The following is a 57,671-nucleotide window of genomic DNA, read 5'->3' on the forward strand; positions in this document are numbered from 1 at the left end:
CAAGGTCGTCTGAAAACTTCTATACGGTTTTCAGACGACCTTGAACCCATATTCTGAGACAACGCTATTTCTAACGTTCTTCCAATTTCAAATAAACTCCGGCAACGTCTTGCTCTCCGTAACCTGCCGTTACCGCTTGGCGGTAATTTTCAGCAACCGTTTCAACGGCAGGCAGCGACTTACCGACTTGCTCCAGCTCTTTGACCGCCAGATTAAGGTCTTTGGAAGCGTGTTTGAGTGCGAAGGCAGGTGGGAATTCACGGTTTGCCCACAGCGATTTTTTGGTTTGGAACATAGGCGAATCCATTGCGGAATTGCCGATGGCTTCGATAATGGTACCCGTATCGACACCAAACTGTTGGGCCATCAGCATAGCCTCGCTGTATGCTTCGCCGAAAATACCCAGCAGGGAGTTGAGCACGAGTTTTGCACCCGAACCTTTCCCTACCCCGCCGAAATGGAAAGTTTGTTTGCCGACAATGGAAAACACTTTTTGCAGAGGCGTTAAAACACTTTCTTCTCCACCAAACAAAATCAGCAACGTACCGTTGGTAGCAGGACCGACCGAACCGGAAACAGGCGCTTCTGCAAACTGACCGCCCGCAGCTTCGACCAATTCTTTAACGGCAAGATTTTCAGAAGGAGCAATAGTGCTCATGTTGACAATGATTTTGCCCGCAAGCTCCTCGCGAACCTCTTCACTCAAAATATCGCGCACAGCCGCGAAGTCGGAAACCATCAGAAAAATAACGGGATAAGCGCGGACAAGATCGATGGTGCTTGCGTACACTTTCGCGCCTTTATTGGCAAGGTCGGCGGTTTTATCGGGCGAGCGGTTGTAAACACCGACTTCAATACCGGCGTTCAAAAGCCGCGTTACCATCGGATTGCCCATTTGACCTAAACCTATCCAGCCGATTTGCGTGTATTCGTTTGTTGACATTGAATTTGCTCCTTTGTTTGTATCGCCGTGCAATCATATAGGTTTACAGGTCGTCTGAAAAGTTTTTCAGAGGACCGGATGAGATGTTTATATTGACATGAACAAAATCGCCTTTCGTTTAATAATGTATAATACATATATTTTTCATAAAAACACTGCCAATCAGGTCCAATGATAGAAAAAGGTCGTCTGAAAAACTGAAATATCGTTTTCAGACGACCTCACTCATAGGGTTTAATCACTGATAATAGCAACATAGGGATAATTTTTAAATTCGATAATGAAAACCTTGAAAAAATTTAAATGGGTGGGGATATGGGATATTGGGTGTTAGCGCTTCAGGTATTTTGGGAAGAAATTGGCAAATATGCGTTTTTTCTAATTATCAATGCCTACTGCATCATCAGAATGTATCAAAACCGTCATTGGAAATATTGCGCAGTTATTTTTATTTTGCTCAATGGCTGGGTAATTTACAGATATTGGATGGAAATCATTAACTCTTATCTATATTGGAATCAATAAATTAGTAAACAGGTCGTCTGAATGAAACACAAGAAAACAAATATCCTTTTAGGAATAGTAGCAGCAGGCTACCTCAGTATTGCATTGGCAAATGCGGGATTAAACAGAATGATTGAAGGCCACGGCAATCCCGAGCAGGCAAAAGGTATGGCTTGGGGAATTACGATGGCAGATGCAATATTGGTTAACGCCACACCAGAAAATTCCTCATATTTAACATTGGATGCAGAAGCAATAGATGTATCAAATAAGTACAGTTCTGATTTTTATTTGCAGAACGGAACAGTATTGCGAAACTTCTTTGGTAAGGGATCTATATGGGGCAGAGGAGGGTATTTGGGAAGAACGGCAGAGTTTGATTTACTTCCCGAAAGGTTGACTTTTACCTATTCCTCCCAGTTTGAAAATAAATTTTATCAGTTGGACGAAGCCCTCCCAACCGACGAGATACGTCCTATGATGGCAAAAAGTTACAGGGTATTCAATAATACAGTAGAGGATACAGAAATTCCGCGATATGAATCTCCTGATAATTTTGAATTGGCAGTTGCGCCTGGAGGATGGGTTACGTTGAACCTTACCGATGTCTTTATCCGCAAGGAATTGATGTCCTGGCAGGCAAAAGAAATCATGCCTTCTGTGGAAGAGGCTGCCAAACATCACTTCAATGAAATATGGTATTACAAAGTCGCAGGTTTTCACAATCAGGAAGAACGGAAAGAATATTTAGACAGAGTCCGTAAAGAATACCCCAATTTCTACCACTCTTATATTGATGGGCCCAAAAAGGTTAGTGCGGAGTGGTACAAACAGATGCAAACGAAATATCCATGGAATTTGGAAGTTGAAGTGGATGGGGGAGAATGGAACGGCGAATACTATATGGAATTCGCCAATACAGAGCGCTGGACAGCCATAGGTAAGGAGAGAATCGAAGAAGAGAAGAATACAATGAAGGCAATTCCGACTTACATCAAGATATGGTTGATCGAAAAGGAAACGGGTAAGCGGTGGGGTATTAGATTGCATCCATTTAAGACTGAAGAACAAGAGCAGAATGATTATAAAATTATATACGACGATATTCGGCTGAACAGGCTGTATAGAATATTTCAACAGGCGTTTCCTGGAAGGACTCGAGTGCATAATATTAGTACACCATCAATGAATCAGTTTGCTACTTTGAAATTGAAATTCAATGATTATTTTGAGTTGATAGAAGCATATATTCAAAAAGATGGACAAAAAATTGCATTGCCAGATGCTAAGCTCCATCAACGTTACGAAATCAACAATAATGCTTATTACTAAGGAAATCATGAATATAGGAAAATGATCGGCAAAGTAAACCATATTTCATGACTGCCGTTCCATGTCAGGCCTATACAAAAAGGTCGTCTGAAAACCCAAGTTTTCAGACGACCTTTTACAATCAAACCCTTATGCGAACGGATGATGCAAAACGATGGTTTCTTCGCGGTCGGGGCCGGTAGAGACGATGGCTACCGGCGCGCCGCAGACTTCTTCGATGCGTTTCAAATATGCTTTGGCATTGGCAGGCAATGCGTCATAGCTTTTCACGCCGAAAGTGGATTCGCTCCAGCCGGGCATAGTTTCGTAAATCGGTTTGCAAGTTTCTACCGCATCGGAACCGCAAGGCAGGATGTCGGTTTTGCTGCCGTCGGGCAATTCGTAGCCGACGCAGATATTGATGGTTTCAATGCCGTCCATCACGTCCAGTTTGGTGATGCACATCCCGGAAATGCCGTTGACTTGGATGGAGCGTTTCAATGCGGAGGCATCGAACCAACCGCAGCGGCGTGCGCGACCGGTTACGGAGCCGAATTCGTGTCCGCGTTCTGCCAAACCTGCACCGACTTCGTCAAACAATTCAGTCGGGAACGGGCCTGAACCGACGCGCGTGGTATAGGCTTTGACGATGCCCAAAACATAATCCAGCATTTGCGGACCTACGCCCGCGCCTGCGGAAGCGGCTCCTGCCAAGCAGTTGGACGAGGTAACGAAGGGGTAAGTGCCGTAGTCGATGTCCAACAGCGTACCTTGCGCGCCTTCAAACAGCAGTTTTTCGCCGTTTTTGTTTTTCTCGTTCAACACGCGGGATACGTCGGTAATCATAGGCGTAATGCGCGGCGCGACTTTTTCGATAACCGCCATCACGTCTTCCGCTTTCACCGGCTCGGCATTGTGCAGATGTTGCAGTTGAACATTGTAATAGGCAAGGACGGCATCCAGTTTTTCACGCAGTTTTTCAGGATGCAGCAAATCGACGACGCGGATGGCGCGGCGTGCCACTTTATCTTCGTACGCAGGGCCGATGCCGCGGCCGGTCGTGCCGATTTTGCCCTTGCCGCGTGATGCTTCGCGGGCTTGGTCAAGCGCAATGTGGTAAGGCAGGATCAGCGGGCAGGTCGGCGCGATTTTCAGACGACCTTCGACGTTTTTCACACCTGCTGCGCTCAATTCGTCAATTTCGCCCAACAATGCTTCAGGGGAAACGACAACGCCCGAGCCGATAAAGCAGTCCAAGTTTTCATGCAGAATGCCGCTCGGAATCAGGCGCAAAATGGTTTTCTTGCCGCCGACGACCAAAGTGTGTCCCGCATTGTGTCCGCCTTGGAAACGCACGACACCGCTGGTCTCTTCCGCCAGCCAGTCAACGATTTTACCTTTGCCTTCATCGCCCCACTGGGCGCCGATTACTACAACATTTTTAGCCATAGCCATATAACCTATTAATATTAAAAAATTATTGTGAATCAACTTCAAACCAAGACGGCTTTTCGCCCTACCCTGATTTGCCTTTAATCCGCTATGAATGGGTATTTAAAGTTTCTCAACCTGCCAAACGCCGTCCGACTTTTTCAGACGACCTGTAATCTCTTCCGAAGCGTTGTGTCCGATACCGTAATCAATCACGACACACTGCCCTTGTTCACGCAAGGCTTCGACTGCTTCGCGTGCCGCTTCGGCATCGTCCGCATCGACCAACACGACGGGCTGCCGCTCAATGGCGGGCAAACGTCCGATAAAGCTGCGCAAGTCGAAACTGAATCCCGTCGCAGGACGTGCGCGGCCGAAATATTCGCCCAATCCGTCATAACGCCCGCCCCGAGCGACCGCGTCATGGAAATTGGAGCCGTATGCCGCATACAGCAAGCCTGTGTGGTAATTGTCGACGCGCAGTTCGGACAAATCGATATGGACTTTCTGATTCGGGAATGCGTCGCACACTGCCTGCAATTCGTCCAAGGCGCTGCCGACCACAGACAAATCCGGCAATCGTTCGCGTGCGGCGGACAACACTTCCCGTCCGCCATACAGACGCGGCAGCAGCGAGAATGCTTTTGCCCACATACCGTCCAGCTTCCAAGCCTTGACCTGCGCTTCGACCGCCTCGGTATCTTTATCCTGCATCAAAGCAAGCAGCGTTTTGGACTGCTCCGCATTTAAATGCGCCGCATCGGACAAAGCGCGGAATACGCCGATATGACCCAGCGACAGCAAAACCTCGCCCATATCGGCAATCTTCATGCTCTTGAGCATCAAGTCAATCAGTTCGATATCCGCTCTGATGTCGGCGAAACCATACATCTCCGCCCCTGCTTGCAAAGGTTCGCGCATATTGAGCAAACCCTCCGGCCGTGCGTGCAACACAGGGCCTGCGTAACACAATCGGTTAATCCCTTGATTGGCAGACAAAAGATGCGCATCGATACGCGCCACTTGAGGCGTAATATCGGCGCGGATGCCCAACTGCCGACCGCTCAGCTGATCGACCACCAAAATGGTTTTCAAAGACAAACCCGCGTCAATGTGCGTCAGCAGGGAATGGCTGTATTCCATCAGCGGAGGCTGTACCAGCTCGTAACCGTGCACTCGGAACAAAGTCAACAACTGCTCTCGCGCGCTTTCCAACTGTCGGGCGTTGGTCGGCAACACATCGGCAACATGTTCGGGAAGCTGCCAAGATTGCATGGGAATCTACCTTCTATCTGTTTTTGCAAACGCAAAGGGCTGCTTGAATTTAAAACCAGACGGACACACAGCCCGCTTCTCGAAATACGCCGCGCAAATGATGCAGCGTTTCCAATAAATCTGATTTTAAATTCAAACAGCCCCTGAATGACGGCTTTAAACCGCCGAGTTATTAAAAGCAAACTTTACCATACAAAACAGTTTTGTGCAGCCTGTTTTCATACACGACAACCCGAGACTTTGGCGTAAATCAGGTTTTGTGTGCGAGAAATGATAAGTTTAGGAAGCGTATCTGACAATCGGGGATTTCAAAGTAAAGACACTGTTTGCACTATCCCCAACATATCATCAATCCCATATTCGATTTAGCTTAAAGGTCGTCTGAAAACCTATTTCAGACGACCTTTAAAGTCTCTCCACCAAAATCATCGTATTTCTTTGGCTGCTTCCTGCTCCGCTTTATAACGGCGCAGATAGGCAAGCGCGGCGGCTTTTTCTTCTTCGTTGCCATATTTGACATCGCGTTGGGCACGGCGCAATTCGGCGCGCTCTTTGGCTTCTTCGATTTGTCGGTTTTTGAATGCTTCGCGGTTGTCGGAAGCAACCAGTTTGTCTTGTTGGGATTGGGCTTTCGCCATGGCTTTGGCAATCAAATCCATGGGATTGAAGGCAGGTTTGGCAGCAGCTTTGGTTTCGGCTTGAATTTGCGCCTGCTTGGCTTTAACGGCGGCTTCGCGCTCGGCAAGCATGGCTTTGCGTTCTGCCTCATCACGCGCTTTGCGCTCGGTGTGCCAATCAAAGCGGCTTTGCGCGTGTTCGGCGGCGGCGAAACGCGCTTCGGAAGAGTGGCTCAGGCTGCGCGCGGCGGGGAGGTAGTCGTGTTCGGAAGGTATCATGTCGATACAATCCACCGGACAAGGCGGAAGGCAGAGTCCGCAGCCTGTGCATTCGTCGCTGATAACGGTGTGCATGAACTTGCTTGCGCCAATAATCGCATCGACAGGGCAAGCGCGGATGCAGGCGGTACAGCCGATACAGGCGGCCTCGTCTATCAGGGCGATGGCTTTGGGCTGAGTTTTGACCGGCGCGACACACGGCTTACCCAATAAGGCGGCAATGTCTACCATCACCGCTTCTCCACCGGGCGCGCACAGATTAACAGGCGCATCCTCGTGCAACAAAGCTTGTGCATAAGGCAGGCAGCCTTGATAGCCGCATTCTCGGCACTGAGTTTGCGGCAGCAGGCGGTTGATGGCTTGAAGGTCGGTCGGCATGGCAGATAGAGTCAAAATCGAAAGCGTGTATTTTATCGGGAAACGGAATGTAGGGAAACCAAAGACCAAACTAAAAAGGTCGTCTGAAAACCCAAACTGAGTTTTCAGACGACCTTTTATATTTTCTGACTATTTGTCCTACTTAATCAGAATTTATGTGCCAAGCCGAAAGAAACGGCTTTTTGCTCAACAGAGCCTGTGTAATCAGGAGTCAGGCGGGTTTTGCTGCCCAGTTTCATATAGCCGGCATGAGCAAGCATGGAAGTGCGTTTGCTGAATTTGTATTTAGCACCAACCACAACTTGGTCGAATTTATCAACCAGTTTCTCGCCGCTGTTCACGCCTTTTGCCGCCCAACCGTGAGCATAGCTGAGTTGCGGGGTCAAGTTACCGAAGGTATAGCCCACGGTAACGGCTGCATCTACAACCTTAACAGCTTCTTCTTTGCCTGAATCTTTAGTGATGTCAACACCTTTGTAGGTATTGAAATCATCGGTAAAGTGCGCCAAATATTTGTTCGCGCTTTCATGGCCTTTGGCATATTGCGCACCTACGCCGACAAACAGGTTGTCTTTGTCGTAGTAGCTTTCAATCTTAGCGATTTGGGCAGCTTTGGCTTTGCCGTCTTTGTTGGTGTACGCGCCTTTATAATGACCGTAGCCCAGTTTGGTGGCGAAACCGTTGTTTTCGTAGATCAAACCGGCAGTATATTGCTCTTTGCTCGGTTTTTCGTGTACGTGTCTGTCGTCCGGATTGCGGTTGTCGCGCGGAGCGTAGGAGGCATTGAACTTGAATCCGCCGAACGAAGGGCTGTCATAACGCAAAGAGGTCGTACGTACGCCGGTGCGGGTGTTGATACCCAAACCCATGGCGTCGGTTTTATACATCCATGGATCAATGGTATCCATTTCGTTGAGCATGTTGTCGATGTTACCGGCGCGAACTTTACCGAAGTTGCCTTCCAAACCGATGAAGGAATTGCGGTTGCCGAAACGTTGGCTGTTGGATTCGCCCAAAATGGAAGTGCGCTGTTCAATTTGCCAGATGGCTTTGAGGTCGTCTGAAAGTTTTTCATTGCCTTTGAAGCCGATACGCGAGGTATTGTCATTGATACGGGTCGCGGTCGCGCTTTTTTCCGTACCTTCGCTACCTTTGATTTTCACCTGTCCGGAGGTGATGGTGCTTTTAACTTGTCCGTACAGGACAACTTCGGCGGATGCTGCAAAAGGTAGGGCTGCTGCGGTTAAAGTAATCAATATTTTCTTCATGAGTCCTCCTCGAATTTTAAAATTGAGTAAAAATACCAAACTCAATCATAATGATTTATGGATTATTAGACAACTCTTTTTATCTTGATAAAAATTATTATTTATTTCAAATATAATTTGCATTTCAACAACACGATATCGTTGGAATCTTTAATATTCATCCTTTCTGCAATTTTGTTGGCACAATCCCTATTTTTCCCTTGCCTCAAGATTGAAAATAAGGCAATTGCAACTTTTTTCAGACGACCTTTTCGGGTCGTCTGAATATTTTTTTGTTTATGAAGAAAACCATAGCGGAAAGCAATGAAAAAACGAAGAAATTTTCCTGTCTAAACTATTGCGCCGACAGGGATTTTGCCGTTTAATGCGAACCTGCTGAATCAAGGGCCTGAGGCATATGCCGGCCGCCCCCACAGTTAACCTTTTGCATGTGGTCAGTTTGTATAGTGGATTAACTTTAAACCAGTACGGCGTTGCCTCGCCTTGCCGTACTATCTGTACTGTCTGCGGCTTCGTCGCCTTGTCCTGATTTAAAGTTAATCCACTATATTACCCGCTGCCACCGCTGCAATGTTTTCCTCTTTCGCAAAAGGACTGTATCCATGAAAAAAACTTCAATGGCGGCGGCACTCATCGGCCTCGTCTTGACTGCATGTAGCGGCGGACAACAAACCGCCGCAGAATCTTCCGCCCACTCTTCGCATACTTCGTCTGACAAACTCAATATCTACAACTGGTCGGACTACGTCGATCCCGCCACGCTTGAAGCGTTCGAAAAAAATACGCATATCAACGTCCGCTACGACTACTACGACAGCAACGAAGCCCTGGAAGCCAAACTTTTGACCGGCAAATCCGGTTACGATCTCGTTGCCCCGTCCATTGCCAACGTCGGACGCCAAATCAAAGCCGGAGCGTATCAAAAAATAGACAAAAGCCAAATCCCGAACTACGCTAACATTGATGCCGACCTGCTTGCCATGATGGCAAAAGTCGATCCGGGCAACCAATACGCTGTCCCATATTTTTGGGGCATCAATACGCTCGCTATCAATAAAAAACTGGTTCAAAAAGCCTTGGGGACGGAGCAGCTGCCCGAAAACGAATGGGATTTGGTGTTCAATCCCGAATACACCAAAAAGCTGAAATCCTGCGGCATCAGCTATTTTGACAGCGCCATCGAACAAATCCCTCTCGCGCTGCATTATTTAGGCAAAGACCCGAATACCGAAAACCCCGACGACATCAAAGCCGCCGTCAACATGATGAAAAAAGTGCGTCCCGACATCAAACGCTTCACTTCGTCAGGCTATATTGACGATATGGCGGCGGGCAACCTTTGCGTTTCAGTCGGTTACGGCGGCGATTTGAACATCGCCAAAACACGCGCGCAAGAAGCGAAGAACGGCGTCGAAATCGAAGTGTTAGCACCCAAAAGCGGCGTCGGCATCTGGGTGGATTCCCTGATGATTCCGCGCGATGCCCAAAATACCGCCAATGCGCACAAATACATCAACCACACGCTCGCTCCCGAAGTCGCGGCGCAAAACGGCAATTTCGTTACCTACGCCCCCGCCAGCCGCCCTGCCCGCGCATTGATGGACGAGAAATATACCGGCGATGCGTCTATTTTCCCAACCAAGGAATTGATGGATAAAAGTTTCATCGTATCGCCCAAATCAACAGATGCGAGCCGCCTGAGCGTCCGCCTGTGGCAATCGTTGAAAGCAGGCAAATAGCCGTTTGATGCGTTGGAAAACTAAAGGTCGGCGGATTCGCATTTGAAGTGCAACTTTCCATAACAGAAAAGGCCAGTATGCGGTAGCATACGGCCTTTCCTGCAAGAAAGATTGCCATGAGCTACACACAACTGACCCAAGACGAACGATACCACATCCAATACCTGTCCCGCCACTGCACCATCGCCGAAATCGCCAAACAGCTTAACCGTCACAAAAGCACCATCAGCCGCGAAATCAAGCGGCACCATACCCAAGGACAGCAATACAGCGCCGAAAAAGCGCAACGGCAAAACCGGCTTACCAAACAGCACCCGCGAAAACCCTATAAGCTCGATTCGCAGCTGATTCAGCACATCGACACCCTTATCCGCCGCAAACTCAGTCCCGAACAAGTATGCGCCTACTTGTGCAAACACCACGGGATCACGCTCCATCACAGCACTATTTACCGCTACCTCCGCCAAGACAAAAGCAACGGCGGCACTTTGTGGCAACACCTCAGAATATGCAGCAAACCCTACCGCAAACGCTACGGCAGCACATGGACCAGAGGCAAAGTGCCCAACCGCGTCGGCATAGAAAACCGACCCGCCATCGTCGACCAAAAATCCCGCATCGGCGATTGGGAGGCCGACACCATCGTCGGCAAAGGACAGAAAAGCGCATTATTGACCTTGGTCGAACGCGTTACCCGCTACACCATCATCTGTAAATTGGATAACTTAAAGGCCGAAGACACTGCCCCGGCAGTCATTAGGGTATTAAGGGCACATAAAGCCAGAGTCCACACCATCACCATGGATAACGGCAAAGAGTTCTACCAGCACACCAAAATAGCCAAAGCATTGAAGGCGGAAACCTATTTTTGCCGCCCTTACCATTCGTGGGAGAAAGGTCTGAATGAAAACACCAACGGACTCATCCGACAATATTTCCCCAAGCAAACCGATTTCCGAAACATCAGTGATCGGGAGATACGCAGGGTTCAAGATGAGTTGAACCACCGGCCAAGAAAAACACTTGGCTACGAAACGCCAAGTGTTTTATTCTTGAAGCTGTTCAAACCACTGATACACTAGTGTTGCACTTGAAATCCGAATCCAAGGTCGTCTGAAAATCAAATTTGGTTTTCAGACGACCTTTTTTACTGCTATCGAACGAATTTAAAGATTACTCAATAAACTGCAACTTGAAGATATAGTGGATTAACTTTAAACCAGTACGGCGTTGCCTCGCCTTGCCGTACTATTTGTACTGTCTGCGGCTTCGTCGCCTTGTCCTGATTTAAATTTAATCCACTATATTAAACAAATCAGCACCGCATTACCTGCGCTATGTACAGATTGCGATTGCCCTATATCGAAAACATATTAATACACCACAAAACCCAAAATTATTTAATTACCCGGTTTTCTATTCCATTAGCAACAAAAATAGAGCCATCCCCATATAATCACAAAGTATTACTTACCGTTAAAACCAGGTTTTAAGATTTGTAAATTTGACATAGGTCAAATTATTGCAAATAATGGATTCATATAATGTTAATGTTTAGAGTATCGAATAATCGGGAACAGCCATGTCCTGCCTAAAAACGAAACACACATCAGGCATCTTGAATACGATGCTGGCGATGTTTGCCGTATTTGTCCTATTGTTTTCGACACTGCCCGCTTACGCCGAGCGTTTGCCTGACTTCCTGTCAAAAGTCCAGCCTTCGGAAATTTTTCCGGGTGCAGACCGTTATGGCAAGCCTGAAGGCAAGCCTATGGTTGCCCGTGTTTATAAGGGCAACGAGCAGTTGGGTTTGGTGTATATCACGACGGACGTGGTCAATACGCGCGGCTATTCGAGCAAACCGATTGATACGATGATGGCTTTGGCCAACGACGGAACGATTGCCGGTGCGAAGCTGGTCGATCACCATGAGCCGATTATGCTTATTGGTATTCCGCAATCGCGTGTGGATAAATTCATCAATAAATATATCGGTTTGAATTTTATTAAAAACCCACCTACTCCAGGTGTCGCCCCCGGGGACATCATCAGCGGCGCGACTGTTACGCTGATGGTGATTAACGACAGTATCCAGCGTTCGTTCAAAGTTGTTGCCGGCAAATATGGTTTGGGTACTGACAAAGCCGTTCAGACGACCTCCGCCAATGCTGCGGATACACAACAGGCTGCTGCCCCTGCGGCTCAAACCCGACCTCGCCGCGCTGTCAATCCTGACAAACAGGACATTCAATCTTGGAATGCGCTGCTGGAACAAAAAGCCATCGGTCATCTGCACATTACAGTTGACGAAATCAACAAGCTGTTTGAAAAAGGCGGCAAAGCAGGTGTTGCCGAACACGCCGAACAAGGTGCAGGCGACGATACCTTTATCGATTTGTACACTGCCGTAGTCAGCCAGCCTTCCATCGGCAAAAGCCTGTTGGGCGAGGAAGGTTGGAAAAACCTGCAAAACCGTCTGCAACCGGGTCAACAAGCTGTCTTGGTTGCCGGTGAAGGCCGTTATTCTTGGAAAGGTTCGGGTTATGTCCGCGGTGGCATTTTCGACCGTATCGAGATGATTCAAGGCGAAAACAGCTTCCGCTTCACCGACGCGCAACACGAACGCTTGGTTGATTTGGCAGCCGAAGGCGCGCCCCACTTTAAAGAAGTATCTTGGTTTACGATTCCCGAAGGTGTGGAATTCGATGCTGCCGAACCTTGGCGTTTGCAGTTGATGGTTCAACGCGTATTGAGCGTAAACGACAAAGCGTTCGTAACCGCCGATTTGGATTACGAACTGCCTCAAGGTTACTATGTCGATGACCCGAAAGCACCTCCCGTCGAAATCAGTGCACCAGTCGAACCGGCAGCCGCTCCTACCGCCGACCAAGCCTCAGACACCAAAGGCATAGCCGAAGAAGCCTCTGAAGCCTCTTCAAACGATGGTGCGTCCAACCAACTCTGGAAACAGGTGTGGAAAGCGAAACAGGGACAAATCGCCGTAGTCGGCATCGCCTTGACCATCCTGCTTTTGGTCTTCCTGTTCCAGGACTGGATTGTCCGCTATGAGAAATGGTACGACCGCTTCCGCCTGGTATTCCTGACATTTACCCTGTTCTATATCGGCTGGTACGCTCAGGCGCAACTGTCGGTCGTCAATACGCTGACGCTGTTCTCCGCCATCCTGACCGAATTCCGTTGGGACTTCTTCCTGATGGATCCGATTGTGTTCATTTTGTGGCTGTTTACCGCCGCAACCATGCTGCTGTGGAACCGCGGTACATTCTGCGGCTGGCTCTGCCCCTTCGGTTCACTGCAAGAGTTGACCAACCGTATCGCCAAAAAATTGGGCGTGAAACAGATTACCGTGCCGCACCTGCTGCACACGCGCCTGACTGCGATTAAATACGTCATTTTCTTCGCACTGTTGGCAATTTCCCTGTACGATTTGGGCACGGCGGAAAAATTCGCAGAGGTAGAACCCTTTAAAACGGCGATTATTTTGAAATTCGTCCGCGAATGGTGGTTTGTCGCGTTTGCCGTTACCCTTTTGGTTGCCGGCCTGTTCATCGAGCGCTTCTTCTGCCGCTATCTGTGCCCATTGGGCGCGGGCATCGCCCTACCCGGCCGATTCCGCGTATTCGACTGGCTTCGCCGCTACAAAATGTGCGGTAACCCTTGCCAAATCTGTACGCACGAATGCCCCGTTCAGGCGATTGCACCGGAAGGCGACATCCATCCGAACGAATGTATCCAGTGCCTGCACTGCCAAGTCATGTATCACCATGACACACGTTGTCCGCAAGTTGTGGCAACCAACAAGAAAAAACAAAAACAGGCGGCGGCAAAAGCCGACCCCGAAACCGCATCTGCAAAACAGCAGCCTGAGGAGCAGGTTGTGCAGTTTGTGAAAAAAGAAACCGCCCCTAAAGCCGGCGAATAATCTGAAACCCTAAAGAAATACTGGGTCAACCGTACCCACACTTATAAACATAAATACGTTTTTTCAATCGGCAGGTCGTCTGAAAACGCCGGCTGCCGAATTTTATCCAAGGAGTGTTGTATGTCAGACGAAAAATTAGAACAAAACGGCTTAAGCCGTCGTTCATTCTTAGGTACTGCCGCCGTTTCAGGCGCAGGTATTGCCGGCGCCGGTCTGTTGGGTTTGGCGGGCTGTTCCAAAGAGGGTGGCGATAAATCCGCTGCTTCAGGTGCTGCACCTGCCGCCAAAACCGAGTCTCATGCCTCTGCCGAACCGGGTAAACAGACTTCCGAAGTCGGTCCGGGCGAACTCGACCAATACTACGGCTTCCTCTCTGGCGGCCAATCGGGCGAAATGCGCTTGATCGGCGTACCTTCCATGCGCGAACTGATGCGTATCCCCGTGTTCAACATGGACAGCGCGACCGGTTGGGGCCGTACCAACGAGAGCCTGCGTATTTTGAATGAAAAAAATACGCCGGAAACCAACCAGTTCCTGAAAGACAGCGGCCTGCGCTGCTACCCTAACGGCGACTTGCACCACCCTCACTTGTCGTTTACCGACCAAACTTACGACGGTCGCTACGCGTATGCCAACGACAAAGCAAACAACCGCGTTTGCCGCGTCCGCCTGGACTTCATGAAAACCGACAAAATCACCGAAATCCCTAACGTTTCCGGTGTACACGGTCTGCGTCCGCAACGTTATCCGAAAACCGGCTACGTCTTTGCCAACGGCGAACACATCGTACCGGTAAGCGGCGTGGGTACTTGGAACGACGCCAAAACTTGGAATGCCGTTTATACCGCCATTGACGGTGAAACCATGGACATCGCATGGCAAGTATTGGTGGACGGCAACTTGGACAACGGCGATGCCGACTACCAAGGCAAATACTCCTTCTCCACCTGCTACAACTCCGAACGCGCCCTGACCGTACAAGGTGCTTCTTCCAACGAGCAAGACTGGTGCGTGGTCTTCAATCTTGCCGCCATCGAAGAAGGCATCAAAAAAGGCGACTTCAAAGAAGTCAACGGCGTGAAAATGCTGGACGGCCGCGCAGAAGCCAATTCCCCTTACACCCGCTACATCCCCGTGCCGAACTCTCCGCACGGCTGTAACGCTTCCCCTGACGGCAAATACATCATGCTCAACGGCAAACTGTCTCCGACTGTTACCGTATTGGACGTCAGCAAACTGGACGATTTGTTCGCCGGCAAAATCAAAGAGCGCGACGTGGTTGTCGCCGAACCCCAACTGGGTCTCGGTCCTTTACACACCGCGTTTGACGGCCGCGGCAACGCCTACACCACGCTGTTTATCGACAGCCAAATGGTCAAATGGAACATCGACGACGCCATCAAAGCCTACAAAGGCGAAAAAGTGGATCCGATCAAACAGAAACTCGACGTCCACTACCAACCCGGCCACAACCATACGACCATGGGCGAAACCAAGGAAGCCGACGGTAAATGGCTGGTATCTTTGAACAAATTCTCCAAAGACCGCTTCCTCAACGCCGGCCCGCTGAAACCGGAATGCGACCAGTTGATCGACATTTCCGGCGACGAAATGCGCCTGGTACACGACAACCCGACCTTTGCCGAACCGCATGACCTGTGTCTGGTTGCCGCTTCCAAAGTCAACCCGAAAAAAACCTGGGACCGCAAAGACCCATGGTTCTGGCAAGACGCTGTGGAACAGGCGAAAAAAGACGGTGTCGAGCTGGAAAAAGCCGCCAAAGTCATCCGCGAGGGCAACAAAGTCCGCGTATACATGACTGCCGTTGCTCCTGCGTACAGCATCCCGCAATTCGAAGTCAACCAAGGCGACGAAGTAACCGTATATGTGACCAACGTCGAAACCATCGAAGACTTGACCCACGGCTTCACTTTGGAAGGCTACGGCATCGCCATAGAAATCGGCCCGCAAGCTACCCAATCGGTAACCTTCAAAGCCGTCCGTCCGGGCGTACACTGGTACTACTGCCAATGGTTCTGCCACGCCCTGCACATGGAAATGTCCGGTCAAATGATCGTTAAACCCCGATAATCGGGTTTGACGGTTTATCACTGACTTAACGGAAAGGTCGTCTGAAAAAACTTTCAGGTCTTAGCGAAACCCGCTGCCCTCGTTTTCAGACGACCTTTTATAGCAGAACCGTTTGGACGCAACAGACTGTTCCGCTATAAAACAAAAACACGGCCCTCACAGGCAGGCATCACCGTGCCGACGCACACCGCACGAATCAGAGGAACTCCATGCACACACCCCAATTCAAAACATGGCGACGCGCTGTCCTGACATTTATGTTCGGCGGCATGATTCAGACGACCTTTGCAGCCACCATCGACGTTTCCCCTACTGACAACCTCCCCGAAGTCATCGCACGCGCGCAGGCAGGCGATACGCTCAAGCTCGCCTCCGGCACTTACAAAACCAAACTGCTTATCGACAAACCCATCACCATCGAAGGCCCTGCCGACCGCTCCGCCAAAATCGAAGGCGACCGCACCGGCCGCACCATTGCCGTTATCGCCCCCGACGTTACCCTGCGCAACCTCACCGTCACCCGTTCCGGTATGAGCCTGCCCGCCATGGACGCCGGCATCTACCTCGAAGAAACCGCCCCCCGCGCCTTAATCGAACACAACAACATCCTCGACAACTCCGTCGGCGTGTATATCCACGGTTCTGCCGAATCCATGGTGCGCGAGAACAAAATCGTCGGCGACTCCACCCTGCGCGTCAACGAACGCGGTAACGCCGTCACCGTCTGGAACGCCCCCGGCGCGCAAGTTATCGGCAACGACATTTCCAAAGGCCGCGACGGCATTTTCTCCAACACCAGCAAGAACAACACCTACAAAAACAACCGCTTCAGCGACCTGCGTTTCGCCGTCCACTACATGTACACCAACGACAGCGAAGTCAGCGACAACATTTCCGTCGGCAACAACATGGGCTACGTCTTGATGTTCTCCGACCGCCTCAAAGTACACGGCAACATCGCCGTCGGCAGCCGCGACCAAGGCATCATGCTCAACTACGTCAACTATTCCGAAATCAACGACAACATCATCAACAAAGCCGGCAAATGCGTTTTCGCCTACAACGCCAACTACAACAAAATTGTCGCCAACCATTTTGAAAACTGCGAAATCGGCATCCACTTCACCGCCGCCATCGAAGGCACCTCCCTTTCCGACAACGCCTTCATCAACAACGAAAGCCAAGTCAAATACGTCAGCACACGTTTTCTTGACTGGGGCGAAGGCGGACGCGGCAACTACTGGAGCGACAACAGCGCGTTCGACCTTGACGGCGACGGCTTCGGCGACAGCGCATACCGTCCCAACGGCATCATCGACCAAATCGTCTGGCGCGCCCCCGTTTCCCGCCTCCTGATGAACAGCCCCGCCATCAGCATCGTCAAATGGGCGCAGTCGCAGTTCCCCGCCATCCTTCCTGGCGGCGTGATCGACAGCAAACCGCTCATGAAAGCGGGCAGCAACAAAACCACCACTAAATATGAAGCCATGAAAGAACAACTATTGCAGGAAGCCAAAACCAATCAATCCAAATGGGGCGATGCCGAAAACGGCGCATTAAACTGAGCAGAACGCCGTGAACACCTCCTGCAACGTCGTCTGAAAACTTTTCAGACGACCTTTTAAACCTACCGCAGCAAGGTTTTGCCCCATCATTTCCGTATCCATGGAAATCCGCCGCAATTACGATGCAACCCGCGATGCAGGCAGCAGTCAAAAACATAAACCCATAACAAACGTCGTCTGAAATCCCTCTCCCCTTTTTCAGACGACCCCATACGAAGAACGCCCTTTCAGACGACCCCAACGTCGTCTGAAACCCAATCCACACAAGGAAGCACTCATGAGCGCACACCATGTCGAATTGAGAAACGTAACCAAACGCTTCGGCGCACAAAAAGCCGTCAACCAAGTCGATTTAGTCTTGAAGGCGGGCGAAAGTGTCGGTCTTGCCGGACACAACGGCGCAGGCAAGTCCACGCTCATCAAATTGATACTCGGGCTGATTACCCCCACCGAAGGCGAAGTCATGCTGCTGGGCGAGCGCACCGGAAGTAAAGCGGGCGCGCAGTTGCGCAGCCAAATCGGCTATCTGCCCGAAACCGTCGCCCTGCACCCTTCCCTCAGCGGCATCGAAACCCTCAATTTCTACGCCAAACTCAAAAAACAGCCGCTCACCAAAAACCACGAACTCCTCGAGCGCGTCGGCATTTCCCAAGCCGCCCGCCGCCGCGTCGGCACCTACTCCAAAGGTATGCGCCAACGCCTCGCCCTCGCCCAAGCGCTGCTGGGCGAACCCAAAGTATTGCTGTTTGACGAACCCACCACAGGCCTCGACCCCGCCTCGCGCCAAATGTTTTACGAAGTCGTGCGCGAACTCAACGGACGCGGCGCCACCGTCCTCCTCAGCACCCACGCCCTCGCCGAACTCGACGGCCACGCCGACCGCATCGTCGTCATGAAAAACGGCGTCAAAGTCGCCGACGGCAGCATGGACGAGTTGCACGTCCAAAGCGGCCTCCCCCTCACCGTCAACATCCGCCTCAAAGCCCCCCGTCCCTTAAGCGATCGCTGGCAGCCGCTTTCAGACGACCTCAGCTATCGGGCGCAATGTCAGGCTGAAGAACGCATGGCATTACTCAGCGAACTGGGCAACCTGTCCGACCTCGCCTACCTCGACATCCACACACCCACACTCGACGACATGTACGCACAATTCTTAAAAAGGGAGGACGTATGAACCCCGTTTGGATTATCACCGGAAAAGAAGTCCGCGACAGCCTGCGCAACCGCTGGGTACTCGCCGCCTCCGTCCTGCTCGCCGCCCTCGCCCTCTCTTTGGGCTTCCTCGGCAGCTCACCCACAGGCTCGGTTAAAGTCGATCCGCTGACCGTAACCGTCGTCAGCCTCTCCAGCCTATCCATCTTCCTGATCCCGCTCATCGCCATGCTCCTCTCCTACGATTCCCTCATCGGCGAAATCGAACGCGGCACCATGGCTCTATTGTTGAGCTACCCCGTTTCCCGCAACCAAATCCTTGCCGGAAAATTCATCGGACACCTCATCATCCTCGCCCTTGCCACCACCGCAGGCTACGGAATCGCAGGCATCACGCTCCAACTCGCCAACGGCAGCTTCGACATCGCCGCATGGAAACCCTTCGCCCTCCTGATTGCCGCCAGCGTCATTTTGGGCGCGGCATTCCTGTCCATGGGCTACCTCATCAGCGCAAAAGTGAAAGAACGCGGCACCGCCGCCGGTATCGCCATCGGCGTTTGGCTGTTTTTTGTCGTCATCTTCGACATGGCACTTTTGGGCATCCTCGTCGCCGATACCCAGCAAACAATTACCGCCCCCGTCGTTGAAACCGTCCTCCTTTTCAACCCCACCGACATCTACCGCCTGCTCAACCTGACCGGTTACGAAAACACCGCCATGTACGCAGGCATGGCAGGCTTAAGCGAACAAATCAGCCTGACCATGCCCGTATTGCTGACCGCGCAGATATTATGGGTTATTATTCCCCTTATCTTGGCAGCAAGAATTTTTGGAAAGCGACAAATATGAAAAAGATTTTACCTGCGCTCCTCGCCGCCCTGCTCCTGAGTGCCTGTCCCAAAGAGGATGACACCCCGCCGCCTGAGCCTCAGCAAATCAGCGACCGCGCCGTGGGGCACTATTGCAGCATGAACCTGACCGAACACAACGGCCCCAAAGCCCAAATCTACCTCAACGGCAAACCCGACCGCCCCGTCTGGTTCTCGACCATCAAACAGATGTTCGGCTACACCAAGCTGCCCGAGGAGCCTAAAGGCATCCATATCATCTACGTTACCGACATGGGCAAAGTCAAAGACTGGAGCAAACCCAATGCCGACACCGCATGGATAGACGGCAAAAAAGCCTATTACGTCATCGAAAGCGGCTTCATCGGTGGCATGGGTGCAGAAGACGCCCTCCCCTTTGCCGACAAAGCCCAAGCAGAGAAATTTGCCAAAGAAAAAGGCGGCCGCGTCGTCAGCTTCGACGAAATGCCCGATTCCTATATCTTCAAATAATCCCTTCACATCAAAAAGGTCGTCTGAAAACCTGATCCATCAGGTTTTCAGACGACCTTTTTATATAGTGGATTAACAAAAATCAGGACAAGGCGACGAAACCGCAGACAGTACAGATAGTACGGAACCGATTTACTTGGTGCTTCAGCACCTTAGAGAATCGTTCTCTTTGAGCTAAGGCAAGGCAAGGCAACGCCGTACTGGTTTAAAGTTAATCCACTATATCTGCGGCCTTATCAGGCGATTCAGTTCAAATCACAAAATCCATCGCCGTCCCCTGCAAACTCTGGTCCATGTCCGCCGATGGGGTTTTGACCGAACGCCCCACCGGTTTGGCAGGCACGCCGACGACGGTGATTGACGACGGTACGTCCGCAACGACCACGCTGCCTGCGCCGATTTTGGAATTGTCGCCGATGCGGATGTTGCCCAATATCGAAGCGTTCGCGCCGATCATCACGCCGTCGCCGATTTTCGGGTGGCGGTCTCCGCATTCCTTACCCGAGCCGCCGAGCGTTACGCCGTGCAGGATGGAAATATTGTTGCCCAACACGGCGGTTTCGCCGGCGACGAAACCGGTAGCGTGGTCGAGCATCAGCCCATGACCGAAACGGGCGGCGGGGTGAATATCGACGCCGAACACTTCCGACATACGGTTTTGCAGGAAATACGCCAGCGTTTTGCGGCCGTTTTGGTAGAGCCAGTGGTTGATGCGGTGCGCCTGAATGGCGTGGAAACCTTTGAAATACAAGAGCGGCAGCGAATATTCGTCGCAGGCGGGGTCGCGTTCGTAAATAGCTTTCAAATCGGCTTCGACGCAGTTGCTGATGCGCGCGTCGCTGCCCAATGCCTGCTGGTAAATTTCAAACAGGGCGCGCACGTCCATAATCGGGCTGCCGAGTTTGCTGGAAAGGTGGTAGGCAAGGACGGAATCGAGCGAGTCGTGGCGCAACACGGTTTGGTGCAAAAAGCTCGCCAGCATCGGTTCGGCAGCGGCTGTGGCTGCGGTTTCTTCGCGGATGGTATGCCAGAGGTTGAAATCGGTTGTGTTCAGGTGGTCTTTTTTCATGTCGGGGGTCGTCTGAAAATAGGATGGTGTCGGTGTATCTTACCTTTTATCAACGATTTGCGATAGCGCATTGCGGAATATGCTTATGATGGTTTCCGTGTGCTTGAAGTTTTTTCAGACGACCTTATATAAAGTAGCATTCGATTCAAACCATTCCAAAGGATGCATGAAATGAGCGAACATCACGAACAATATCAACACGAAACCGAAGAGGCGGCAAACGCAGAAGCCGCCCAAAAGCCCAATACCGAACAACCCGAAGCTGCCGAACCGCCGACTTACGAAGAATTGCAGGCACGTATCGCCGAGTTGGAAGGGCAGTTGAAAGACAGCGAACTGCGCGGCCTGGCGAACGAGCAAAACCTGCGCCGCCGCCATCAACAGGAAATCGCCGATACGCACAAGTTTGCCGGACAAAAATTCGCCGCCGAAATGCTGCCGGTCAAAGACTATCTCGAAATGGCGCTGCTCGACCAAAGCGGTAATTTCGACGTGCTGAAAATGGGTGTGCAAATGACGCTGAACGAATTGCAAAAAGCGTTTGACGCCACGCACATCAAAGAAATCAACCCGCAGCCCGGCGGCAAACTCGACCCGCACCAACATCAAGCAATGCAGGCGGTCGTCAGCGAGCAAGAGCCGAACACCATCGTCAGCGTCATGAAAAAAGGCTACACCCTGTCCGACCGCGTATTACGTCCCGCAATGGTTGTCGTGGCGAAACAAGAATCCTGAAGGCACCGCTTGATAAAGTTTATCAAGCATAAAATTTTCAGACGACCCTTCCCCGTCCCTCAAGCCCCAATCCCGCTTTTGGAAAATCATTCCGATGATGCCCAATCGGAAAAGAAAGACAAGGTCGTCTGAAAAACAAAATACCGTCCTGTGGATAAATAGTTTAACTTCTTGAATTTTATATAAAAAAAATTTCAACAAAACCCTTGAAAAAATATCGGGCAACCTTATTTACAGGTCAACGGAACAAAATGTTCCACACGATTATTAACTTAGAAAAATCTTTTTAGGAGCAACATCAATATGGCAAAAGTAATCGGTATCGACTTAGGTACAACCAACTCTTGTGTATCCATCTCTGAAAACGGTCAAACCAAAGTTATTGAAAACGCAGAAGGCGCACGCACTACGCCGTCTGTCGTCGCTTATCTGGACGGCGGCGAAGTCCTCGTCGGCGCACCGGCAAAACGCCAAGCCGTAACCAACGCTAAAAACACCATCTACGCTGTAAAACGTTTGATCGGTCATAAATTTGAAGACAAAGAAGTCCAACGCGACATCGAATCCATGCCTTTCGAAATCATCAAAGCCAACAACGGCGACGCATGGGTAAAAGCGCAAGGCAAAGAGCTGTCTCCACCGCAAGTTTCCGCAGAAGTCCTGCGTAAAATGAAAGAAGCCGCCGAATCTTATTTGGGCGAAAAAGTAACCGAAGCCGTAATTACCGTTCCGGCCTACTTCAACGACAGCCAACGTCAAGCCACCAAAGACGCAGGCCGCATCGCCGGTTTGGATGTAAAACGCATCATCAACGAGCCGACCGCAGCCGCTTTGGCATTCGGTATGGACAAAGGCGACAACAAAGACCGCAAAGTAGCCGTATATGACTTGGGCGGCGGTACCTTCGATATTTCCATCATCGAAATCGCCAACCTCGACGGCGACAAACAATTCGAAGTATTGGCAACCAACGGCGACACCTTCTTGGGCGGCGAAGACTTCGACCAACGCCTCATCGACTACATCATCGCCGAGTTCAAAAAAGACCAAGGCATTGATTTGAAACAAGACGTGATGGCATTGCAACGCCTGAAAGAAGCTGCCGAAAAAGCCAAAATCGAATTGTCCAGCAGCCAGCAAACCGAAATCAACCTGCCGTACATCACCATGGACGCAACCGGCCCGAAACACTTGGCAATGAAAATTACCCGCGCCAAATTCGAGAGCCTGGTTGAAGACCTGATTGCCCGCTCTATCGAACCTTGCAAAATTGCATTGAAAGATGCCGGCTTGAGCACCAGCGACATCGACGACGTGATTTTGGTCGGCGGTCAGTCCCGTATGCCGAAAGTACAAGAAGCCGTTAGAGACTTCTTCGGCAAAGAACCGCGCAAAGACGTGAACCCTGACGAAGCTGTTGCCGTAGGCGCAGCGATTCAAGGCGAAGTATTGAGCGGCGGCCGCAGCGATGTATTGCTGCTGGACGTAACGCCCCTGTCTTTGGGTATCGAAACCATGGGCGGCGTGATGACCAAGCTGATTCAGAAGAACACCACCATCCCGACCAAAGCGTCGCAAGTGTTCTCTACCGCTGAAGACAACCAAAGCGCAGTAACCATCCATGTACTGCAAGGCGAACGCGAACGCGCCTCCGCCAACAAATCTTTAGGTCAGTTCAACTTGGGCGACATCGCACCCGCACCACGCGGCATGCCGCAAATCGAAGTAACCTTCGACATCGACGCCAACGGCATCCTGCACGTTTCCGCCAAAGACAAAGGCACAGGCAAAGCAGCCAACATCACCATTCAAGGTTCTTCAGGCTTGAGCGAAGAAGAAATCGAACGCATGGTGAAAGATGCCGAAGCCAATGCCGAGGAAGATAAAAAACTGACTGAATTGGTCGCTTCCCGCAACCAAGCCGAAGCCCTGATTCACTCCGTGAAAAAATCTTTGGCCGACTACGGCGACAAACTCGACGCAGCCGAGAAAGAAAAAATCGAAGCCGCGTTGAAAGAAGCCGAAGAAGCCGTGAAAGGCGACGACAAAGCCGCTATCGATGCCAAAGCCGAAGCACTAGGCACAGCCAGCCAAAAACTGGGCGAAATGGTTTACGCACAAGCGCAAGCCGAAGCCCAAGCAGGCGAAAGCGCACAAGCCGAACCGTCTTCCGCCAAGAAAGACGACGACGTCGTAGATGCCGACTTTGAAGAAGTAAAAGACGACAAAAAATAATTGAGGCCGTCTGAAAAAGCGCGAATCGCAAGGTTCGCGCTTTTTGGTTTTTTGCTTGGTGTTTAGTAGAAGATATAGTGGATTAAATTTAAATCACGACAAGGCGACGAAGCCGCAGACAGTACAAATAGTACGGCAAGGCGAGGCAACGCCGTACCGGTTTAAAGTTAATCCACTATAAAACTTAATAAGCCAAACCCGCCCCACCTTTTTAAAGCTCTCGATGTTTTCAGACGACCTCTTGAGATGCGGCATTTGCATTTAAGAGCAAAACACATCCAACATCCTGCCTTACTGCCTTAAAAACCAAAAGGTCGTCTGAAACCAAATACCATGATTTCAGACGACCTTTAAACAAAACAATCTGGTCTTATTCCGAGTATGTAAACTTCGCGCGCTTGACGTTGCAAAAAATTTCATACGGAATCATACCGGCAGCTTCGGCGACTTCGTTGATATTGACAACGTCACCCCACAATTCGACTTCCGCACCCAAACCTTCTTTGGAAGCATCGAGTTCGACAGTAATCATATCCATAGACACCCTGCCGATGATGCGGCTGCGTTTGCCTTCGACGGCAACGGGCGAGTTGGTCGAGGCTCGGCGCGGATAGCCGTCGGCGTAGCCGCAGGCAATCAAGCCGACGCGGGTGGACTTGCTGGTGTAAAACGTCGCGCCGTAGCCGATGGGAGAATGAGGTTGCAGAACGCGTTCGCCGAATACGCGGGAAGTCAGGCGCATGACGGGCTTCAGGCGTTCGTCCACGCCGCCGAACGGAGAGATGCCGTAAAGCGCCAGTCCGGCACGACCCCAGTCGCGGCGCGCTTCGGGAATATTCAAGATAGCGGCGGAGTTGGCAAGACTTTCTTCGCCTTCCAAGCCTTCACACGCCAAATCAAAGGCTTCAAGCTGCATTTCGGTCATGCCGTTGTCGGGTTCGTCGGCACAGGCGAAGTGGCTGAATTTAACAATGCTGTCAACGTGTTTGCATTGTTTCAGAGCGGTGTAGGCGGAAGTGTAATTGTGCGGAAAGAAGCCGGCGCGGTGCATACCGGAATCCATTTTGAGCCAGACTTTAACGGGATTCTGCCAATGATGGACGATTAAGGCTTCGAGTTGCCATTGGCTGGCGACGCCCGGCCACAGATTGTATTTATCGACGGTAGCGTATTCCGACGCCTCAAAGATGCCTTCGAGCAATACGATGGGATTGGTAATGCCGTTTTCGCGCAATTCGACGGCTTCGTCCACGGTGGCGACGGCAAACCCGTCAGCAAGGTCGGACAATGCGTGGGCGCACCGTACCGCGCCGTGTCCGTAAGCGTCTGCTTTGATAACGGCAAGCATTTTGCCGCCGTGAATCTGTTTCAGGGTTTGATAATTGTGGCGCAGATTGTCCAAGCGGATTCGGGCATTTAATGGACGCATGATTTGTTCTCTCCGTTAATGAAGGTCGTCTGAAAATGGATATTCACGTTTTCAGACGACCTTAAAATATGGCTAATGCTTATAATTATAGGCTTAAAGACGCATTTTTTAAATATCCGATGCGTCCGCCCAATTAATTATCTTATTAATGGACAAGCATCAAGCCGACAGATTGGGATAAAAACTCCAAGCATTGGATGCTTGAACGTATTGCCTAGGCGGAGTTCCTAAAAAACCTCATCCAATCCCCGTTTAAAACCGGTTTTTTAATTCCCGCAACGCGGCAAATACTTCCAAACCGCTGTTCAACCGCTTCCCTACCAAATCTTCAACCCGTTCGCGGACATGGGGCAAATCGACCCGTAAAAACGGATTGATTTTGCGTTCATGCGCGAGGGTAACGGGCAGGGTCGGCGTATGTTCCGCCGCTCGTAAAGCCGCTTGAATATCGGCATTTTCCGGTTCGATAAATTCGGCAAAACGCAGATTAGAGGCGGTATATTCATGCGCAGGATAAAACAGCGTATCTTCGGGCAACTGATTGAATCTTTGGAAACTGTCGTACAAATCTTCTATCGTTCCCGTAAACAACCTGCCGCAGCCGGCAGAGAATAATGTGTCGCCGCAGAAAACGTGCAAACCTTCGGCGTTTTCCAAAAGATAACTGACGTGGCGGTCGGTATGGCCGGGCGTCGCCCACACGGTAACCAACTCGTCGCCGAATGGAAACTGCGTACCCGCCGTAACTGTGTGCGTTGCCAAGTCAATATCCGCCTCGCCGTACACGGGCGATTCCATAAAGCCGTTTTTGAGGGATTGGACTCCGCCGATATGGTCGTGATGCAAATGGGTAATCCACGTTTGCGCCAGCATCAGGCGGTTGCGGACGAGAAATACCAAAACGGGCGTGGCATCGGACGGATCGACACAGGCGGCGTGGTTGCCGGCTTGAATCATCCAGATGTAGTTGTCGTTTAAGGCTTTGACGGGGGTAATTTTCATAGGATTTCTTTTGTAGGTAGTGATTTGGATGCGGCTGAACCATGAAGCCGTATGGTGTAGTGGATTAACTTTAAACCAGAACGGCGTTGCCTTGCCTTGCCGTACTATCTGTACTGTCTGCGGCTTCGTCGCCTTGTCCTGATTTAAATTTAATCCACTATATTTATAAAACAGTTTAACAGAAATCGCTTGAACCTTATTGGTATGCTTTGTCGGCACAGACAAAAAAGGTCGTCTGAAAAGTGGTTTTCAGACGACCTTTGTTCATTTCCGACAACTTTTAAATCAGTTCCAAATCCGGACCGGCGTTTTGGGCGCGGCGGCTGCGCAGTTGGATGTCCAAACGCAGGTCGTGGGCGGAGTCAGCGTTTTTAATAGCGTCTTGGAAGCTGATGTCGCCGCGTTCGTACAGCTCGTAGAGCGCTTGGTCGAAGGTTTGCATACCCATGGCGGTAGATTTTTTCATCATTTCTTTAATGCCGTGGATTTCGCCTTTTTGAATCATCTCAGAAATAATCGGCGAATTGAGCAGGATTTCCACTGCGGCTACGCGGCCCTTGCCGCCTTCGCGGGGAATCAGGCGTTGCGAGATGAAGGCTTGCAGGTTGAGCGACAAGTCGGTCAAAAGCTGGGTGCGGCGCTCTTCTGGGAAGAAGTTGATGATGCGGTCGAGCGCCTGGTTGGAGTTGTTGGCGTGCAATGTGGCGAGACAGAGGTGGCCAGTTTCGGCAAACGCCAAGGCGTAGTCCATGGTTTCGCGGTCGCGAATCTCGCCAATGAGGATGACGTCTGGCGCCTGACGCAGGGTGTTTTTCAGTGCGGCAAACCAGTTTTCTGTATCCACGCCGACTTCGCGCTGGGTAATGATGCTTTTTTTGTGTTGATGGACGAACTCAATCGGGTCTTCGATGGTGATGATGTGGTCTTGGCAATTTTCGTTGCGGTGGTCAACCATCGCGGCGAGCGAGGTCGATTTGCCCGAGCCGGTACCGCCGACGAAAATCACAAGGCCGCGTTTTTTCATCACCACGTCTTTCAAGACGGGCGGTAGATTGAGGCTGTCAAAATTCGGGATTTTGCTGGTAATGGAGCGGAACACTAACGCCGTCGCGCCGCGCTGCACCATCGCATTGACACGGAAGCGGCTGGTGTCGGGCAGGCTGATGGCGAAGTTGCATTCGTTGGTAGAGGAAAACTCTTCGATTTGTTTGGTGGACATAATCGAAAAAGCGATTTCCATACATTTTTCAGAGGTCAGCGGCTCATCGGTAATCGGTGTGATTTTACCGTCCACTTTCATAGCGGGCGGAAAATTGGTGGTGATAAAGAGGTCGGAGCCTTTGTATTTGTTCATATGGCGCAGCCAAGTGAACAATTCGTCTTTTGCGCTGGGAGGATTGGTCATCATGATATTTGATAATTTCGGTGGTTATTTTATTAAAATGGATTATATCAAATAAATCATGATACATAAAAATAGCATGATTACCGTATCGAATAATAAGACAGGCGTGCAATACGGCGGATTCAATACGGGTATGGAATGCCGCCGCTGCTGTTATAATACCGCCCACAATTTCATGAAAAGGTAAAAAATGTCTGTACAAACAGTAGCAGTCATCGGCGCGATGGAACAGGAAATCGAGCTTTTGCGCGAAGCAATGGATAATGCCAAAAGCGTGTCTTTCGGTAAGTTTACCGCTTACGAAGGCGAAATGGCGGGCAAGCGCATGGTGTTGGTATTGAGCGGCATCGGCAAGGTCAACGCCGCGGTTTCAACGGCTTGGGTTATCCATCAATTCGCGCCTGACTGCGTCATCAATACCGGCAGCGCGGGCGGTGTGGGCAAGGGTTTGAAAGTCGGCGACGTAGTGGTCGGCACGGAAATCGCGCACCACGATGTCGATGTAACGGCGTTCGGCTATGTTTGGGGACAAGTGCCGCAACTGCCCGCCGTATTCGTTTCAGACGACCTCTTGGTCGGCAAGGCGAAACAGGCAGCGGAAGTGTTTGAAGGTGCGGCGGTAGAGCAAGGCTTGATTGTCAGCGGCGACCGCTTTGTCCACAGCAGCGAAGGCGTGGCAGAAATCCGCAGCCATTTCCCCGAAGTCAAAGCGGTGGAAATGGAAGCGGCGGCGATTGCGCAAGCCTGCCACCAATTAAACACGCCTTTTGTCGTGATCCGCGCCATGTCCGACTCGGCGGACGAAAAAGCGGACATCAGCTTTGAAGAGTTTTTGAAAACGGCGGCGGCAAGCTCGGCGAAAATGGTGGAAAAGATTGTCGCGTCGCTGTAAAACACGCATAAAATCATGCGGAAACAGTAAATTTCCGCTAGAATGTCAGGCTATTTCACTTTACCTGAAGGTCGTCTGAACGGTCTATTTGATTTTCAGACGACCTTTTCAGAATCACTGCTTATCTTTCAAAATAACAATATGAAAAATATCCGAAATTTCTCCATCATTGCCCACATCGACCACGGCAAATCGACGCTTGCCGACCGCTTCATCCAATACTGCGGCGGCTTGGATTTGCGCGAAATGAGTACGCAGGTGCTCGACTCCATGGACATTGAAAAAGAGCGCGGCATTACCATTAAAGCGCAAACCGCCGCGCTCAACTACAAAGCACGCGACGGACAGGTATATCAACTCAACCTGATTGACACGCCGGGACACGTCGACTTCTCTTACGAAGTCTCCCGTTCGCTGTCCGCCTGTGAAGGTGCGCTTTTGGTCGTTGACGCATCGCAAGGCGTGGAAGCGCAAACCGTGGCGAACTGCTATACCGCGATTGATTTGGGCGTGGAAGTCGTGCCTGTCTTGAACAAAATCGACCTGCCCGCCGCCGACCCCGAGCGCGTGGAACAGGAAATCGAAGACATCATCGGCATCGATGCCGTCGGCGCGGTGCAATGTTCCGCCAAAAGCGGCATCGGCGTGGAAGACGTTTTGGAAGAAATCGTTGCCAAAATCCCCGCGCCGACCGGCGATGAAAACGCGCCGCTGCAAGCCGTTATCGTCGATTCGTGGTTTGACAACTACGTCGGCGTGGTCATGTTGATTCGAGTGAAAAACGGCACCATCAAGCTGAAAGACAAAGTGCGCTTTATGAGCACCAAAGCGGAAACGCAGGTCGAACAGTTGGGTGTATTCACACCGAAATCGGTTCAAAAACAAGAACTCAAAGCCGGCGAAGTGGGCTTTTTGATTACCGGTGTGAAAGAATTGGGACAGGCAAAAGTCGGCGACACGGTTACTTTGGTTGCCAACCCCGCCTCTGAGCCGCTGCCCGGTTTCCAAGAGGTGCAAAGCCAAGTATTTGCAGGTCTCTACCCCGTGGAAAGCCACGACTACGAAGCTCTACGCGACGCTTTGGAAAAATTGCAGCTTAACGATGCTTCGTTGAAATTCGAGCCTGAAGTTTCCCAAGCATTGGGCTTCGGCTTCCGCTGCGGCTTCTTGGGCCTGCTGCACTTGGAAATCGTGCAGGAACGCTTGGAGCGCGAGTTCGACATGGATTTGATTACCACCGCGCCGACGGTGGTTTACGAAGTCGTGTTGAAGAGCGGAGAAAAAATCGAAGTCGAAAACCCGTCCAAACTGCCCGACATCGGCAGCATCGAAACCATTCTCGAGCCGATTATCACCGCGACCATCCTCGTGCCGCAGGAATACGTCGGCAACGTCATGACTTTGTGTAATCAAAAGCGCGGCGTACAGGTCAATATGCAGTACATGGGCCGTCAGGTCATGCTGACTTACGATTTGCCCATGAACGAAGTCGTGATGGACTTCTTCGACAAACTCAAATCCACTTCGCGCGGCTATGCCTCGCTGGACTACCATTTCAAAGAGTTCCAACCGTCTGATTTGATTAAGCTCGACATCATGGTCAACGGCGAAAAAGTCGATGCCTTGAGCCTGATTGTGCACCGTCAAAGCGCCGTTCACCGAGGCCGCGAGCTGGCAGCGAAAATGCGCGAGTTGATTCCGCGCCAAATGTTCGACATCGCCGTCCAAGCCGCCATCGGCAGCCAGATTATCGCCCGCGAAAACGTCAAAGCCCTGCGTAAAAACGTTTTGGCGAAATGTTACGGCGGCGACATTACCCGTAAGAAAAAACTTCTCGAAAAACAAAAAGCAGGCAAACGCCGCATGAAACAAGTGGGCAACGTGGAAATCCCGCAAAGCGCGTTCTTGGCGATTCTGCAAGTGAGCGACAAATAATGAGCACAAATTTAATCTACGGCGCGATTGCCGCCATCGTTATCGGCATTTTCCTTTATTTCATAAGCAGCAAAGAACGTCAGGAAAACGGAGAATGGAGCTCCGGCCTGCAATGGGCGTATCTTTTGTGCATGATCGGCGTTTTCGGCATCCTGTCTTTTTACATGAGCTTTACCGCCGTATTGCTGATATTCGTCGTATTCACCGGCATTGTTTGGGCCATTCACAAAGGTCGTCTGAAAAAAGACCCGTCGCATCAGGACAAAGCCCACTTTACCGACTACATGAGCGGCTTTTTCCCGATCATCCTCGTCGTCTTCATCCTGCGCACCTTTATAGCCGAACCATTTCAAATCCCGTCCAGCTCCATGCGCCCCGGCTTGGTTAAAGGCGACTTCATCCTTGTGAACAAATTCGCCTACGGCATCAGAACCCCGATTATCAACAACGTCCTGATTCCGACCGGACAAATCGAGCGCGGCGACGTCGTCGTGTTCAACTACCCCGTCCAGCCTGAAATGAACTACATCAAGCGCATCGTCGGACTGCCGGGCGATACCGTCGAATACCGCGACAAAGTCCTGACCGTCAACGGACAAGTTGCCCCCGACCAACCGAACGGCACCTACTCCTACCCTGACGATACCGAACCGTCCGCAATCCACAACCCCGAACTTTTTCAGACGACCCTCAACGGCAAAATCTTCAACATCCTGAAAGAACCCGGACAACCCTCTGTCTTCATTCCCTCGCTCGACAACTACCGCATGAAAATCATGCCTGAAAACGGTTATTCCGTAGAGCAAAGCGGTTTGGAACACTGTCAATACGCCGAAGACGGCAGCGGCTTTACCTGCAAAGTGCCAGAAGGCCGCTACTTCGCCATGGGCGACAACCGCGACAACAGCGCCGACTCCCGCTACTGGGGCTTTGTGGACGACAAACTTATCGTCGGAAAAGCCTTCTTCGTGTGGATGAATTTCGGCGATTACAGCCGCATCGGCAGCAGCATCCAGTAAGTTGCCCGTTTTATTTCGATAAAACCAAAGGTCGGCGGATTCGCATTTGAAGTGCAACTTTCCATAACAGAAAAAGGCCAGTATGCGGTAGCATACGACCTTTCCTGCAAGAAAGATTGCCATGAGCTACACACAACTGACCCAAGACGAACGATACCATATCCAATACCTGTCCCGCCACTGCACCGTCACAGAAATCGCCAAACAGCTTAACCGCCACAAAAGCACCATCAGTCGCGAAATCAGACGGCACCGCACCCAAGGGCAGCAATACAGCGCCGAAAAAGCCCAGCGGCAAAGCCGGACTATCAAACAGCGTAAGCGAAAGCCCTATAAGCTCGATTCGCAGCTGATCCAACACATCGACACCCTTATCCGCCGCAAACTCAGTCCCGAACAAGTATGCGCCTACCTGCGCAAACACCACGGGATCACACTCCATCACAGCACCATTTACCGCTACCTCCGCCAAGACAAAAGCAACGGCGGCACTTTGTGGCAACACCTCAGAATATGCAGCAAACCCTACCGCAAACGCTACGGCAGCACATGGACCAGAGGCAAAGTGCCCAACCGCGTCGGCATAGAAAACCGACCCGCTATCGTCGACCAAAAAAAACGCATCGGTGATTGGGAAGCCGACACCATCGTCGGCAAAGGACAGAAAAGCGCATTACTGACCTTGGTCGAACGCGTTACCCGCTACACCATCATCTGCAAGTTGGACAGCCTCAAAGCCGAAGACACTGCCCTAGCGGCCATTAGGGTATTAAGGGCACATAAAGCCAGAGTGCACACCATTACCATGGATAACGGCAAAGAGTTCTACCAGCACACCAAAATAGCCAAAGCATTAGCAGCGAAAACCTATTTTTGCCGCCCCTACCATTCTTGGGAGAAAGGGCTGAATGAGAACACCAACGGACTCATCCGACAATATTTCCCCAAACAAACCGATTTCCGAAACATCAGTGATCGGGAGATACGCAGGGTTCAAGATGAGTTGAACCACCGGCCAAGAAAAACACTTGGCTACGAAACACCAAGTGTTTTATTCTTGAAGCTGTTCAAACCACTGATACACTAGTGTTGCACTTGAAATCCGAATCCAAGGTCGTCTGAAAACTAATTTTCAGACGACCTTGTGTTTTATGGTAATTCTTAACGAATAAACCTCCCCTTTCTTCCTTACTTCAACTGTGACATCCTTAAATTTCATATAGCAAAGTTCACTCGTGCAAAAAATACATTCAAATTACTCATTTACCATTTTTAACTGAACTTAATCAAGCCCGCATATTTGTATTTGTTTATAATATTACGATAGCGTAAACATTGCTTATGTTTGTTTTTATCACCTACGAAATCACTGCTTATTATTTTTAAAATATCGCGTCGCAAGTCTAGATCAGAATGGTAAGACCATACTGATTTAAACTTAAACTACTATAAATTTATTTTTCAACCAGTAAGGATTATTTATGCACACTCAAAATAAATCACCTATTACTCATTTTGTTCTAAGCGGTATTTGTGCTGCAATTTTAGCAGCCTGCGGCAGTTCAAATGGAGGTGGAGATTCACCCAAAAATCTATCTGTAGCCCCAAAAAACAACATCAATAAAGATGACGCAAAAAAAGACAATACCAACAAAAACAACACTAGTAAGGATAATACTGACAAAGGCACTACCAATAAAGACAATTCCAACAAGATTAACACTGACAAAGGAAATGCCGACAAAAATAATGCCAATAAAGATAATAAAACTAACACTAACAAAGAAACATTATTATTAAATAAAGGCATTCAGGATAAACTGACCACACTAAAACTAAGTGATGTAATAAAAACTGAACAATTCAATCAAACTGAAGTGAATACCGGTTTCATTGCAAATAACTTAAGTGCGACCCCATTATTAGAGACAGCTAAAGGTCCACATGATCACCCTACCTCTCACCTTTTGACATCCGCTTATAGAAAAGATAAAACCAAACTTTTGCGCCCTCAAACAGTTATATTAGGGGGTGTAGCAACGCGTTACTTTACTAACTATACAGATGGTTATGTTGCGAAGAGAGCCGGTTATGATGAGATTGATACGCCATTAAGTGCAAAAAATCTGATTGGTGTAGATAAACGCAATAAAAATGGCATCTTGGTTAAAAATGGCAGGAGCGTTAACATCTTAGATCAAACTGCCAGCAAACTCGAATTAGATAGTGTAGGCGGTAGCCGTTATACAAAATGGTTTAATAATTTTGCTACTAATGCCGATAATGAAACTGAATTGGATAAAGGCCGCCGTGTATTAACAGATGTGAAATACAAATTAGATGCAAATAATAATCCTGTATGGACTGTAACTACCGAACCCAGCAGCGGTTATCAATATGCACATTCTTTAAATCGTTATTTTAACAATAATCCAGACGATGAATTATATGTTAACCAAAACGGTGAATATGCATATCGTTTTACATTAAAAAAATCAACTACATTTGAAGTCAGTGCAGAATCAGCAAAAACCCATCCGGAACGTGCAGAGGCACTCAAAGCATTAGGGTGGTCTGCTGGCAAGCAATATCACTTCGCACCAGGTAGCTACTTTATGGTTACACAAAAAGATGGCAGCCTAAAAATTGTAGCCGATAACGGACAAATGACGCAGGTATCCTTATATTCAGTCCATGTCGGTATTGATGACAATAAAGCATTGGGTGCATTCCAAAATAAACGTGTAATTGCCGAAATGTTCAGTGCATTAAACTATGGCAAGACAAATGAAATTCGTGCGATTTATACCTATGACGTTGGACAAGCCAATGGCTTCAATCAACAATATCTCTCATTAAATGCATGGCGCTATAAAAATGGCGATGGCACTTATGAACTCAATAATCCTTTTAACATCGGCATTTTCGACCGAGTTGCTACTGAAAATGGTATAGTTGCCAATGTCTATGACATGAAGACTAAAAAAGGTTTATCTGCCAAATATACAGGCGTTGCCTATTCTAGCCGAGATGGTAAACAAGACGGTGTGATGAATATGACTGCACAGTTCCATGAACCAGATATGGCTTACAACAATACTGTTTCAAGCAATAACGTTACCTTCAATGGCGCGATTACCAACCGTCGCCTAGATGACAAACGTAATGTATATTTTGCCAGCGGTAATGTAAAAACAGAGAGTGGAATGCCTTCTGCAAGCGCAGGTCAAAAAGTTTCTCTAGTGGGTAGAAACCAAGTTGCTCAAAATGTTACTGTCTGGATGGAAGGAAAAAACCCAGGTGAAAATAAAGTAATTTATGGTCAAGGTAACGTACGTTTTGCCGGTCCAAATGCTGAAGAAGTCGGTGGTTTGTTAAAAATTACTACCAGCCATGGCGAAAACAATATCGGTTTCATTGGCAAACGCTAAGACGCTTACCCAAAGAAATAAGCAGCAGAAGCTTTGCATCTGCTGCTTATTATTTTCCAAGCAAACCCCTCTGCAAATAAACAAAAGCGCAATTGGAGGGGCAACTTAAAATATCCTGAATTATCTGAAAAATATACTCATGAAATCTAATCAATTCATTTTTATTGCGGGCATATTATTTCCCATAATGGTTACTGCCGAAACCATTACCAACCCTGAAACTGAAGCCGATCGCCAAATGGAAAGAATCCAAGAAATGGCCATTCCTAAACCACCGGAGATAGGCACCTCCCTTTTGAATGGTGTCAAGGCTTCTTTGAATGAGCATACTCAGACATTGACATTAGATGATCTAGCCAAACAACCAGAGCTGGCCGAACCTTTGTTAAATCAAGCATTGCAAGCGCGAAACTATATTGCTGCAGAGCAGCTCTTGCCTATATATCGTAAATGGGATAGGCATGATCCTATTTTATTGGATTATGCGCAAGGCGCAATTTGGCGTTCGCAAGGAAAGCATAAAAAAGCCATTACACTTTACCGTAATATTCTTGTTCGACATCCTAATCTTGTTGCCGTCCGTCTAGACTTGGCTGCTATGCTTTATGAGGATAAGCAAACCCGTAATTCACAACATGAATTTAATACTGCCAAAAAGCAAGGTTTACCAGAAGATGTCCTTCCTACTATTGCCCTTTATGAAAACGCTATGGGGCAAAATAAATGGCAATTTTCAGGCAGTCTGAGTTACACCCAAGACAACAATATCAACAACGTTTCAGCTGAGCGTGAAATCCATCTTCCTCAGTTTGATAACTTGGCTTTTGAAAAAAATTCTGACTATCTGCCACAAAAAGGGCATGGTTTTACCTACGCCCTATCCGTTGATCGCGATATCAATCTCAAAGACAACCATTATTTCGCTCTTTCAGGCGATGTCGACGGTGTCAGCTATTGGGATAATCATGATTATGATGATCAAGCGGCAAAGGTCAGTCTTGGTTATAAAAATAAAAGTTTTAAAACAGATAGTTTTGTTATGCCATTTTTAGAAAAGCGTCGCTACGGAAATCATCCTTATTACACGCGTACAGGTGTAGATTTAGGTATTTCACGTTGGATAAAACCAAATTTACGCCTATCTGCCAACGGAACCTTTGCACAAAAAGATTATGCCTATACCAAACGACAAGGGAAAGATTATCAGATTGGATTTGGGGCGACCTACCTGATGAATGATAAAACTTATTTCTTAGGAGGTTTGAATTATGCGCGTGACAAAGTTGAAAATTTCGCAGGCAGCAGCTCCAAACGGATAGGAGGTTACTTAGGTTGGGGGCAAATTTGGGATGAAAATTTCAATAGTCGCCTTATCATTAATTACTACAATGAACGCTTTGATGGAAAACATTACGTCTTTACCGACCGTCATCGTACAGATAATGTCGTGGTTACCAATTTAAGCCTCTGGCACAATAAACTTAGTTTTCTAGGAATTACGCCGAGATTAAATTGGCGATATACAAACAATAACAGCAATATTAACGAACTTCATAGTTATACTAAAAATCGCGTATTTATAGATTTTGAGAAAACGTTTTGAAAAAATTTGATATACACGCACTTTAACTAAATCTATCGAACTTAGTTAAAGGGTCGTCTGAAAGCACATCGGTGCATACAGCAATTATAGTCAATTAAAATCAAAATAGGACAGTAACGCATCGTCAAATCGGGCGTAATCAGACAATACGGTTCGCAGATACCGCTTAATATTCGCCCACACCTTCTCAATCGGGTTGAGCTCAGGTGAATAAGGTGCAAGAGGCAATACCTTATGTCCCCATTTTTCCGCCATTTCCCGTAAGACACCCATACGGTGAAATCGCGCATTATCTAAAATAATCACCGATTTTTGAGTCAATGCGGGCAGTAGGCATTGCTGAAACCACGCTTCAAAAAAGACTCCGGTCATCGTATTTTGATAAACCATCGGAGCAATCAGCCGGTTGCCGACTTGTGCGGACACCAGAGATAAGCGTCGGTATCTTTTCCCACTTATCTGCGCTTTCACTATTTGCCCTTTCAGGCTGCGGGCATAGGGGCGGAACAGGTAGCGGTCAAATCCTGTTTCATCCAAATAAACACGTTGGTAGTCGGAAAATTCGGCCAGCTGTGTCAAATAATGCGTTACTTTGGCCGGGTCTTGTTCTTTGTAAGTGGTGGTCTTTTTTTGCGCGTCATCCCCATCTGTTTGAGTGCATAGCAAACGGCGGCTGCCGTACAATCAAAATGTTTGGCGATTTCATGCAGATAGGCATCCGGGTGTTGCCCAACATATTGAGCCAGTTTTTGCCTATCCAATTTGACGGCATTTAGACCGGTAACTTGATGTTTTAGGCTGCCTGTTTGTTTTTTAAGGCGAATCCACAGGTAAAGCGTGTTTCTTGACAAGTTAAACGTCGCTGCGGTTTGGCTGATGTTTTTGCATTGTTCGTAATAGTTTAAAGCTTTGTTTCTTAAGTCCGCAGAGTATGCCATGGTTAGACCTTAAAAGTTGAGTATTGTACTATTTTGTTTTTAATTAACTATAAAAAAGCTGAGTCCTGTCACATACAGAACCCAGCTTTTTATTTAATCCACCAAAGCAGGCTTTTATGATTATCCAATATTTTGGAGCCCAGTGTTTTCAGACGACCTTTTTCATCAGCCGATCAACTGCTTCAACACTTCCGCTTTGGCTTTATCGTAATCGTCTTGAGAAATCAAACCGCCGTCCAGCAAAGATTTGAGTTTCGCCAATTTTGCTTGCGGGTCTTCGGAGGTCGTCTGAACGCTTTGCGCGGGTTGGGCTGCCGGTTGCGCCGCGGGCTGCATCATGCCCGCCATCGCGCCAGCCATTGCCTGACCGACGCCTGCGCCCACGCCCAAGCCTGCGCCGATTCCGGCAAGTCCGCCTTCGTTTTGCGCGGCGAGCGGGATGGATTCGGCGGTTTGGTATTGGGTGTAACGTCCCAAGTCGCCGATGACGCCCATGGAAATTTTCTTATCCAAGGCTTCTTGGATGGCGGCAGGCAGAGTGATGCTTTCGACAGTGAAGTTTTCCAGCGTCAAGCCGAGTCTGGCAAATTCCGCGCCGAGCAGTTCACCGATTTTTTGCGACAGCAAAACTTGGTTTGCCGCCATGTCCAAAAACGGAATGCCTGAGCTGCCGAACGCCGCCGCAAGTTGGGTAACGGCGATATTGCGCAACTGGGTTTCCAACTCGACGCCGCTGTATTCTGCCGCTACACCGCTGACTTCTTTGAAGAATTTTGCCGGATCGCTGATGCGGTAGGCGTACATGCCGAACGAGCGCAACTGTACCGCGCCGAACTCGGCATCGCGCACGGTAACGGGTTGCGACGTACCCCATTTCCGCGCAAGCTGTTGTTTGGTATTGAAAAAGTAAACGTCGGATTTAAACGGGGATTCAAAGAGCTTGTCCCAGTTTTTCAGGTTGGTCAGCAGCGGCAGCGTTTGCGTGTTGAGCGTGTAACGCCCCGGTCCGAACACGTCGGCGGTTACGCCCTCGTCAACAAACATCGCCATCTGCGCCTCACGCACGGTCAGGCTCGCGCCGTTTTGGATTTCCTCGTCGGCAATCGGGAAACGCCACATCAGCAGGCTGTCGTCGGGATTCGGCCATTGGATGACGTCGATAAACTGTTTCTTGATAAAGTTGAACATTGCGGTTCCTTATTTTGAAGAATGGGTAACTTGTCGGTTGTCGACATGACATAATGGCAGAAAACGTATGTTTTCTTCAACCGATTATAAAATCAGGTTAAACACCGGCATTCCTAAGAATATCGGCATAGCGTCGGACTGCTTGCCGCCTGTACTTTATGTACCCGGTCAGGTTTACGCTATTTCGGGGATTTTCGCCGCTAATCGGAAAATGCCCATCGGGAAAATCGTCGGATGAAAAATCTGAGCGGTTGATATATCCGCCAAGCGGTAATTGTTGGGTTTTGTTGGGTCATTATAGAATGGTTAGTGCAATTTCTCTAACTTATCATATTGATTCTAACAAAGAAAAGGAATATACATGCAAAAAACCACCCATTTCTGCTTCGCCGTTTTGGCATTATCTGCCGCCGTCGGCACACAGGCTGCCCGTCCTGTCGAGTTTACCGTGGGTACGGAATATTACAAAGAGAATTATCGAGAATATAAAGACGGCGAGCGCCTTATGCGTCAAAAGGGAAACCTGTGGTCTCTGACAGGCGGCGTAAAATATCGCTTTAACGACCGCCATGCGGCAAAATTAGAAGGACGCTACTCCCGAGGCAAGTCGGATTACACAGGAAGGTATCAGGACGGAAGAGGCAATGTAACGGAATACGGCACTGCCACGTTCAACGGCTCTCCGCGCCGCGTCTATGATGTCCGCGCCTTATATGAATATACGCACCCGATTAACGACCGTGTCAGCCTGACAGCCGGAGCAGGCGTGGGTCACCGCGTTTTGAAAGATTTGGGTTCCCGCGTCGTAGCCAACAATTACGACCGCAAAAACCGGACCACTTATGCGCAAATCAATGCCGGTGTAAACATTGCGCTTCCTGCCGGTTTCGAAGTTTCACCCAATATCGTCTACAACCATTCCCTGAGAGGCCGTCAGCATTCTTATCGCGCCCATCAGGACATTGAAATGAAACAGTCGAGCGGGCACGGCATCGAAGTCGAAGTACCCGTATCTAAAAAATTCGCCAACGAATCTAAAATAAGCGTCGTTCCGTTTTATCGCGGCTGGAAAGTCAAGAAATCGGATACGGCCCTCGTCTATCTGCCAGACGGCATATATGGTTCCACCGAACCTAAAAACTACACCCATGAAGCTGGTGTAAAAGTACGATATACATTCTGATGCACTGATGGTGCGTTTACCTTTTCAGACGACCTTGCAGACAGGCAGGTCGTCTGAAATTTTTAGTATAGTGGATTAACTTTAAACCAGTACGGCGTTGCCTCGCCTTAGCTCAAAGAGAACGATTCTCTAAGGTGCTGAAGCACCAAGTGAATCGGTTCCGTACTATCTGTACTGTCTGCGGCTTCGTCGCCTTGTCCTGATTTAAATTTAATCCACTATATTTATGGAAACACACAACTTTCTGAAACCAAGAAAACAGAAGCATCAGGTCAGACAAGCCGCATTCAAGATGCCGATGGATACGGACACCGCGCCAAACAGCGCGCCGACGGCGACGTTGTTGCCGATGAGTTCCTCCGTTGCGCCTTTAATCATCATCGTGGCGGCGAAATACACCAAAATCTGAATCACCGCCGCCGCAAGACCCCACAGGATAAAATCAACGAAACTGACGCTATGGGCAATGCTGGATGCGAGCGTCAAACAAAATCCAACCAGCGCGCCGCCAAACGACAAGGCGCAGGCAAGATTGCCGTTTTTAATCAGCCGCAATTCTTCCGCAGGCGTAATCCGCAGATACACCGCGCCGAAAACGGCAGTCATCGCCACCCCCGCAAGCATATATTGCAGGTAAAGCAGGTATTGGGGCAGGGAAATACTCACGATAGGGCTTCCTCGGTATTTTGATATAATGGATTATGCCACAACTCTAAGCCATCTGAAATTAAAGGGGACGCACCACAAACCGGCCCTTCCTTAAAAAACGGTTTTGGACTCGAAAAACCATACATTCAACACCCAAGGCAGCGCGGCAGGATACGCATTTCTGTTCAAAACATACCGTTTTACACATCAAGCCCCACCATTGTCGAATCATCCGTTTTTCAGATTTCAGACGACCCTATAAAACGCCCACACCATGACCGCCAACCGCACCCTCATCATCTCCGTCTTCATCGTCGCCAGTTGCGGCCTCGCCTACGAACTCATCATCGCCGCGCTGGCGAGCTATCTTTTGGGCGACAGCATTTTGCAGTTTTCCTCCGTCATCGGGCTTTATCTTTTCTCGATGGGCATCGGCGCGCACCTGACCCGCTACATCAAAGACGAAGACGTGCTGCACCGCTTTATCGAAATCGAACTTCTGGTCGGCATCATCGGCGGCATTTCCGCGCTGGCATTGTTCGTCGCCTTCGGGCTTTCCGCCGCCCCGTTCCGCACCCTTCTCTACGCCTTCGTGCTGATTGTCGGCGCGGTCGTCGGCATGGAAATCCCGTTGGTGATGCGCGTGTTAAACCGCAAAGGCGCAGAGTTTAAAGAACTCGTTTCCAAAGTCCTGACCTTCGACTATTTGGGCGCACTCGCCGTTTCCCTGCTCTTTCCTCTTCTCCTCGCCCCCAAACTCGGCATGGCGCGTTCCGCCCTCTTGTTCGGCATCCTCAACGCTGCCGTCGCCTACCTGACCGCACGCGTATTCAAAGCCGAACTGCCCCGCTACCGCGCCATCTACTTGCGCGCGCTGATTGTCTTGTCCGTCCTCGCCGCCGCTTTCACCTACGCCGACCGCATCTCCTTCAAAGCCGAACAAAGCTATTTCGGTGACCCCGTCGTCTATCAAAGCCACTCGCCCTACCAACGGCTCGTCGTTACCCGCTGGAAAGACGACACCCGCCTCTACATCAACGGCAACCTGCAATTCTCATCCCGCGACGAAGCCCGTTACCACGAAGCCCTCGTCCTGCCCGCCATGCAGATGGTTTCCGACGCCTCCCGCGTCCTCATCCTCGGCGGCGGTGACGGGCTGGCAGCGCGCGAAGTCTTGAAATACCCGCAGGTCAAACACGTTACCCTGGTCGATTTAGACCCCGACATGACCGCCACCTTTAAAACCTCCGCCGCCTTAAGCGCGCTGAACCAAGGCTCGCTATCCCATCCCAAAATGCACGTCGTCAACGACGATGCCGCCAAATGGCTGGAGGGGTCGTCTGAAAAATTCGATGTCATCATCATCGACCTGCCCGACCCGTCCAATTTCTCACTGGGCAAACTCTACTCCGTCCCCATGTACCGCCTCGTCGCCCGCCATCTTCAGCCGCAGGGCAAAATCGTCGTCCAATCCACCTCACCCTACTTCGCCCCCAACGCCTACTGGTCGGTCGTCGCCACCCTCGAAGCCGCCGGCCTTTCCACCGCGCCTTATCACGTTTACGTCCCCTCCTTCGGCGAATGGGGATTTGTGTTGGCAGGCTTTGATAAACAATTCCCCGTCCCGCAGAAATTCGACGTCCCCACGCGTTATCTCAACGCCCAAACCGCCGCCGAAATGTTCCGCTTCCCGCCCGACATGGCAAGGCGCAAGGTCGAGCCGAACTATCTGAACAACCAAATCCTCGTCAGCTATTTCGAAAGCGATTGGCGCAACGTAACCCGTTGAGCCGTTTTCCTAAAACAAAGGTCGTCTGAACATTTTCAGACGACCTTTGTTTATTGCTGCTATTGCTTCACCGGTTTCAAAGTCGGCAAAACCGTATCCCAAATCGCCAGCACTTCGGCTTCGCTGCGCTTCGTTCCGTCTTTTTTCTCAGCACCAAACTGCATCATGATGCGCGGGTCGCCGCCGTCGCGTTCCCAAAAGAACATATATTTGTTGCCGCCCCATTTCACCAATTTTTCCTCGCCCGACATACCATTAATGGTGCGTTTGCCTTGGCGGATGGTTCGGGTTAGTGCTTTAACCAATAAGCCTTTTTCTGGGTCGACTTTGCGTTGCAGCAACGTCGCTTCGCCCGCTTTCAACACATCGCCATGCATGATTTCCAGACTCATATCGTGTTGCTTGGCAAATTCGACGGTGCTATGAACTTCAAACGGTTTTTTGCCGTCGTCCGCAATAAAACCGCCTATCAGGCAAATGCCGTGTTTATTTGGCACTTCAAATTCCCGCCTTGTTTTCAAACCACTAAGGATTTCTTGACGGAATTTTTTCTCTATGCTGTTTATCGCTTCTTTTTCTTGGGCTTTCCAGTTGGCAGGGGCTTTACCGTTTTCGGCGGGAATATAGAAATAGCTGCGTACGATATAAGCGTCATCATTATCCAGCTTGAAATATAAATCGGCTTCGTAGGGCATACCGTCATCCCCGACAAGATCTTCCCAACCAAATCCTTTTCGCGTAACCTGCATCATTGCCCGATCCGGAATCAGGGTGCGGGTATCAACAATATTTTTTGTTCCTGCTCTACCATTTTCTTTAAACTCGTTGATATTCCTAACGTTTCTATTCCAGTCGTTAAACATGACCATCACACTCCAGCCATTGTAACCAAGGTGCGTACTGCCATGACGGCGTTTGGACGGCAGGCGCAATTGATAGCGGCCGCTACAATAGGGCTGTTCGGTCCAGTAGGCAGTATCGATGGAGGATTTGGTGACGGTCGGCGAAGTTTCTGCCGATGGGGACGCGGTAGGCGTGCAGGCTGCGACGGCAAGGATCAGGGATAATGTAGTCAGACGGATGGACATGGATAAGCTCCGTATTTGAAAAAGGTCGTCTGAAAGTATAGTTTATTCAGACGACCTTTGTCATAAAACGGGCTTTGCGGTATTTATTCAACATAAGCGGAGGAATAAGAGGGAAATGAATCCGACTTTCGCTGAACCGCGTGTTTGGTTTGATCCAATACCGAGAACATGGCAAAACCAACAAAAATCCTGATTGATCAAAATGTTGGTTTCTAATATAAGCTTTCGACAGGCAAAAAAATAACCGCTGATAAGCGGTTTATTGTGGTGCCCAGGGTCGGACTCGAACCGACACACCTTGCGGCGGGGGATTTTGAGTCCCCTGCGTCTACCAATTTCGCCACCTGGGCTGGTGAAGAAGTCGCTATTATAGCGGCGTATTCGGGCTTGTAAAGCAAAATCTTTCCTTGTTTGCAGATATATTGCTTATATTTTTGATTTTTAAAAACATTAAATTTATTTTATTTTGTTCCCGACGCGCCCTACTCTTTCCACTTATATCAAACATCATTCATTTTCAGCCGAAAAATGGCATAAACCGCTATATTAAATGTTGCAAACGCGCTAAGATGGCGGCGTTCGTTTCATTTTTTATTTTCAGACGACGTTCACACACCATATTTGCATTGGAGAATTTTTATGATGCCTACTGCAATCCGCACCGCCATTTTGGGCGCATTCGCCCTTGCCGCACTTGCTGCCTGCAAACCTGAAGCCAAAACGCCGGAACAAAATCCCGCGACTGCTTCAGCTGCTTCTTCAACAGCGTCCGCCCCAGCCGCAACGCCTGCTTCTTCTCCTGAAACGACGACCTCGCTTAATGCTGCTGCCGCTCCTAAACCGCAAGGTCCGGGAACGGATATGCGTAAAGAGGACATCGGCGGCGATTTCACGCTGACCGACGGCGACGGCAAGCCGTTCAGCTTAAGCGACCTGAAAGGCAAAGTCGTGATCCTGTCCTTCGGCTATACACACTGCCCCGACGTTTGCCCGACCGAATTGCTGACTTACAGCGACACATTGAAACAATTGGGCGATCAGGCGAAAGATGTGAAAGTAGTGTTCGTCAGCATCGACCCCGAGCGCGACACGCCTGAAGTCATCAGCAAATACGTCAAGCAGTTCAATCCTGAATTTATCGGTCTGACTGCGACAGGCGACCAAAGCCTGCCGGTCATCAAACAGCAATACCGCGTGGTTTCCTCCAAAGTGGTTCAGAAGGAAGACAGCGAAAACTATTTGGTTGACCACTCTTCCGGCGCGTATCTGATCGACAAAAACGGCGAAGTGGCGATTTTCTCGCCTTACGGCAGCGAACCGGCAACCATTGCCGCCGACATCAAGAAACTGCTTTGATCCACATGGGGTCGTCTGAATGCCGGTTGCGGTTTTCAGACGACCTTTTTCCCATCTGAAACATATAGTGGATTAACTAAATCAGGACAAGGCGACGAAGCCGCAGACAGTACAGATATTACGGAACCGATTCACTTGGTGCTTCAGCACCTTAGAGAATCGTTCTCTTTGAGCTAAGGCGAGGCAACGCCGTACTGGTTTAAAGTTAATCCACTATACAATGGAGAAAGTCAGACCGCCTGCTTGGTACGGGTTAAAAGTCTGACAGCACACAACAACAATGACTGAAAACACACTGACCATCGCCCTGTCCAAAGGACGCATCTTTGAAGAAACGTTGCCGCTTTTGGCAGCGGCGGGCATTGTTCCCGCCGAAGCTCCCGAGAAATCGCGCAAACTGATTATCGGCACCAACCATGAAAACATCCGCCTCGTCATCGTCCGCGCCACCGACGTGCCGACTTACGTCCAATACGGCGCGGCAGACTTCGGCATTGCAGGCAAAGACGTTTTAATCGAACACGGCGGCAGCGGGCTTTATCAGCCGCTGGATTTGCACATCGCCGAATGCCGCATGATGGTCGCCGTCTGCAAAGGGTTCGACTATGCCGCCGCCTCGCAGCCCGGCAGCCGCCTGCGCATCGCGACGAAATATCCCAACATCGCTGCCGAGCATTTCGCCGGCAAAGGCGTACACGTCGACATCATCAAACTTTACGGCTCGATGGAGCTTGCGCCGCTGGTCGGTTTGAGCGACGCCATCGTCGATTTGGTCTCCACCGGCAACACGCTTAAGGCAAACGGTTTGGAAGCGGTCGAACACGTTGTCGATATTTCCAGCCGTCTGGTGGTCAACAAAGCCGCATTGAAAACGAAACACGCGCTGCTGGAGCCAATCATTCAGGCGTTCGGCGGCGCAGTGAAGGCGAAGTGAGCATTCATTTGAATGAAGATGCGTTTTCAGACGACCCTAGTCGTTCCCGCCGACAGGTCGTCTGAAAATATCACCGGCAGTAAACTGTATAGGAGAAGTTAAAATGGTTGCAAAAATAAAAAAATTCTCAGATTCAACCCTTTCCGTTTTGAATAACGGCAAGCGTCGGTTTTACGTCTATTGTCTGACCGACCTGAAAAAAGACAAAATTCTCTACATCGGCAAAGGCTGTGACAACCGCATCTTCGAACATGAACAGGCCGCCCGTTCGCAAGACGGTGACATTGACGTACCGGCACGCAAAGCCATTGCCAAATGCAAGAAACTCGGCCGCCATATCATCAGCTATCATCTGACCGAAGCCGAAGCGCAAACCGCCGAAACTGCCCTGATTCATTTCGTCAAATCCGTTGTCGATAAAAAGTTCAAAAAACAATCCGCCGGATGCGGCGCAGGCGGCATCAGCGCGGAAGAACTCGACGAACGCTTCAAATTCACGCCCTGCCCTCTCGACGAATTCAACCCCGACGGACTCGTTCTCGCCGTCAAAATCCAAAACGCTTTGGACTTGGATACCGACGAAGAAGCCGACTACCGCTTCGACAACCAAGACGATGCCAACCTCAAATCGCGTACGTTGGGCAACTGGATTGTCGGCAAAGATGCCGCATCAAAAGTGAAATACGTTATCGGCATTCACGCGGATCTACAAAACGCCGTGGTCAGCGCGTATGAAGTGGACGGTTTTGAAACGATGGCTGAAGAAAGCAAAAACGGCAGGACACAAACCCGTTACCGTTTCCATACCGCCTCGTCCAGCAAAAAAGTGCTGTCCAAACTCGGTCTGCACCAAAAATGCCTGCCCGAATTGAAGTTCGGCGGCGCGGGCGAAAAGGCGTATATCAGACCCAAAACAGAGACAGAGACTGAACAAGAGAATATTCAGATGACCCCCAGTCCAAAAATAAAAAAGGAGAAAACCAAGTCATGAAAAAACTCAACACCCAATCGCCCGATTTCCAAGCCGAGCTCAAAGCCCTGCTGGCCTTTGAAACCGCGCAGAATCCCGAAATCGACCGCATCGTCGCCGACATCTGCGCCGACGTGCAAAAGCGCGGCGATGCGGCGCTCATCGAATACACCAACCGCTTCGACGGCACGTCCGCCCAAACCATAACCGACCTCATCCTCACTCAAGACGATTTGCAGGCCGCATTTGAGCGTTTGCAGTCCGAAATTCAAACCGCATTGAAAACCGCCGCCGCACGGGTCGAAAGCTACCACCAACGCCAAAAAATGGAATCGTGGACGTATGAAGACGAAGACGGCACGCTGTTGGGACAACAAATTACACCGCTTGACCGCGTTGGGATTTACGTCCCCGGCGGCAAAGCGGCGTATCCGAGTTCCGTCATCATGAACGCCATGCCCGCCCATGTCGCAGGCGTGAAAGAAATCATCATGGTCGTCCCCACGCCCAAAGGCGAACGCAACGACATCGTACTTGCCGCCGCCTTCGTCGCGGGTGTTACCAAAGTTTTCACCGTCGGCGGCGCGCAGGCAGTTGCCGCCCTCGCCTACGGCACCGAGTCCGTACCGCAGGTCGATAAAATCACCGGTCCGGGCAACGCCTTCGTCGCCGCCGCCAAACGCCGCGTGTTCGGCGTAGTCGGCATCGACATGGTGGCGGGGCCGTCTGAAATCCTCGTCATCGCCGACGGCACCACGCCCGCCGACTGGGTGGCGATGGATTTGTTCAGCCAAGCCGAACACGACGAAATCGCCCAAGCCATCCTTATCGGCACGTCGCAGCCCTATCTCGACGAAGTCCAAGCTGCCATGACCCGCCTGATCGAAACCATGTCCCGCCGCGGCATCATCGAAGCCTCGCTCGGCAACAGGGGCGCGGTGATACTCGCCAAAGACTTGAACGAAGCCTGCGAAATCGCCAACTACATCTCCCCCGAACACTTGGAATTGTCGGTAGAAAACCCGCAGGAATGGGCGAAAAAAATCCGCCACGCCGGCGCGATTTTCATGGGACGCTACACCAGCGAAAGCCTCGGCGACTACTGTGCCGGCCCCAACCACGTCCTGCCCACCAGCCGTACCGCCCGCTTCTCCTCGCCGCTGGGCACTTACGACTTCCAAAAACGCTCCAGCCTGATCCAAGTCTCCGAACAAGGCGCGCAGAAACTGGGAAAAATCGCCAGCGTGTTGGCACACGGCGAAAGCCTGACCGCCCACGCGCGCGCGGCGGAATTCAGATTGAAAGACTGATTCGGTCGAACCCGCCATCCATCAAAAAGCAAAGGTCGTCTGAAAACCTGTTTTAGGGTTTTCAGACGACCTCTATTAAAAGAAACATCATGAAACAAACGATTCAAGAAAAACTCACCCACATCGCCCATACCGAGCCGCTGCATTTCCTGTTGGCGGTAGAGAGCGGCAGCCGCGCATGGGGCTTTGCCTCGCCCGACAGCGATTACGACGTGCGCGCCATTTATATCCGTCCGCAGCCATATTATCTGCAAATCGACGAAGCGAAAGACACCTTTGAATTTATCGAAAACCAATGGTTTGACGTCGGCGGCTGGGACATCCGCAAGGCGTTGCGTTTGCTGCGGAAAAGCAATGCCACGCTGCTCGAATGGCTGCGTTCGCCGATGGTTTATACGCAGGACGATGATTTCACAGGTCGTCTGAACGCGCTCGCGCCGCAATATGTCCAAGCTGCCGCGTTGCTGCACCATTATCGCGGCATCGCGGGCAACGCTTTGAGAAACATGGATTTGGCACACCCCGTCAAACTGAAAAAATGGTTTTACGTTCTGCGTCCGCTGCTCGCGGCACGGTGGGCAGTCAAACAAGGCGGCATCCCGCCGATGACGCTGGCGGAACTGATGAGCGAATGGCAAACAGACTGCGCTACCCAAATCGCCGATTTAGTGGCAATCAAGGCGGAACAGGATGAAAGTTACCTGCATACCCTGTCGCCCGAATTGCAACGACTGACCATTGATTTATATAACGAAGTTTCCGAATTATCCGCCCCTGCCGCCCAAGCCGCCGACAGCGGACCGCTGAATGAATTGTTCCGCGAAACTTTGGCGGCAGTAAATGGATAAATTTATGCATAAAATTATAGGATATAGAGAATTACATACGGAAAATGGCGAGCCTGTTGAAATTACCATGTATCTCCCCTTTTTTTCTGACGAATACAAAGCATATATTTGCCAATATAAAATAGACCTTTTGCGAAAGTATCCTGAAGATTTACAATTCCCAAATGAAATACGAAAACCTCATCCAAAGAAGCGACAGGGAATTCAAACGGCTCACAGGTGTAACGCCCGTCCTTTTTCACGAAATGCTGAAAGTCACCACAGAAGCAGAAAGCCGGAAGGTCAAGTCAGGCAGGCCGCATACGCTCAGCTTGGCAGACCAACTGCTGCTTACCCTGAGCTATCTGCGTCATTACCATACCCAACTCGAATTGGCCGCCATCTACGGCCTTTCTGAAAGTAATGTCTGCCGCACCATCCGTAAAACCGAGGACGCCCTCATCCGTTGCAAACGCTTTTCCCTGCCAAAACACAAGAATCTGGGCGATCAAACGGTCATCATTGACGTTACCGAAAGCCCGATTGAACGTCCCAAAAAAACAGCGGCAGTATTACAGCGGCAAGAAAAAGCGGCACACGGTTAAAATCCAGGTCATATACGGCAGAGAAACTGAAAAAATCATCAGCATCCGGACGGGGATGGGTGCTCAGCATGACATGCGTTTAGCCAAGAGGCACCTTGCAGAGCTTTATCCCTACAAAATAGTCATTGCGGATAAGGGTTATCAAGGATTGGCTAAAACCGGATTACAGACCCCGAAAAAGAAATCCAAACATCATCCGCTGAACAAACAGGATAAAGAGGCGAACAGGCGGTTAGGCAAACTCAGAACCGTCATCGAGCACATCAACAGGAAACTGAAGATATTCAAAATCTTGTCGCTGCCTTACCGCAACAGGCGGAAACGGTTCGGGTTAAGGGTAAATCTGATTGCAGGACTGGTTAATGCGATGGGATGAATATTTTCGCAAGAGGTCTAATAAGTAAATATGATTATGTGGATGAGGGAAGGGCAATCGGTGAGGATATGTTGCAAGCTATTTATTTGGCTATGATTAAACTTGGCGTTATTCTGTCTCACACCGATTTCTGGAAAAAAGAAAATTTATCTTGGAACGGGGATAAAAATCTTGGATTTCCTTCGCTTGATAATTCCAACCAACATCAGCTGTAAATTGGATTCACAAATCCGACACACGCCAAAGGCAGCCTGAACGTGCAGGCTGCTTTTCAATGCCCGACCTACCTGACTCCGAATATAAGGCAGCCTGAAAATGCTCACCATCGAAGACTTGCACACACAAAACCTGCTTCTGCTCGAAGCCGTTTCCGGCAGCCGCGCCTACGGTTTGGCGACGCCCGAATCCGATACCGACATCAAAGGCGTGTTTTACCTGCCCAAATCCATGTTTTACGGCATGGAATACGTCCCGCAAATCAGCAACGAAACCAACGACATCGTGTATTACGAACTGGGGCGGTTTATCGAGCTTTTGCTGCAAAGCAACCCGAACACGCTGGAACTGCTCGCCTCCCCGCCCGACTGCGTGCGCTACCGTTCGCCGCTGATGGATGCGTTCAAAACCGAATGGTTTGTATCCAAAGCCTGCCGCCAGAGTTTCGCCGGATACGCCTACGGGCAAATCAAAAAAGCACGCGGGTTGAACAAGAAAATCAGCAATCCGATGCCGTCTGAAAAGAAAAGCGTACTCGATTTCTGCCACATCATAGAAGGTGCGCAAACCGTGCCGCTACGGCACTGGCTTTCGCAACGCGGAATGGAGCAGCGGCGCGTCGGTTTGGTCAAAATCACCCACGCCCGCGAACTCTACGCCCTGTTTTACGACCCCGACGGCACGCGCGGCTACCACGGCATCGCGCCCAAACCCGAAGCCTCCAACCTCTCCCTCAGCTCCGTTCCCGAAGGCGAAACCCCGCTTGCCTACCTCTCCTTCAACCAAGACGGATACAGCAGCTACTGCCGCGAATACTCCTCCTATCAGCAATGGCTGGCGGAACGCAACGAAACGCGCTACCAAGGCACGCAGGCACACGGACAGGGCTACGACACCAAAAACATGATGCACACCTTCCGCCTGCTTGAAACCGCCCGCGACATCGCCCGCCACGGCGAAATCCGCCCGCGCCGCCCCAACCGCGAGGAACTGCTCGCCATCAAACGCGGCGAATCCTCCTACGAAGACCTGCTGGAAAAAGCAGAACGGCTGATGGCGGAAGTGGAAACGGCATTTGAGGCTTCCGACCTGCCCGAAACGGTAAATGCCGCTTCGGCGTTGGCGGCGTTGGTTTCAGTCAGGGAAACACTTTACGGATAGATGGCAAAGGTCGTCTGAAAATGAGTACGGCAAGGTTTATCACGAATGGACTTTATAGTGGATTAAAATTGCAATGATACGGCGTTGCCAACGCCCTTATGTACTACCCGTACACGGCGGGCGTTGCCGCCTTGTCTCATTTTTATTTTAATCCACTATAAAAATCGCTCCATTTGAACCAAACATCAGCCCAATAAATAAAGAGGTCGTCTGAAAATCTGTTTTCAGACGACCCCTATCTTTTTAAAACTCAATAATCTTTTTCAAATCAATCCGCTTCCAACACCACTTTCATGGCTTGGTTTTCAGCGGCGTGTTTGAACACATCGTAGGCTTTTTCCAATTCGCTGAATTTGAAACGGTGGGTCAGCATTTTGGTGTAATCGACGGAGCTGCTGGAAATTGCCTTCATCAGCATTTCGGTGGTATTGGCGTTTACCAAGCCGGTTGTGATGGCGAGGTTTTTAATCCAGAGTTTTTCAAGTTTGAAATCGACGGATTGACCGTGTACGCCGACGACGGCGATATGACCGCCCGGTTTGACGATGTCTTGACACATATTCCATGTGGCGGGGATACCGACGGCTTCGATCGCGCAGTCCACGCCGTCTTCGCCGACGATGGCAAAGACTTGTTTGGAGACGTCGCCTGAAGCGGGGCCGACGGTATGGGTCGCGCCCAGTTCTTTCGCCAGTTTCAAACGGTTTTCGTCCATATCGCAAACGATGATGGCGGCGGGGCTGTACAGTTGGGCGGTCAGCAAGGCGGACATGCCGACAGGGCCTGCGCCTGCAATGAATACGGTATCGCCGGGTTTGACATCGCCGTATTGCACGCCGATTTCGTGGGCGGTCGGCAAGGCGTCGCTCAACAGCAGGGCGACTTCTTCATTGACGTTTTCGGGCAGAGGAACAAGGCTGTTGTCGGCATAAGGCGTACGAACGTATTCTGCTTGCGTGCCGTCAATCATGTAGCCCAAAATCCAGCCGCCGTTGCGGCAGTGTGAATAGAGTTGGATTTTGCAGTTGTCGCAAGTACAGCATTTGCTGACGCATGAAATAATGACTTTATCACCGACTTTGACGTTTTTTACAGCCTCGCCGACTTCTTCTACAATACCGATGCCTTCATGACCGAGAATACGGCCGTCGGCAACTTCGGGGTTTTTGCCTTTCCAAATACCCAAGTCGGTACCGCAAATCGTGGTTTTGACGATTTTCACCACTGCGTCGGTCGGATCGATAATCTGCGGACGGGGTTTTTCTTCAAAACAGATGTCGTTTGCGCCGTGATAAACCATTGCTTTCATGCTGATACTCCTTGCTTGTTGATAAATAATTTCAATACCGCAATAAAGTCTCTTTATATGAGTTATATACCCCTACAAAAAATAAGTCAATAAGAATTATTTTCACGATGTTATACCATAACATACTGTTTTAAATATAAATAAAACCCCCGATTGATATTAATGAACACACCCATCCCCTTCTCCGAACGGCTCATCCGCTGGCAAAAACAACACGGCAGGCACCACCTGCCTTGGCAGGTCAAAAACCCTTATTGTGTCTGGCTTTCCGAAATCATGCTCCAGCAGACGCAGGTTGCCACCGTTTTAGACTACTATCCGCGTTTCTTAGAAAAATTCCCGACCGTACAAACGCTTGCCGTTGCGCCGCAAGACGAAGTGTTGTCGTTGTGGGCGGGCTTGGGTTATTACAGCCGCGCGCGCAATCTGCACAAAGCCGCGCAACAAGTCGTCGAACAATTCGGTGGTACGTTTCCATCCGAACGCAAAGACTTGGAAACCCTCTGCGGCGTAGGCAGAAGTACCGCCGCCGCCATTTGCGCCTTCGCCTTCAACCGCCGAGAAACCATTTTGGACGGCAACGTCAAACGCGTTCTCTGCCGCGTGTTCGCCCGCGACGGCAATCCGCAGGACAAAAAATTTGAAAACTCACTCTGGACGCTTGCCGAAAGCCTGCTGCCGTCTGAAAACGCCGATATGCCCGCCTACACCCAAGGCTTGATGGACTTGGGGGCAACCGTGTGCAAACGGACAAAACCCTTGTGCCATCAATGCCCGATGGCGGACATCTGCGAAGCGAAAAAGCAAAACTGCATCGCCGAGCTGCCGCGTAAAAAAACTGCCCCCGAAGTGCAAACCTTGCCGCTTTACTGGCTGATTGTCCGTAACCAAGACGGCGCTATCTTGCTGGAAAAACGTCCTGCCAAAGGCATTTGGGGCGGGCTGTATTGCGTGCCGTGTTTTGAAAAATTGGACGAAACATATACTTTCGCTGAGAAGCTTGGCATCGTTTCAGGGTGCGCAGCCTCCCCATGGGACGACCTTTCCGAGCAACCCGCCCTTACCCACCGCCTGACGCACCGTTTATTGATGATTACGCCGTTTGAAGCGCAAACCAGCTCGTCTGAAAATACGGCCTTGCCGCCAAACTGCCTTTGGGTTAAACCCGAAAATTTGGCGGATTACGGATTGCCCAAACCGCTGGCGGATTATTTGAAACAACGACAGCAAGTATTGTTTTGAAAATGCTTGAAAATGAAACACGCAGCATCCAACTCTAAAACACAATAAACATACCCGCACGCACCCGTCAGGAATCCCATGCACACCCTTCCCCTGCTTAGCCAACAATTCGCCGAACTCTCGCCGTTTTTCTATTCCCGCGTTTCCCCCGAGCCGTTGACCGCGCCCTACTGGATCGCCTTCAACACCGATTTGGCGGCAGAGTTGAATCTGGATACAGATTTTCAGACGACCGCCAACCTTGCCTACCTCAGCGGCAACGCGCCGCAATACGCACCCGCGCCCATTGCCGGCGTTTACAGCGGCCATCAGTTCGGCGTCTATACTCCGCGCCTCGGCGACGGACGCGCCATTCTGATTGGCGATTCCGTCGATGCCGCGAGACAACGCCAAGAGTGGCAGCTTAAAGGCGCAGGCAAAACGCCCTACTCCCGCTTTGCCGACGGACGCGCCGTCTTGCGCTCCTCCATCCGCGAATACCTCTGTTCCGAAGCCATGCACGGTCTCGGCATCCCCACGACCCGCGCCCTCGCCCTGTGCGGCAGCGACGACCCCGTTTATCGGGAAACCGTCGAAACCGCCGCCGTCCTCACCCGCATCGCCCCGAGCTTTCTGCGTTTCGGCCATTTCGAATACTTCTACTACACCGGCCGCGAAGCCGAAATCCAACAACTTGCCGACTACCTCATCCGGCATTACTACCCCGACTGCCAAGATGCCGACAACCCCTACGCCGCCCTGTTAAAACAAATCCGCAACCGCACCGCCGATACCGTCGCCGCATGGCAAAGCGTCGGCTTCTGCCACGGCGTGATGAATACCGACAACATGTCTGCATTGGGGCTGACCATAGACTACGGCCCTTTCGGCTTCCTCGACGACTACGACCGCCGCCACGTCTGCAACCATTCCGACACCCAAGGCCGCTACGCCTACAATGCCCAGCCCTTCGTCGCCCATTGGAATTTCGCCGCCCTCGCCTCCTGCTTCGACGCCCTCGTCCCACACGAAACCCTCGAACAACTCATCGACGGCTGGACAGAAGTTTTTCAGACGACCTATTTAGAGAAAATGCGCCGCAAACTCGGTTTGCAACAAGCAGACAAAAGAGACGACGAAAGCCTTATTGCCGACCTCTTCGCCGCCCTGCAAGATCAAAAAACCGACTTCACCCTGTTTTTCAGAAACTTGTCCGAAGTCAGCAATATGCACGGCGAACCCCTCTCGCCCAAACTCGAACAAACCTTCAAAAACGGCGTTCCACCCGCCTTCACCCGCTGGCTCGGTCGCTACCGCCAACGCCTGCGCGCCGAAAACAGCGATCCCGCCGAACGCGCAACACGCATGAGCCGAACCAATCCGCTCTACATCCTGCGCAACTACCTTGCCGAACAAGCCATCGCCCAAGCCCGAAACGGCGACTACCGCGAAATCGAACGCCTGCGCCGCTGCCTCGCCCGTCCCTTTGACGAACAGGCAGAGTTCGCCGACCTTGCCGAACCGCCGCCCGAAGGCAGCATTCCGGTTTGCGTCAGTTGTTCAAGTTAAACGTCAAAACAGACAAAAAGGTCGTCTGAAAATTTTCAGACGACCTTGACCATAAAGAACGATATCAACAAAAATACGCCCATGCCCGATTTAAACGGCAGTACATCTTTTGCCGGCAACCAAACAGACCGACCAAAAAGGAAAACAGATGAAAACCATCCGCATCAAAATCTGCGGCATCACCCGCCCCAAAGACGCCCAAAAAGCCGCCGAACTGGGCGTCGATGCCATCGGTTTGGTTTTTTACGCCGCCAGCAAACGCGCTGTCACGCCCGAACAGGCAAAAAAAATCGTGGCAGCCCTTCCCCCTTTCGTCTCCGTCGTTGCCTTATTCGTCAATGAAACAGCGGAAACCATACGCGAAACCCTACGGCAAGTACCCATCGACATCATCCAATTTCACGGCGACGAAGACGATGAATTTTGCCGTCAGTTTGACCACCCCTATCTCAAAGCCATACGCGTCCAATCCGCTTCAGACATCGAAGCCGCACAAACCCGATTCCCCAACGCCCGCACCCTGTTGTTTGATGCCTACCATCCCAACGAATACGGCGGCACAGGACTGAGCTTCGATTGGGCGCTGTTGCCGGACAATCTGACCAAACCTTGGATTCTGGCAGGCGGCTTGACCCCGCAAAACATTGCAGAAGCCATCCAAACCAGCAATGCGGCGGCAGTCGATGTTTCAGGCGGCGTGGAAAGCGCCGGCGGCATTAAAGACGAAGCCAAAATGGCCGCCTTCATCCAAGCCGTCCGCGCTATTCGGTAAACCGTTCTTTTGACAACGAAAACCGCTGACGCATTTTATGCACCTTATACGGAAACAAGCATCCTGTACCTTATACAACACACAACTTACTCATTGATTTATATGATATTTTCAGAAAAACGAGCGTATTACACAGCACCAATTGGGCAGCAATCTGCCGTTTCCTCAAAAAATATAAAATTTTTGCATATAAAAAATTGACAAACCGATGCCTTTCATACATAATGATGCCCGTTGAGTTGCTTGATGCAGCTTGATTTTTCTCCTCTATTTCTCCTTTGTAGACTTGGCGCATATCCCAAACGATATGCGCATTTTTTTGTCTTGATTTTCTAAGTCATCCAATAAGCTCAAATAAAACAATATATTTCCCCCTCTTCTTCCATTCTCTCGCATACGGAAACCCATCTCTGAAAACCTTGCAATCCACGATAAAAACGAAAAAACAAAACCCCATGCGAACACGCGCCAAGTCAGAAATGATGGTCGTAAAGCGCGGTCTACCTTTATCCTCCGTTCATTTGAAATACCAATAAAAAAGGTCGTCTGAAAACAGAAAATCCGTTTTCAGACGACCTTTTAAAATCATGCAGTATTATTCAGCGTTGTTTTGTGCCGCTTCTTCAGTTTCGGTTGCTGCGCCGACTTGTTCGGCTTCTACTGCCTCAGTTTGTGCTGCCTGTTTGGCGGCTTGACGCTCGGCTTGTTCTGCCAGAGCCTGTTGGACGAACGGATGCTGTTGGGCGATGGCTTGTTCTTCCGCGCTGACTTCGCCTTTGAAGCGGTTGTTCAAATCAAAACGTTTTCCACCGCGCGCCAAGGCTTTGAGGTAGCGGGGACGGCGGCAATGGTTGGCGAGGACGCGGGCGATCAGGGCAGGATCGTATTGGGGCAATGCGGCAACAAGGTCTTGGTCGATACCGACGGCCAGCGGTTTGAATCGTTTGAAGACGTCGTATTTGCCGTAGATGTGGTCGGCAATCATGTCGGTCTGTTTTTTCTTGCTCATGGTTTGGACGGCGGATTTCAAAGCTGCGCCCAAAGCGGTTTCTTGTGTCATGTCGTTTGTATTCCTCTAAAATAAAGCCGTGCGTTTCGCTATGGCACGGTAATGGCGGTATTTTAGTATAAAGCCTGTGTTTTGGCTAAGTTTTTTTGCGAATGTTCGATTGTAAATGTTTATTTTGCGGACAGTCTGGCACACTTATCTCAATAGGCGTTGAGAAAGGTCGTCTGAAAATGTTCGGCACAATCCGCCATGTTTGTTTTCAGACGACCTCTTTCAATTTTATCTATGCTGCTTGGTGATGTCTGGCGTATCAACAACTACGTCGGCATTTTGTGCACGATGGCGTAGGGCGTGGTCGATAAGCACGAGCGCGAGCATGGCTTCGGCGATGGGGGCGGCGCGCAGGCCGACGCAGGGGTCGTGTCTGCCGTGGGTGGCGAGTTCGACGGGGTTGCCGTTGATGTCTATGCTGCGGCGCGGTGTGGCGATGGAACTGGTGGGTTTGATGGCGATGTTGACGTGGATGTCTTGTCCGGTGCTAATGCCGCCGAGGATGCCGCCTGAGTGGTTGGACAAGAAGCCTTGCGGGGTAAGTTCGTCGCCGTGTTCGC

At 50.3% G+C, this 57,671-nt stretch carries 46 protein-coding genes and 1 tRNA gene (1 of these 47 running past the window's edge); 30 read left to right on the forward strand and 17 right to left on the reverse strand.

From position 1 onward, the window contains the following. Positions 1-70: 70 nt before the first annotated feature. Positions 71-943 (reverse strand): NAD(P)-dependent oxidoreductase, encoded by an 873-nt coding sequence (locus ACMYUL_RS01620; protein ID WP_342031291.1) that lies wholly within the window; start codon positions 941-943, stop codon positions 71-73. A gap of 546 nt (positions 944-1,489) precedes the next feature. On the opposite strand from ACMYUL_RS01620, the gene ACMYUL_RS01625 reads away from it, so the two are divergent. Next, the gene (locus tag ACMYUL_RS01625; RefSeq protein WP_415771719.1) at positions 1,490-2,779 is read left to right on the forward strand and encodes a DUF2931 family protein; all 1,290 of its coding nucleotides are present in this window, start codon (positions 1,490-1,492) and stop codon (positions 2,777-2,779) included. Between the two features lie 129 nt (positions 2,780-2,908). Here ACMYUL_RS01625 and ACMYUL_RS01630 read toward each other — a convergent pair whose 3' ends face one another. The 4 genes from ACMYUL_RS01630 to ACMYUL_RS01645 all read right to left on the reverse strand — a co-directional run bounded on the left by ACMYUL_RS01630 (position 2,909) and on the right by ACMYUL_RS01645 (position 8,006). Continuing rightward, a complete protein-coding gene (locus tag ACMYUL_RS01630; protein WP_415771721.1) occupies positions 2,909-4,207 on the reverse strand; it encodes an adenylosuccinate synthase in 1,299 nt (432 codons plus the stop codon). Positions 4,208-4,312: 105 nt separating this feature from the next. Further along, entirely contained in the window at positions 4,313-5,464 is a 1,152-nt protein-coding gene (locus ACMYUL_RS01635) for an ATP phosphoribosyltransferase regulatory subunit (RefSeq protein ID WP_070498926.1), read from the reverse strand. A 425-nt stretch (positions 5,465-5,889) separates the two neighbouring features. Next, positions 5,890-6,738, reverse strand: coding sequence for an RnfABCDGE type electron transport complex subunit B (locus tag ACMYUL_RS01640; protein WP_342031295.1), 849 nt, complete (start codon positions 6,736-6,738; stop codon positions 5,890-5,892). Between the two features lie 146 nt (positions 6,739-6,884). Then, entirely contained in the window at positions 6,885-8,006 is a 1,122-nt protein-coding gene (locus ACMYUL_RS01645) for a porin (protein ID WP_342031296.1), read from the reverse strand. Positions 8,007-8,608: 602 nt separating this feature from the next. Between ACMYUL_RS01645 and ACMYUL_RS01650 the strand changes: the two genes are divergently transcribed. From ACMYUL_RS01650 to ACMYUL_RS01685, 8 genes are all read left to right on the forward strand, one after another. Further along, positions 8,609-9,745, forward strand: a complete 1,137-nt coding sequence (locus tag ACMYUL_RS01650; protein ID WP_415771724.1) for a polyamine ABC transporter substrate-binding protein — start codon at positions 8,609-8,611, stop codon at positions 9,743-9,745. 116 nt (positions 9,746-9,861) lie between these two features. Beyond that, entirely contained in the window at positions 9,862-10,827 is a 966-nt protein-coding gene (locus tag ACMYUL_RS01655; RefSeq protein ID WP_415771726.1) for an IS30 family transposase, read from the forward strand. Positions 10,828-11,327: 500 nt separating this feature from the next. Further along, positions 11,328-13,688 carry a 4Fe-4S binding protein gene (locus ACMYUL_RS01660; protein ID WP_415771728.1) on the forward strand — a complete coding sequence of 787 codons (2,361 nt, stop codon included), beginning with the start codon at positions 11,328-11,330 and terminating at the stop codon, positions 13,686-13,688. Positions 13,689-13,808: 120 nt separating this feature from the next. Beyond that, positions 13,809-15,779 (forward strand): TAT-dependent nitrous-oxide reductase, encoded by a 1,971-nt coding sequence (nosZ, locus tag ACMYUL_RS01665; protein WP_415771730.1) that lies wholly within the window; start codon positions 13,809-13,811, stop codon positions 15,777-15,779. Positions 15,780-15,988: 209 nt separating this feature from the next. Further along, positions 15,989-17,344, forward strand: coding sequence for a nitrous oxide reductase family maturation protein NosD (locus tag ACMYUL_RS01670; RefSeq protein WP_203025890.1), 1,356 nt, complete (start codon positions 15,989-15,991; stop codon positions 17,342-17,344). Positions 17,345-17,621: 277 nt separating this feature from the next. Continuing rightward, on the forward strand, positions 17,622-18,518 hold the full coding sequence (locus ACMYUL_RS01675; RefSeq protein WP_415771732.1) for an ABC transporter ATP-binding protein: 897 nt from the start codon (positions 17,622-17,624) through the stop codon (positions 18,516-18,518). Then, positions 18,515-19,345, forward strand: a complete 831-nt coding sequence (locus ACMYUL_RS01680) for an ABC transporter permease (RefSeq protein ID WP_003759052.1) — start codon at positions 18,515-18,517, stop codon at positions 19,343-19,345. The genes ACMYUL_RS01675 and ACMYUL_RS01680 overlap by 4 nt, the downstream gene beginning before the upstream one ends. Then, positions 19,342-19,836 carry a nitrous oxide reductase accessory protein NosL gene (locus ACMYUL_RS01685; protein WP_070655186.1) on the forward strand — a complete coding sequence of 165 codons (495 nt, stop codon included), beginning with the start codon at positions 19,342-19,344 and terminating at the stop codon, positions 19,834-19,836. The genes ACMYUL_RS01680 and ACMYUL_RS01685 overlap by 4 nt, the downstream gene beginning before the upstream one ends. 250 nt (positions 19,837-20,086) lie before the next feature. On the opposite strand, the gene cysE is transcribed toward ACMYUL_RS01685, so the two are convergent. Further along, on the reverse strand, positions 20,087-20,905 hold the full coding sequence (gene cysE / locus ACMYUL_RS01690; protein WP_415771735.1) for a serine O-acetyltransferase: 819 nt from the start codon (positions 20,903-20,905) through the stop codon (positions 20,087-20,089). 171 nt (positions 20,906-21,076) lie between these two features. Here cysE and grpE point away from each other — a divergent pair, with 171 nt between their 5' ends. Together grpE and dnaK are read left to right on the forward strand one after the other, a co-directional pair. Continuing rightward, positions 21,077-21,640, forward strand: a complete 564-nt coding sequence (gene grpE / locus ACMYUL_RS01695; RefSeq protein ID WP_039409633.1) for a nucleotide exchange factor GrpE — start codon at positions 21,077-21,079, stop codon at positions 21,638-21,640. 303 nt (positions 21,641-21,943) lie between these two features. Then, a complete protein-coding gene (gene dnaK / locus ACMYUL_RS01700; RefSeq protein ID WP_415771737.1) occupies positions 21,944-23,875 on the forward strand; it encodes a molecular chaperone DnaK in 1,932 nt (643 codons plus the stop codon). A 370-nt stretch (positions 23,876-24,245) separates the two neighbouring features. On the opposite strand, the gene alr is transcribed toward dnaK, so the two are convergent. The 3 genes from alr to ACMYUL_RS01715 all read right to left on the reverse strand — a co-directional run bounded on the left by alr (position 24,246) and on the right by ACMYUL_RS01715 (position 27,714). Next, complete coding sequence (gene alr / locus ACMYUL_RS01705; RefSeq protein WP_415771739.1) at positions 24,246-25,304, reverse strand: alanine racemase; 1,059 nt, start codon at positions 25,302-25,304, stop codon at positions 24,246-24,248. Positions 25,305-25,556: 252 nt separating this feature from the next. Next, complete coding sequence (gene gloB / locus ACMYUL_RS01710; RefSeq protein ID WP_070511774.1) at positions 25,557-26,306, reverse strand: hydroxyacylglutathione hydrolase; 750 nt, start codon at positions 26,304-26,306, stop codon at positions 25,557-25,559. Positions 26,307-26,586: 280 nt separating this feature from the next. Beyond that, complete coding sequence (locus tag ACMYUL_RS01715; RefSeq protein WP_003742946.1) at positions 26,587-27,714, reverse strand: PilT/PilU family type 4a pilus ATPase; 1,128 nt, start codon at positions 27,712-27,714, stop codon at positions 26,587-26,589. A gap of 187 nt (positions 27,715-27,901) precedes the next feature. Here ACMYUL_RS01715 and ACMYUL_RS01720 point away from each other — a divergent pair, with 187 nt between their 5' ends. The 6 genes from ACMYUL_RS01720 (at position 27,902) to ACMYUL_RS01745 (ending at position 36,591) form a co-directional block, all read left to right on the forward strand. Continuing rightward, positions 27,902-28,603, forward strand: coding sequence for a 5'-methylthioadenosine/adenosylhomocysteine nucleosidase (locus ACMYUL_RS01720; RefSeq protein WP_342031304.1), 702 nt, complete (start codon positions 27,902-27,904; stop codon positions 28,601-28,603). A gap of 141 nt (positions 28,604-28,744) precedes the next feature. Beyond that, complete coding sequence (lepA, locus tag ACMYUL_RS01725) at positions 28,745-30,538, forward strand: translation elongation factor 4 (RefSeq protein ID WP_036490455.1); 1,794 nt, start codon at positions 28,745-28,747, stop codon at positions 30,536-30,538. After that, positions 30,538-31,557 (forward strand): signal peptidase I, encoded by a 1,020-nt coding sequence (gene lepB / locus ACMYUL_RS01730; protein ID WP_342031305.1) that lies wholly within the window; start codon positions 30,538-30,540, stop codon positions 31,555-31,557. The genes lepA and lepB overlap by 1 nt, the downstream gene beginning before the upstream one ends. A 121-nt stretch (positions 31,558-31,678) precedes the next feature. Continuing rightward, entirely contained in the window at positions 31,679-32,644 is a 966-nt protein-coding gene (locus ACMYUL_RS01735; RefSeq protein WP_415769745.1) for an IS30 family transposase, read from the forward strand. 394 nt (positions 32,645-33,038) lie between these two features. Next, positions 33,039-34,988, forward strand: a complete 1,950-nt coding sequence (locus ACMYUL_RS01740; protein WP_415771743.1) for a hypothetical protein — start codon at positions 33,039-33,041, stop codon at positions 34,986-34,988. Between the two features lie 139 nt (positions 34,989-35,127). Continuing rightward, entirely contained in the window at positions 35,128-36,591 is a 1,464-nt protein-coding gene (locus ACMYUL_RS01745) for a surface lipoprotein assembly modifier (RefSeq protein ID WP_070511787.1), read from the forward strand. A gap of 90 nt (positions 36,592-36,681) precedes the next feature. Here the strand turns inward: ACMYUL_RS01745 and ACMYUL_RS01750 are convergent. Next, positions 36,682-37,529, reverse strand: a protein-coding gene (locus ACMYUL_RS01750; protein ID WP_156798183.1) for an IS630 family transposase whose coding sequence is annotated in 2 segments (ribosomal slippage) — positions 36,682-37,214 and positions 37,214-37,529 — 849 coding nt in all. Because the reading frame shifts where the segments join, the coding sequence is not laid out codon by codon here. Between the two features lie 165 nt (positions 37,530-37,694). Next, complete coding sequence (locus ACMYUL_RS01755; protein ID WP_415771746.1) at positions 37,695-38,717, reverse strand: SPFH domain-containing protein; 1,023 nt, start codon at positions 38,715-38,717, stop codon at positions 37,695-37,697. Between the two features lie 361 nt (positions 38,718-39,078). Between ACMYUL_RS01755 and ACMYUL_RS01760 the strand changes: the two genes are divergently transcribed. Further along, a complete protein-coding gene (locus ACMYUL_RS01760; protein WP_415771748.1) occupies positions 39,079-39,900 on the forward strand; it encodes an outer membrane beta-barrel protein in 822 nt (273 codons plus the stop codon). 267 nt (positions 39,901-40,167) lie between these two features. On the opposite strand, the gene ACMYUL_RS01765 is transcribed toward ACMYUL_RS01760, so the two are convergent. After that, positions 40,168-40,566: a DUF350 domain-containing protein gene (locus tag ACMYUL_RS01765; protein ID WP_003765161.1), complete on the reverse strand. Its 399-nt coding sequence runs from the start codon at positions 40,564-40,566 to the stop codon at positions 40,168-40,170. Between the two features lie 256 nt (positions 40,567-40,822). Between ACMYUL_RS01765 and ACMYUL_RS01770 the strand changes: the two genes are divergently transcribed. Next, positions 40,823-42,337, forward strand: a complete 1,515-nt coding sequence (locus ACMYUL_RS01770; RefSeq protein ID WP_415771750.1) for a polyamine aminopropyltransferase — start codon at positions 40,823-40,825, stop codon at positions 42,335-42,337. Between the two features lie 59 nt (positions 42,338-42,396). Here ACMYUL_RS01770 and ACMYUL_RS01775 read toward each other — a convergent pair whose 3' ends face one another. Together ACMYUL_RS01775 and ACMYUL_RS01780 are read right to left on the reverse strand one after the other, a co-directional pair. Beyond that, the gene (locus tag ACMYUL_RS01775; protein ID WP_415771752.1) at positions 42,397-43,425 is read right to left on the reverse strand and encodes a T6SS immunity protein Tli4 family protein; all 1,029 of its coding nucleotides are present in this window, start codon (positions 43,423-43,425) and stop codon (positions 42,397-42,399) included. Between the two features lie 265 nt (positions 43,426-43,690). After that, positions 43,691-43,775 (reverse strand) — tRNA-Leu (locus ACMYUL_RS01780). Positions 43,776-44,064: 289 nt separating this feature from the next. On the opposite strand from ACMYUL_RS01780, the gene ACMYUL_RS01785 reads away from it, so the two are divergent. From ACMYUL_RS01785 to ACMYUL_RS01820, 8 genes are all read left to right on the forward strand, one after another. Continuing rightward, a complete protein-coding gene (locus ACMYUL_RS01785; RefSeq protein ID WP_415771753.1) occupies positions 44,065-44,781 on the forward strand; it encodes an SCO family protein in 717 nt (238 codons plus the stop codon). A gap of 280 nt (positions 44,782-45,061) precedes the next feature. Continuing rightward, on the forward strand, positions 45,062-45,715 hold the full coding sequence (gene hisG / locus ACMYUL_RS01790; RefSeq protein ID WP_415771755.1) for an ATP phosphoribosyltransferase: 654 nt from the start codon (positions 45,062-45,064) through the stop codon (positions 45,713-45,715). A gap of 103 nt (positions 45,716-45,818) precedes the next feature. Continuing rightward, positions 45,819-46,706, forward strand: a complete 888-nt coding sequence (locus ACMYUL_RS01795; protein ID WP_415771757.1) for an endonuclease — start codon at positions 45,819-45,821, stop codon at positions 46,704-46,706. Next, positions 46,703-47,995, forward strand: coding sequence for a histidinol dehydrogenase (gene hisD, locus ACMYUL_RS01800; RefSeq protein WP_415771759.1), 1,293 nt, complete (start codon positions 46,703-46,705; stop codon positions 47,993-47,995). Before ACMYUL_RS01795 ends, hisD begins: the two co-directional genes overlap by 4 nt. An 89-nt stretch (positions 47,996-48,084) precedes the next feature. Continuing rightward, on the forward strand, positions 48,085-48,843 hold the full coding sequence (locus ACMYUL_RS01805) for a DNA polymerase beta superfamily protein (protein WP_415771761.1): 759 nt from the start codon (positions 48,085-48,087) through the stop codon (positions 48,841-48,843). 164 nt (positions 48,844-49,007) lie between these two features. Further along, positions 49,008-49,803 (forward strand): IS5 family transposase gene (locus ACMYUL_RS01810; protein WP_415771101.1). Its coding sequence is split into 2 segments (ribosomal slippage): positions 49,008-49,373 and positions 49,375-49,803, totalling 795 coding nucleotides; the frame shifts between segments, so codons are not numbered across the junction. Next, entirely contained in the window at positions 49,800-50,018 is a 219-nt protein-coding gene (locus tag ACMYUL_RS01815; RefSeq protein WP_415771763.1) for a DUF6968 family protein, read from the forward strand. Before ACMYUL_RS01810 ends, ACMYUL_RS01815 begins: the two co-directional genes overlap by 4 nt. 100 nt (positions 50,019-50,118) lie before the next feature. Continuing rightward, complete coding sequence (locus ACMYUL_RS01820) at positions 50,119-51,180, forward strand: DNA polymerase beta superfamily protein (protein ID WP_415771765.1); 1,062 nt, start codon at positions 50,119-50,121, stop codon at positions 51,178-51,180. Between the two features lie 268 nt (positions 51,181-51,448). Here ACMYUL_RS01820 and ACMYUL_RS01825 read toward each other — a convergent pair whose 3' ends face one another. Continuing rightward, positions 51,449-52,489, reverse strand: coding sequence for a zinc-dependent alcohol dehydrogenase family protein (locus ACMYUL_RS01825; protein ID WP_415771767.1), 1,041 nt, complete (start codon positions 52,487-52,489; stop codon positions 51,449-51,451). A gap of 162 nt (positions 52,490-52,651) precedes the next feature. Here ACMYUL_RS01825 and mutY point away from each other — a divergent pair, with 162 nt between their 5' ends. The 3 genes from mutY to ACMYUL_RS01840 all read left to right on the forward strand — a co-directional run bounded on the left by mutY (position 52,652) and on the right by ACMYUL_RS01840 (position 56,051). Further along, positions 52,652-53,731: an A/G-specific adenine glycosylase gene (gene mutY / locus ACMYUL_RS01830; RefSeq protein WP_415771769.1), complete on the forward strand. Its 1,080-nt coding sequence runs from the start codon at positions 52,652-52,654 to the stop codon at positions 53,729-53,731. 78 nt (positions 53,732-53,809) lie between these two features. Then, positions 53,810-55,279 (forward strand): protein adenylyltransferase SelO, encoded by a 1,470-nt coding sequence (locus ACMYUL_RS01835; RefSeq protein WP_415771771.1) that lies wholly within the window; start codon positions 53,810-53,812, stop codon positions 55,277-55,279. A 148-nt stretch (positions 55,280-55,427) separates the two neighbouring features. Then, on the forward strand, positions 55,428-56,051 hold the full coding sequence (locus tag ACMYUL_RS01840; RefSeq protein ID WP_070511820.1) for a phosphoribosylanthranilate isomerase: 624 nt from the start codon (positions 55,428-55,430) through the stop codon (positions 56,049-56,051). 595 nt (positions 56,052-56,646) lie between these two features. Here ACMYUL_RS01840 and ACMYUL_RS01845 read toward each other — a convergent pair. Both ACMYUL_RS01845 and aroC read right to left on the reverse strand, forming a co-directional pair. Beyond that, entirely contained in the window at positions 56,647-57,111 is a 465-nt protein-coding gene (locus ACMYUL_RS01845; RefSeq protein WP_070511823.1) for a ProQ/FINO family protein, read from the reverse strand. Between the two features lie 228 nt (positions 57,112-57,339). Next, on the reverse strand, positions 57,340-57,671 hold the final stretch of the coding sequence (gene aroC, locus ACMYUL_RS01850; RefSeq protein WP_415771773.1) for a chorismate synthase. It continues 769 nt past the right edge of the window; 332 of the gene's 1,101 nt are visible here — the last part of the coding sequence; its start codon lies beyond the right edge, outside the window — the gene reads right to left on this strand; its stop codon occupies positions 57,340-57,342.

This window comes from Neisseria sp. CP9, assembly GCF_047758525.1.
Taxonomy (GTDB): Bacteria; Pseudomonadota; Gammaproteobacteria; order Burkholderiales; family Neisseriaceae; genus Neisseria.

Excerpts from the sequence above, each read along its gene's own strand:
- ACMYUL_RS01755 (WP_415771746.1), bottom strand. The coding sequence starts at position 38,717 with ATGTTCAACTTTATCAAGAAACAGTTTATCGACGTCATCCAATGGCCG.
- ACMYUL_RS01680 (WP_003759052.1), top strand. The coding sequence starts at position 18,515 with ATGAACCCCGTTTGGATTATCACCGGAAAAGAAGTCCGCGACAGCCTG.
- hisG (WP_415771755.1), top strand. The coding sequence starts at position 45,062 with ATGACTGAAAACACACTGACCATCGCCCTGTCCAAAGGACGCATCTTT.
- ACMYUL_RS01805 (WP_415771761.1), top strand. The coding sequence starts at position 48,085 with ATGAAACAAACGATTCAAGAAAAACTCACCCACATCGCCCATACCGAG.
- ACMYUL_RS01835 (WP_415771771.1), top strand. The coding sequence starts at position 53,810 with ATGCACACCCTTCCCCTGCTTAGCCAACAATTCGCCGAACTCTCGCCG.
- ACMYUL_RS01625 (WP_415771719.1), top strand. The coding sequence starts at position 1,490 with ATGAAACACAAGAAAACAAATATCCTTTTAGGAATAGTAGCAGCAGGC.
- ACMYUL_RS01795 (WP_415771757.1), top strand. The coding sequence starts at position 45,819 with ATGGTTGCAAAAATAAAAAAATTCTCAGATTCAACCCTTTCCGTTTTG.
- mutY (WP_415771769.1), top strand. The coding sequence starts at position 52,652 with ATGAACACACCCATCCCCTTCTCCGAACGGCTCATCCGCTGGCAAAAA.
- ACMYUL_RS01670 (WP_203025890.1), top strand. The coding sequence starts at position 15,989 with ATGCACACACCCCAATTCAAAACATGGCGACGCGCTGTCCTGACATTT.
- ACMYUL_RS01630 (WP_415771721.1), bottom strand. The coding sequence starts at position 4,207 with ATGGCTAAAAATGTTGTAGTAATCGGCGCCCAGTGGGGCGATGAAGGC.
- ACMYUL_RS01775 (WP_415771752.1), bottom strand. The coding sequence starts at position 43,425 with ATGTCCATCCGTCTGACTACATTATCCCTGATCCTTGCCGTCGCAGCC.
- ACMYUL_RS01675 (WP_415771732.1), top strand. The coding sequence starts at position 17,622 with ATGAGCGCACACCATGTCGAATTGAGAAACGTAACCAAACGCTTCGGC.
- ACMYUL_RS01715 (WP_003742946.1), bottom strand. The coding sequence starts at position 27,714 with ATGATGACCAATCCTCCCAGCGCAAAAGACGAATTGTTCACTTGGCTG.
- ACMYUL_RS01655 (WP_415771726.1), top strand. The coding sequence starts at position 9,862 with ATGAGCTACACACAACTGACCCAAGACGAACGATACCACATCCAATAC.
- ACMYUL_RS01660 (WP_415771728.1), top strand. The coding sequence starts at position 11,328 with ATGTCCTGCCTAAAAACGAAACACACATCAGGCATCTTGAATACGATG.
- ACMYUL_RS01640 (WP_342031295.1), bottom strand. The coding sequence starts at position 6,738 with ATGCCGACCGACCTTCAAGCCATCAACCGCCTGCTGCCGCAAACTCAG.
- ACMYUL_RS01620 (WP_342031291.1), bottom strand. The coding sequence starts at position 943 with ATGTCAACAAACGAATACACGCAAATCGGCTGGATAGGTTTAGGTCAA.
- ACMYUL_RS01745 (WP_070511787.1), top strand. The coding sequence starts at position 35,128 with ATGAAATCTAATCAATTCATTTTTATTGCGGGCATATTATTTCCCATA.
- ACMYUL_RS01735 (WP_415769745.1), top strand. The coding sequence starts at position 31,679 with ATGAGCTACACACAACTGACCCAAGACGAACGATACCATATCCAATAC.
- ACMYUL_RS01840 (WP_070511820.1), top strand. The coding sequence starts at position 55,428 with ATGAAAACCATCCGCATCAAAATCTGCGGCATCACCCGCCCCAAAGAC.
- ACMYUL_RS01635 (WP_070498926.1), bottom strand. The coding sequence starts at position 5,464 with ATGCAATCTTGGCAGCTTCCCGAACATGTTGCCGATGTGTTGCCGACC.
- hisD (WP_415771759.1), top strand. The coding sequence starts at position 46,703 with ATGAAAAAACTCAACACCCAATCGCCCGATTTCCAAGCCGAGCTCAAA.
- ACMYUL_RS01785 (WP_415771753.1), top strand. The coding sequence starts at position 44,065 with ATGATGCCTACTGCAATCCGCACCGCCATTTTGGGCGCATTCGCCCTT.
- ACMYUL_RS01825 (WP_415771767.1), bottom strand. The coding sequence starts at position 52,489 with ATGAAAGCAATGGTTTATCACGGCGCAAACGACATCTGTTTTGAAGAA.
- ACMYUL_RS01645 (WP_342031296.1), bottom strand. The coding sequence starts at position 8,006 with ATGAAGAAAATATTGATTACTTTAACCGCAGCAGCCCTACCTTTTGCA.
- ACMYUL_RS01650 (WP_415771724.1), top strand. The coding sequence starts at position 8,609 with ATGAAAAAAACTTCAATGGCGGCGGCACTCATCGGCCTCGTCTTGACT.
- ACMYUL_RS01770 (WP_415771750.1), top strand. The coding sequence starts at position 40,823 with ATGACCGCCAACCGCACCCTCATCATCTCCGTCTTCATCGTCGCCAGT.
- lepA (WP_036490455.1), top strand. The coding sequence starts at position 28,745 with ATGAAAAATATCCGAAATTTCTCCATCATTGCCCACATCGACCACGGC.
- dnaK (WP_415771737.1), top strand. The coding sequence starts at position 21,944 with ATGGCAAAAGTAATCGGTATCGACTTAGGTACAACCAACTCTTGTGTA.
- gloB (WP_070511774.1), bottom strand. The coding sequence starts at position 26,306 with ATGAAAATTACCCCCGTCAAAGCCTTAAACGACAACTACATCTGGATG.
- ACMYUL_RS01820 (WP_415771765.1), top strand. The coding sequence starts at position 50,119 with ATGCTCACCATCGAAGACTTGCACACACAAAACCTGCTTCTGCTCGAA.
- ACMYUL_RS01845 (WP_070511823.1), bottom strand. The coding sequence starts at position 57,111 with ATGACACAAGAAACCGCTTTGGGCGCAGCTTTGAAATCCGCCGTCCAA.
- ACMYUL_RS01760 (WP_415771748.1), top strand. The coding sequence starts at position 39,079 with ATGCAAAAAACCACCCATTTCTGCTTCGCCGTTTTGGCATTATCTGCC.
- ACMYUL_RS01720 (WP_342031304.1), top strand. The coding sequence starts at position 27,902 with ATGTCTGTACAAACAGTAGCAGTCATCGGCGCGATGGAACAGGAAATC.
- nosZ (WP_415771730.1), top strand. The coding sequence starts at position 13,809 with ATGTCAGACGAAAAATTAGAACAAAACGGCTTAAGCCGTCGTTCATTC.
- lepB (WP_342031305.1), top strand. The coding sequence starts at position 30,538 with ATGAGCACAAATTTAATCTACGGCGCGATTGCCGCCATCGTTATCGGC.
- grpE (WP_039409633.1), top strand. The coding sequence starts at position 21,077 with ATGAGCGAACATCACGAACAATATCAACACGAAACCGAAGAGGCGGCA.
- alr (WP_415771739.1), bottom strand. The coding sequence starts at position 25,304 with ATGCGTCCATTAAATGCCCGAATCCGCTTGGACAATCTGCGCCACAAT.
- cysE (WP_415771735.1), bottom strand. The coding sequence starts at position 20,905 with ATGAAAAAAGACCACCTGAACACAACCGATTTCAACCTCTGGCATACC.
- ACMYUL_RS01685 (WP_070655186.1), top strand. The coding sequence starts at position 19,342 with ATGAAAAAGATTTTACCTGCGCTCCTCGCCGCCCTGCTCCTGAGTGCC.
- ACMYUL_RS01815 (WP_415771763.1), top strand. The coding sequence starts at position 49,800 with ATGAATATTTTCGCAAGAGGTCTAATAAGTAAATATGATTATGTGGAT.
- ACMYUL_RS01740 (WP_415771743.1), top strand. The coding sequence starts at position 33,039 with ATGCACACTCAAAATAAATCACCTATTACTCATTTTGTTCTAAGCGGT.